This window comes from Xanthomonas sp. BRIP62411 (assembly GCF_003993525.1).
Taxonomy (GTDB): Bacteria; Pseudomonadota; Gammaproteobacteria; order Xanthomonadales; family Xanthomonadaceae; genus Xanthomonas; species Xanthomonas euroxanthea.
This window is the reverse complement of record NZ_QEZI01000013.1, coordinates 57,672-115,342: the sequence shown is the minus strand read 5'-3', so window position 1 is coordinate 115,342 and position 57,671 is coordinate 57,672. Positions and strand designations below refer to the sequence as shown.

Below are 57,671 nucleotides of genomic sequence, written 5' to 3'. Positions count from 1 at the left end.
GCACCACCTGCGGCTGCCCCGGCGCGGTAGCGGCCAGCGGCGGAGCGCCCTCGGCCTTGACCGGCACCAGGCCGGCACCGGTAAGGATCAGCGCCAGCTGCTGCACATCCTGCTGGCTGTAGCCGCCATGCACGCCCAGCGTGTGCAGCTCCATCAGTTCGCGTGCGTAATTTTCGTTGACCTTGCCCTTGGCGTTCTTGGCGTTGTCCAGATACTCCAGCATCGCCGGGCTTTCCAGCGTGGCCATCACCAGGTCGGCGAACTTGCCGGTGGCGTGTGGGCGGATCGCGTTTTCCATGTAATCGGCCGCCATCCATTTCACGCGCCCCTTGTCGGCGTACACGCTGAAATGATTGAGCCAGAACCACACCAGCTGCTCATGCACCTGTTCCGGCGCATACACCGCACGCAGCAGCTGCGCCTGACGCGCCTGGGTCAGCATCTGCCCGCCACGCGCCTGCCACGCCTTGCGCAATGCCGTCTTTTCGTCGCCATCGGGCATGCCTTGCAGGCGGATCTTGTCGGCCTCGTACTGCGTCAGCAAGGCCAGCAAGGGCGTGTGCAATGCATCGAATTGCTGCAGTTGGGCACGGATCGGCGCTGGCAGTGCCGCATCGTCGCCGGCCTGCAATAGCAGCTTGCCGTAGCGTTTGGGCCCGAGCCGCTGCAGTTGCGCTGCGCTACCGGCATCCACACCGTAGGTGGCACGCTGCAGCCAGCGTGTCTGGGTCGGCGTCAGTGCTGGATTGGCAGCACTGCCCGACATGGCGAAGGCACAACCCGCGAGAAGCCACGTCAGCTGCCATCGATGACGGCGGCGCGTGCCCACCGGATGTGCGCTCAGCCAGTGCATCTGTGCATTGCGCTCGAACATGCAGCTCTCCATCGCAGCGGCCTGCAATCGGCCCAGTATGGTCACGCCAACGCGCGGGGCGTTAAACGGTTGTCGGAGCGCGCTGCGACGTTGACCACCGGTTCATTCCGCCACCCATGCCGGTCACAGTCCCGGCGGCAGGGTCACGTCGAAGCGGGCACCGCCCAGTTCCTGCGAGCGCACCACCTGCAGTTCGCCGCGGTAGGCCTTGATCAGGTCCTGCACGATCGACATGCCGATGCCGTGGCCTTGCACGCGCTCGTCGCCGCGCACGCCACGCTGCAGGATCTTGGCCACGTCTTCCGGCGCGATGCCGGGGCCATCGTCTTCCACCGACAGGATCAAACCGGCGCGACGGCTGCCGGTGGTGGGACCGGGCTGGGCGGTCAGCAGCACGCGACTGCGCGCCCACTTGAAGCCGTTTTCCAGCAGGTTGCCCAGCAATTCCTGCAGGTCGCCCGGCTCCCCATGAAAGCGCGCGTCGGGCGAAATATCGAACTCGCACAACACGCCCTTGACCGAATAGACCTTCTCCAGTCCGCGCACGATTTCTTCGGCGGTCGACTCGATCGGCAGCGGTGCGGCAAACAGCTTGTGGCCGCTAGAGGCCGCGCGTGCGAGCTGGTAGGACACCAGGTCGTTCATGCGGCGCAGCTGTACGTCCATTTCCTCGTGCAGATCGCGCTCGGACTGCCCGCTATCGAGCTGGGTGCGCAACACCGCGATCGGCGTCTTGAGGCTGTGTGCCAGATCGGCCAGCGTATTGCGCTGGCGGTCCAGATTGTCGCGCTCACTCTCGATGAAGGCGTTGATGCTTTCGGTCAGCGGCTCCAGCTCGCGCGGATGCTGCTCGCTCATGCGCTGGATCTCGCCGCGCTGCACCTTGGTCAACTCGTTGATGACCCGCCGCAGCGGACGCAGGCTCCATTGCAGGATGAAGGCCTGCAGCACCAGCAGCACCACGCCGGCACTGCCGAGATAGAACCACACCGCGCCACGGAACACGCGCAGCTGCGCACCCATCGAGCGCGCATCTTCCATCACGTAGATGGTGTACGGAATCTCCCCGCCGTGTTCGCGCTCGACGTAGCTCACACCCAGGCCGTAGCGGTACAACTGGCCCACGCTGCCGTCGATCTGGGTCATCTCCAGCGGGCCGATGAATTCTTCCTGGCGCGGCTCGAGCATGCGCCCGTGCGGAATATTCGGGCCCTCGGCCGACATCGAGGTCCAGCTTTCATCCGGGCGCACGACTTCCACGTACAGCCCGCCACCGGGCACATCGAAACGCGGGTCTGGCGGCTGCCCGCCGATATACAGCGAGCCGTCGCGGACGAAATCGATATTGGCCGCGTACGCAGAGGCGTAGTTCTTCAGCCGCTCGCGCAGGTTTTTCTCGGCGGTATCGGCAAACGCCACGTCCAGCGCATACCCCGCCAGGGCCAGGAAGGCCACCAGACTGAGGCTGGCAGCCAGCAGCTGGCGGGCCTGCAGGGAGCGCGGCCGCCAGCGTCTATACCATTTGGAGCGGCCCGGCACCTGATCTTCCTGCTTGCCGATGCGCGGACTCAGCCTTCGGTACGCGGAATGGCGAAACGGTAGCCGCGACCGCGTACGGTCTCGATCGGCTTGAGCTCACCATCGGGATCGAGCTTCTTGCGCAGGCGGCCGATGAACACTTCCAGCACGTTCGAATCGCGATCGAAATCCTGCTGGTAGATGTGCTCGGTCAGATCGGCCTTGGAGACCAGTTCGCCGGCATGCATCATCAAGTACTCCAGCACCTTGTACTCGTAACTGGTCAGGTCCACGTTGGCGCCATTGACGCTGACCGTCTGCGCGGCCAGATCCAGGGCGACCGGGCCGCATTCCAGCGTCGGCTTGCTCCAGCCCGCCGCGCGCCGCAGCAGCGCATTGACGCGCGCCAGCAGCTCTTCGACATGAAACGGCTTGACCAGGTAATCGTCGGCACCCTGCTTGAGGCCTTCGACCTTGTCCTGCCAGCTCGAACGCGCGGTCAGGATCAGCACCGGGAATTTCTTGCCCTCGTCGCGCAGCGCCTTGATCAGCTCCATCCCGGACATCTTGGGCAGGCCAAGGTCGATGATGCCGACATCGAACGGGACTTCGCGGCCCATGTACAGGCCTTCTTCGCCGTCTTGTGCAGCGTCGACAGCAAAGCCTTCACGCTTCAGGCGCGCGGCAAGGGTCTCGCGCAGCGGAGCTTCGTCTTCGACCAAAAGGATACGCATGCACTCTCCCTAGTTACGTTGTCGGCCAATGGCCGGGGAATTTATAAGACTGAACGCAGAACTATCTACGTTTAGTGGTTATCGTCGCGTGGTGGCGCATCCGGCTGAGCCTGGCTGCGCGGCGGCGTGGCCTGCATCTGCTCCGACTCGTACACGGTATGCACGCGGCCATCCTTCATGTACTTGATCCGGTTGAGATTGCCCCCGTCGAACGGCACGCGCTCGGCACTGAGGATCTGTCCACCGGTGGACCGCTGCACCTGCCGGATGGTGTCCGAGAGCGTGCGCCCATTGCCGCGCGCAGACGGCGGCAACGCCTCGCGCCCCGCATGCGACATCGGATACGCCTGTCCCCATGCCAACGGCGCTGCCATGGCAACCCCAAGGGCAACCAGGACGACATAGCGGGCGCGGCAGGACGGCTGGGTCACAATGAATCCTAGCGGGTTGTTCAGGAACATTCAAAATTCGTGAAGACGGCCACCGGGCACCGCATGGTCGAACCCGAGAATAGACCCAAATTCTTGATTTTTCGGGGTGAATCCCATCTGAACTTTTTAGCTTTGTGTTAACGCGGTTCAGCGAAATGAATCCATCCGGCCGCCATAGAGCGGTTCAGCGCCGGGTTTCGCAGTCGCGCCTGACCGGCGGCATCCCGCTACATGCCAGACATCCGTATGCCGGTCAGCTAATGCAAGCTGCAAGCCAGTTCAGGCCACCACGCGCCAGCCCTGGGTGTCGGTGCGCTGCAAGGCCTGCTCGACCAGATCCCAACCGGCACCCGGCCGGTGTGCGCCCTCGCTCAGGACCTGCCGGAACGCGCGTCCGCCCGGCTGGCCATGGAACAGCCCCAGCACGTGCCGGGTCATATGCTTCAGCGCCAGGCCGCGTTCCAGCTGCGACTCGACGTAGGGCCGCAAGGCGCGCAGCAACGCATCGCGCGGCTGCTCCGCACGCTGGTTCAAGGCCGCATCCAGGCGATGCAGCACGTAGGGGTCGTGGTAGGCGGCGCGACCGAGCATGACGCCGTCGGCCTGGTGTAGATGCTCCATGGCGGACTCCACCGTCGCAATGCCGCCATTGAGGACCACCGGCAACGCGGGGCGCTCTTGCCTGAGGCGATAGGCCCAGTCGTAACGCAACGGCGGCACCTCGCGGTTTTCCTTGGGCGACAGGCCCTTGAGCCACGCGTTGCGGGCATGCACCACCACCATGGCCGCGCCGGCTGCGACCACCTGGTCGACAAAGCTGGCAAACACGGCGTAGTCGTCGTCATCGTCCACGCCGAGGCGGCATTTGACCGTGACCGGCAACGTGGTCGCCGCACACATGGCGGCGACACAGTCGGCAACCAGCGCCGGCTCGCGCATCAGGCAGGCACCGAAGCGCCCGGCCTGCACCCGGTCGGACGGGCAGCCGCAATTGAGGTTGATCTCGTCGTAGCCCCACGCCTGCGCGATCGCGGCGGCCTGCGCAAGCAGCGCCGGCTCGCTGCCGCCCAATTGCAGCGCCAGCGGGTGTTCGACTGGATCGAAGCCGATCAGCCGCGCGCGATCGCCATGGATCACTGCATTGGCGTGCACCATCTCGGTATACAGCCGCGCCGAGGGTGCCAGCAGGCGATGGAAGACCCGGCAATGGCGGTCGGTCCAGTCCATCATCGGAGCGACGGACAGGCGCAGGGAGGCGGCGTAGCGATCGGCGGAAGCGGTCATCGACATGTGGCCGCAGCAGGCGGCCATCGGAATGCGAAGCAGGATCAACAGCTTACACGGGCGTGGATGAATCTGCCGCAGCGCGGCATGGCGTCCTGCACGGCTTACTGCCGGAGTCCCCTGCAGGATCATCCGCTCACTGGACTCTGTGATTGCCCCATCTGGGCTGGCCGAGACCACGCAGGACGCACGTTTTATGACGTGCTGGCAGCGCGCTTCGGTGGACGACATCGGGCGGCTTTGTGCCATCGGGAGGAGCGAACAACATCGCGCCGGCGCTGTTCTCGTTCCCGTCGCTTGCCCGGTGCAAGCGTCATCAGGCGGCTCAGGCGGCATCGCTGCCGGATGCGCGGTGTCTGGCGGCGTTCGCCTGGACAGGGCGAACGCAGTGCATCATCGGTGACGCGCGAAGCTCATTGGTCCGGTGCAGCGTAGTTTCCTGCGCCTGGACCGCATCTGTAGTTACGGGTTGCGGAAGCCCACACGCTCTTCGGCACTCAGCGGCTTGCCGAGGGCATGGTACGAAGCGACCAGGGTGATCAGGGCAGTGCCCAGCACGGTGTAGAAGCTCCACGACGTGGCCAGCACGTGTACCTGACCGAACACCAGGGCGACCACGGCAGTGGCGGTGCACAGCACCATGGCCAGCAGGGACATCAGGAAAGGGATGGAGGGATCGAGCTTCATGGTCCGGGGGGTTCCAGTGTGCGATAGCGGAAGCATCGGCGTTCGCAGCGCTTTCTTGAACTGTTTTTTGCGGTTTTCCCGAACAAATTTTAGGCAAGTCAGCGCGCACTCAGACTTCTGTCAAACCCTTGGCGCACAAGCATTTCCACGTCAGGAGACTCCTGACGCAGTGGCGTAAAAATCACCACATGCGCCAGAGATCCAACGCGCCTGCGGCAGAAAACCGGCGGAGGCGGTGGCTGCACTTTTTGGCGGGTCGTGGAGGCAAATTGAGCAGGTCGGCGAGCCACTAGCCGCTCCGGGAGCGACGATTCGCTGCGCTCGGTGCACGATGGCTGACCTCCGAACCTGGCGGGGGCGATGGTTGCCCATCTCGGCAGGTGATGAAGGCAGATTGAGTAAGTCGAGGCGCGGCCAGCCGATCTCAGAGCGAGGATGCGGTGCGCTCGGTGCGCAACGGCTGCCCCCCGAACCACGTCGGTGGTCATAGCCGAGCGGGCGTCGCTGGTACGCACCGGTAGATGGAGTGCTGCAGCGACGCCGCCGAGGCTCCGTGTATCGAGGTGCAGGACTCAGGCGATGCCGATCAGCGGCTCATCCGACGGCCACCGGGACGGAGCTGCCGTCGCAACCACCGACAGCGCTTCGAAGACGGCCGAGCGCTAGGCGTGCAATCCGCTCGGCTGCGGCCTGCAGGCGACTGGCCTGTGCACCAGGTGCATTGCGGTACGGCACGCTGCAGCAAGCATCGCCGTTGGCTCATGCCGGCATCGGCCGCATGGCGCCTGTGCAAGCTTGCTGACGCCTGGCACCACGCACGCTTGGCATCACGCACGCCTGCCCGGCCACGCATGACAGGCGCGCTCAGCGCGCCGGGGACGTCGCGAACTCGCCGCGTTGCAGCCTGGTCACATCGTTGCCCTGCCCATCCTTGAGGCTGAGGTCCGCGCCCTTGGCGGCCAGGTCCTTGAGCACGTCGGTCCGCTGGAACAGCGCTGCGTACATCGCCGCGGTCTGCCCGGCATTGTTGCGCTGGTCGGGAGCACAGTCGGCCTGCATCAGGCGCTTGGCGATGCCCAGCTCGCCCTTGAAGATCGCGCCCATCAGCGCAGTGTTGCCGCGCTTGTCCTGCGCGCAGGGGTCGGCGCCGGCGCTGAGCAGTTGCTCCACTGCCGGGCGCTGGCCGTGATAGGCGGCCAGGATCAGGGCGGTGTAGCCCTTCTCGTCGCGGGTGTTGAGGTCGTAGTGCGAGCGGATGAACTCGGCAAGCATGTCCTGCCGCCCTTCGCGTGCGGCGTCGAAGAAGTACTCGCGCAGCTGCAGCTTGATCTGCGCCGGGTCGGCGGCGGCAGTCGTGGCGCTGGTGGAGGCAGCTGTGGGCGAGGCAGCGTTGGCAGCCGCAGACAGGGTGCCGAGCATCAGAAACAGCAGGGTGCGCATATGGCTCTCCCGATAGCGAAACGGCACCGCGGCACAGGCCGCGATGCCGTGGGTGGATCAGTCCTGCAGGCTGGAGGCCAGCTGCTTGACCCGGGCCAGGTCGCCCTTGGCGACACGGGTCACGCCGGTGCCGTACTCGGGGTCGGCCTTGTACAGGAACGACAGCAGGATGTGCTTGCTCTCGGTATCGGTGTTGGCCAGCGACTCGCCGAAACTCTGCACTAGATCGGCGCGATCCTTCTTGCTGTAGGACCGATACAACTCGCCGGCCTGCTTGAAGTTCTGCTCGCGGGTGATCTTGGCCTGCTGGGTGGTACCCGACAGCGGCAGTTCGCTATAGCGCGCAGCAGTGTCCTGCGGACGCGGTTCCAGGCGGCTCGGCTCGTAGTTCACGCCACTGGTGGTGTGGCCGTGATTGGCCTCGCCATCCTGGTTGCCGTTGTTGACCGCCACACGCGGACGATTCACCGGCAGGCTCAAACCATTGGTGCCGACGCGATACAGCTGGGTATCGGCGTAGGAGAAGATACGGCCCTGCAGCAAACGATCTTCGGACGGCTCGATGCCCGGCACCAGGTTGGCCGGCGCCATCGCGACCTGCTCGGTTTCCTGGAAGAAGTTGTCGACGTTCTTGTTCAACACCATCTGGCCGACCTTCTGCTCCGGCACGTCCGGCCAGATCTTGGTGGCATCCAGCGGATCGAAATCGAACTTGGCCAGGTCTTCCGGCTTGAGCACCTGCACGTACAGGTCCCACTTCGGGTAGTCGCCCTTCTTGATCGCACCGACCAGGTCGTTGGTCAGGTGGCTGTAGTCCTTGGCCTGGACGGCGGCAACCTGCTTGGGATCGAGGTTCTTGATGCCCTGCAGCGTCTTCCAGTGGAACTTGACGTAGTGCACTTCACCCTGGGCATTGACCAGCTTGTAGGCATGCACACCGTTGCCATCCATGAAGCGATAGCCGGCCGGGGTGCCTTCGTTGGAATACAGCAGCGTCAGCGTGCGGGTGCTTTCGGGCACGTGCGAGAAGAAATCGAAACGGCGTGAGTCGTCGTCCAGGTTGGTGCGCGGGTCCGGCTTGAAGGCATGGACCATGTCGGGGAACTTGATCGCATCGCGGATGAAGAAGGTGGGGAAGTTGTTGCCGACCAGATCCCAGTTGCCTTCGCTGGTGTAGAACTTGGTGGCAAAGCCGTGCGGGTCGCGCAAGGTCTCCGGCGAGTGATTGCCGTGCACCACCGAGGAGAAGCGCACGAACACCGGGGTCTTTTCGCCGGCACTGAATACCTTGGCCTTGGTCAGGCTGGACAGATCGGCAGTAGCGGTGAACTCGCCTTTGACGCCGGTGCCGCGTGCATGCACCACGCGCTCGGGGATGCGCTCGCGATCGAAGCGCTGCAGCTTCTGGATCAGCTGCACATCCTGCAGCAGGGTCGGGCCATTGGCGCCGGCGGTCTGCGAGTTCTGGTTGTCACCGACCTTGGCGCCGTTGTCGCGGGTCAGGACGGATTGGGCGAAGACCGGCGGGGCGATCAGCGTGGGGGCTAGCAGGGCTAGCACCATGAGGGATCCAGGGCGCATGGCGTCAGCTCGTTTGAGGGAGCTGAATCATGGCCAGCGGGCCGAAGCGTGAGAAGTCGTTAGTTATGATCGCTGCGATAGGCGAACATGATGATGACTACAGAGCGTGATATGCATCGCGTAACAAAGCGGCGGTACGTTGAAGATCATGCCGCTTATGCCGCGGATGCGGTGACCAGACCTGATTCACAGCGGCGCACGCAGTGCGTTGGTGGCTGTAAGAATACTGCAGTGCAGAAGATCGGCAGGCTCACGAACCAGCAACAGCATGCGGTGAAAATACGCACAGGGCCGGGTGTCATCGCTAGCGAAAACCAAGGCACCCGTACATCGCGACGTCTTTTTGACCCAGGCATGCACGCGCCCCATGCGTTGACAAGCAGCGCAGCCATCGCATCGCACTTGGCGATCTCCGCAAGGTTCAAAGACCGCCAGAACCGCCCTGTTCGTCAGGCAAACCGACCTCTGCCCGTCTGCGTGCCAGCTGCGCCGGATCCTCCAGCTCGAACAGGCTGCCGTCCGCCTTGCGCTGGGTACCGTAGCGCTGCGGCTTGCCCGACATGATCAGATTACGATCCACGAACAATGCCATGTCCGCGGTGCTGTAAGACCCGCGCGCCACTGCAACCTCGATGCTCTTCAGGAAGCCATCGCGAAACGTGCGGTCAGTGGAGTGCTGCGCGACCAGGAAACCAGCATGCGCCCCGTCTTCGCCAACCGACGCGACATCGGGGAAGCCGAATTTCTCGATCAATGCAGACAGCGCAGCCTGGTTTTCCCGTTGCGACGCAACCAGACGCATTGCCATGTCTTTCGCTGCGCCTTGGTTGGCCTGTAGCTGTTGCGCCGTGAAAGCACCACGAATCTGCTCGCGGATCTTCTGATCTGCATCGGCCAGTGCCAGCAGCTGTTCGCGGTAGGTAGCATTCATTGAGTGGTGGTCCGGCTGCAGATTCTGCCCTGTTTCAGCAACAGCATGCCCTATCGTCGCCAGCTGCCACAGCAGCACTCCTAGCATCACCACTTTCATGAGCACGCAACTCCCGATTCTGGAAAACTCTTGACCCCCGTCCCACTCTGGACAGCTACGGGCTTTTCTTCCAAGCGTGGAAATTCCTGATACCTACTGGTTTTCCCGTAAACCAGGAACGAACAAAACTTGCCCGCGATGTCCATCCCAGGCGACTTGTCATCCAGATAGAGGAATTGTCCACCTGGGTTGAGCTCCAGGAATACCGGCTCACCCCCAGCGATGGGGACGACAAAATCTGCACAGAAGAAGTCGATCCCCAGTGCTGATCGAAGCACATCCAGCTTTGCCTGCAAGCCGGGATACAAAGATATCCACTCGTAGTGCATGGTCGTCTTATGCCTGACAGCACGATAGTCGATCTCGCCCAACAAGGAATGACGCATCTGCATGCAGAAGTACTCCCCCCCCATGCAGACCACCCGTAGGTCCGCTTGATGACTAATAACCTGCTGATAGGTCGTCGGACACGCGCGCAGATCCCCATCCGCCAGCTGTTCTTTCGGAGCAATGCGTGTCGCATAGGAGACGCTGTAGTTTTCACCATCCGCCCATGCCCCGACATTGAACGGCTTGACGACAACACCATCGGCATGTCTCTGACGAAATGCATGAACATCGTCGGGACGATGGCTGATCAAGGTCTCCGGCACTAACAGACCACTGGCAACTGCAGCGGCGAGCTGCAGCGGCTTCTGATCAGCGGCGAGTGCAGCTAGCGGCGCATTGACCCAACGCTTTACGCCGTGCCCAGCTGCGAGCAGGGCCACTGCCCCCAGATCGAACAGCAGCCCTTCGGTCCTGATGAATTTTATGTCCTGATCGTGGACATGCGTAGGCACCGACTTATTGAACAACAAACGGCGGCTCCAAGCCGCATCGTAGACAATCGGAACGCCATCTCGAACAACACTCACGCCTTGCGACCCATACAGCAAAGACCCGTCGAGGCCACACGGCCACTGCCCGGTGTCCAACAGGCTCACGGCGTGTCCCGACGCGGCGATCATCGCAGCAATCGCGGGCGCATGCGTATCGCTGCGCGGGGCGACGATCAACACATTCCTGATATTTTTGTCCATAGACACAACACATTCCAAGGCGCGACAGGAGCATGGCGACATCTGCATGTCGCCATGCCGGGGGACGCTTAGCTGACGATAATGATCGTTTCGGTGTCGATGGCCTCGACAATGATGATGACTAACGTATCGCCAGCACCACCGCAGGACACAGCACTGACTTCTTCCTGAGTCATCTCACGTGCGAAGCGCTGAGCGACGGGACGCGAGTTTTCCATGAGTTCAAAGTTTTCCATTACTTACTCCTTGGCTGTTTCAGGGTAGTTCGCCGGCGAAATTACCGACGTGCTTCTCGACACCATCACTGGCATCAAGTTTCTCGGCGCCATGACTGGCAGCCTGCTTATCTCGCGAATCGGCCACAAGCGATATCCTGCGGTCGGCAGAGGCAATCGTTTCCTGCCGGTGCGCGATGATGATCCTGGTCATTTTCATCGCCTTGATATGCGCGTTGACCACTTGATCTCTGGTGGAATCCAGATGACTGGTCGCCTCGTCCAGTACGAGGATCTTCGGCTGCCGGTACAAAGCGCGCGCGAGGATGACGCGCTGACGTTGACCGCCGGACAGGATCGAACCCATATCGCCGACAAGGGATTCGTATCCCATCGGCATCCTGGCAATATCGTCATGGATCGCAGCCAGCTGTGCGGCACTGGCGATCCGCTCGATACTCGAATCCGGATCGAAGAATGCGATATTGTCGGCCAACGATCCGGCAAATAGCTGATCATCCTGCATGACTGCCGACACCATCGCCCTGTAGTTTTCCAGCCCGAATTTGCGGATATCGACACCGCCGACCTCGATGGTGCCCTCAGTCGGCTCGATCAGACCCAGCAGCAACTTGGCGAATGTGGACTTGCCACAGCCGCTAGGGCCCACAATGGCAACCGACTCACCCGCTTCGATGCGCAGATTGAGATTGCGTATGATCCATGGATCGTCGTCCGAATAACGGAAACTCAGCCCCTTGACGAGAATTTCAGGAACGGGCTCCGGGCCGCTATAACTGGAAATTTCATCTAGCTCCGGGGCAGTCGTGGCGATATCCGCGATCCGCTCCGCATGCAGACGCAGCATCTTGAGTTCGATGAACTTATCGACCAAGCCCGCAGCCCTGCTGGTGAAAAGATCCGCGTACGCTAGGAAGGCAACAAGCATGCCTGCCGACAAGGTTCCATTCAATGCCAAGTAACCGCCGATGGCGATGAGAAACACTCTCTGCGTCCCGAACAGTCCCTGATTGAGCGCATTGAATGCAAGGCCAAAACGTTGCGTCTGCATTTCCAGACGCACACTCTGAGCTGTGGCACTGAACAATCTGCCCTGGCGAAGCCCCTGCTTGTTGGCAAGCTTGATCGCCTGTATGCCCCGCACCGACTCCATCAACTCGCTTTGCTGACGTGCCGCATATGCCAACTGATCACGACTGGTCACGAATTGCAGTCGATAGAACGCCAGACGCAAGCCGAGATACAGGGTGAAAGCTGCCAGGACCAGGCTTGTAAGTGGGAGGCTGTAGGCCATCAGAATCACCACGGCCAAGCATCCTGTAAGCCCGTTGAGCATCGCCTCCACAAAGCTTCCAGTCAATGTCGTCTGAATGGACTTCAAAGAAGAAAAGCGCGACAACACATCGCCCATATGCCGCTTCTCGAAGTACTCAAGTGGAAGCCGCATTAGATGGCCAAACAGGTTGGTGATCCATTGGGTATTCAATGATGCGCCGAGCCAACTGACGATCCAGCTCCGCGCGACTGTCAGCATGGTCTGGAAAACGACGGTAAGCAAGAAAGCAATGGTCAGGATCTTAAGCAGCTGCATATCGGCTGAAACCAGCACGTGGTCGATAACCCACTGCATCTGGAAAGGCAGAAGTAGCGCAAGCACCTCGATCGCCAACGCCAAGCCGAATATCTGCAGCAATCCGCGCCTCAGGCCAAAAATTCGCCCTGTCAGGGATCGCAAGGACACCTTTGGCGCCTCGACGGAAGGCCGAAAGTCTGTGCCAGGCTGCAGTTCCAGCAAGACGCCCGTGAAATGTTTTCCGACCTCGGACATCGGTAGCCGCAACGTCCCCCGTGCAGGGTCGTGTAGCAGCGCAACGCCTCGCACTATGCCTTCAAGAACAACGAAGTGCGACATGTCCCAATGCAGGATGCATGGTTGTTCCAGGTCCTGCAGATAGTCAGGCTCGGCTCGCATTGCCCGAACATCCAGACCCATGGCACGACCAATCTGCACCAGCCGCTCAAGGCGAACGCCTCTCTGCGAGATATTGAATCGCCGCCTGACCTGAGCGAGATCGATTCTGTCACCGTGATATCCAGCGACCATGACCAGACAGGCAAGACCACATTCGGCCGCTTCCGTCTGCATCACCGGGACGATCTGCGCACGGTTCGACAATAGCTGGTGGACCGATGTGGTGTCGATCATGCCTGTTTCCCGGCCGGATTATCCAACAAACGCCCCGTCATTTCGTAAACGGGTTCAAACATCCATTCGATCAGCTTGCGCTTCTCCAGAAGTATGTCGGCATCCAAAACCATGCCCGGACGCAGCAGTTCGTTTCTTCCGTTGGCGACAATATGCTGTGTTTCCAGTTCGACGATGACACGATAGCGGGCCTCCTCAATCTGCTGGCCCAGCAGCGACGACAACTCTTTCGAAGTGACCGCGCTACGCGAGACCTCAACCACACGCCCTGCGTGGCGACCGAACTTCTGATACGGAAACGCCTGGTAGCGAAGAAGGACGCGATCGCCACGCGTCACGAATCCAACGGCCTTGGAAGGCACCCAAAGTTCAGCGCGCAAGGTAATATTTTTGGGTAATAAGGTGACCAGCGGCTGTTGCGCGCTAACAGGCTGCCCGGCGTGGACAAACATGTTTCCAATGATTCCGTCGGCGGGAGCGCGCAAGACGATGGAACGGCGCGCCTCGCTCTCCGAAAGGGATTGAGCGACGTCGGCGATCTGCCTGGCAATTTCGTTGCGCTTTGCCTCCAAGGTCGCAGGATTTTGTTCCAGCTGAGATTGCAGTTGAGAATGCTCCACGCGCAGGTCTAGCGCATGCTTTTGCAACTCCTTGAGTTGACTTTGGTTCTGGATTGCAATGTCTTGCTGCTGCAGTAATTGAACCTTGGTCAATATCCCCTTTTCTGCGGCGCTCACCCATTGCTCGTAGAGTCGAAGCGCACTGTCTGCGCGCTGGCGCTGCAACCGGATTTGTTCGGCGGTGTTGTCCACCTGCGCCTGCAGCAAGGCGATCCTTCGGCGCAGATCGCGCTGCTGGGCGGCGTACAGCTGATCCTGCGCCTGCATATCTGCGTTCAGACGACTGCGCTTTATCTCAAGCTGCGAGATGACCGATGCCTGCGTGTCTCCGAGCGAAGTGCTGTCCTGCTCTCCCGAAATTTCCAGCACAGGGTCACCAGCCCGTACCGTGGCTCCCTCGACCACGAACGCCTTGGACACCATGCCCGCGCTGAGCGGCGTCAATGTCAACAGGCCACCGTCTGGTACCAATGCGCCATTGACGGCTTCGTGCCTGGTGAAACTTCCAAAGCACAGCAACGCGAACACCGTGACCACGAGAAACACCGCGGTGGCAAAGCACGGCCAACCGAACCTTGGCGCCTCAAGGCGCACCGGCGCGAGCCAGGCTTCTCGGCGTGCGCGCAACACTTCTTCCCTGAAGAAACTGCCCGGCATATGCACTCCCTGCTTCGCTAAGAGACGCGCCTACTTCCTTCAGTTCCAGTTAATCCAGAGAATTGAGTCCTGTCAAGCGCCTTGCATCGCATAACCATATGCCGCGCCCAGGAATCTCTCTAGAGCAAAAAGAAATGGCTGCCCTGGACTAGCCGATCACCCGCTTGAACGGCGGCAGCGCGTCGATGATGCGTTTGCCATAGCGACGTGTCAGCAGGCGCGAGTCGAGGATGATCACGCGGCCGTGGTCGCTGGAGCTGCGGATCAAGCGGCCCGCGAACTGCGTGAGCGTGCGCAGCGCGTGCGGGATGGCGATCAGGTTGAAGGCATTGTGGCCGCGGCTTTCCAGCCATTCGCTCAAGGTCGAGGTCTGCGGGTCGGTCGGCACTGCGAACGGTACCTGGGTGATGACCACGGTGGTGCAGGCATCGCCGGGCAGGTCCAGGCCTTCGCCGAAGGAGTTCAGGCCAAACAGCACCGAGCCCTCGCCGGCGGCGATGCGGCGCAGGTGTTCGGTGATCAGTTGCGACTTGTTGCCCTCGCCCTGTACCAGTACGCGGTTGCGCTGCGCCAGCGGCATCAGGTCGGCGACCTTTTCCATCTTCCAGCGCGAGGTGAACAGCACGATGCTGCCCTTGGACGTCCAGTCGAGTTCGCGCACCAGGTAACGTGCGACTTCCTTCGGGTGGCCTTCGCGGTCGTCGGGGGTGACCGGGAAATTGGGCACGATCAACTCGGCCTGGTTGGGCAGGTCGAACGGTGAGGCCAACGAGGCCATCTCGGCGTGATCGGGCAGGCCGTTGTCGATGGCAAACGATTGGAAATCGCCGCCACCGGTCAAGGTGGCCGAGGTCATCACCACCGAATCCACTTCGTTCCAGATCATCGTGCGCAGCACCTGCGCGGCCGACACCGGCGAGCAATGGCAGATCAGATCGCCGTCGCGCGACAGGGTGATCCAGCGCGCCATCGGCGGCTGGCCTTCCTTGTCCTCGCGCCGCCAGCCGCTCCACAGATTGTGTTGCTGCTCGGCCATCTCCAGGGCCAGGCCGAGGCTGCGCTGCAGGCGTTCGCGCGCCGCATCGTCCTGCTTGCCCTTGGCGATCGCACTGTGTGCGGCATGCACCCAGTTGAACAGCGCGCGGGTTTCTTCGCCAAGTTCTTCGATGGCCGGGCCCCACTGCGGCGGCAGCTTGCCATTGGCCGCACGCCACAGGGGATCGCGCTCGCCGGGCTCGGGCTTCCACACGCGTTCGACCTCGGCATGGAAGGCCTTGAGCAGCTTGGACACGCGCGCGGCCACCTCGATGGCCTCGTTGGGCAGCAGGTTGCCGAGCTTGTCCTTGTCCACGGCGCGGTAGGCGGCGGCGATGAGGATCTGCAACCGGCCGGTGCGCTTGGCCATCTCGTCCAATGGCAGGTTGGCCGCGCCCTGGTCGATCGCCACGCCGGCGATGTGGTGGCCTTCGTCGAGCACCAGCAGCATGTCGGCGGGCGGGGCGATCAAGGGCTGGCCATTCTCGGCATCGCCCAGCGACAGCGACGACAGCAGCAGTGCATGGTTGGTGACCACGATCTGCGCTTCGCGCACGTCGGTGCGCGCCTTCAGCACTGGGCATTGCGCGGCGTAGCTGCAGCGGCGGCCGGCACAGCCGGAGGCCGGCGTGGTGATGCGCAGCCGCAGCGGTACCGAGACCTGTTCGGGCGCATCGTCCAGATCGCCGTTCCAGCTGCGCTCGGCGTAGGCCTTGGCCAGGCGCTTGGCCAGATCGGCGTCGGCCGGGCTGAGCGGGCGGTCGTAGAGTACCTGCTCGTCGTCGAACATGCCTTCCTGGCTGGTTTCGCCCTGCAGCTCGGCGGCGTTGCGCGTGCACAGGTAGCGGGTGCGGCCCTTGGCCAGCGCAACCGTGGCTTCCAGGCCGGTGGCCTTGAGGAAGGCCGGGATGTCGCGCTCCACCAGCTGCGATTGCAGCGCCACGGTGCCGGTGCTGATGACCAGCTTTTTCTTGGTGGCCAGCGCGATCGGCACGCCGGCGGTGAGATAGCCCAGGCTCTTGCCGACGCCGGTAGGCGCCTCGGCAATGCCGATGCCACCGGAGGTGGCCAGCGCGCGCGAGACCAGGCCGATCATCTGGCTCTGCGCCCGCCGCGTGGCAAAGCCGGGCGTGTTGGCCTGCAGCTTGGCGTAAGCCTCGCGGATGCCGGCCTTGATCGGGTCGGTCAGAACACGCTGGGTGGGAACGGGCGCCGACGGCGCGGCCGGTGGGGCAACTTCATTCATCCGGCTATTTTCGCACGGACCGGCGCAGCGCCTGCGACCGGCACGGCGCTCGGCTGAACGTGTTTGCTGGCGCAGGGCGCCGCCGCCGCCCTGTTCCCGGGTGCGCACGCTGCACGGCCACCGCATGCCTCGGATCCGATCAGCGCCGGCAGGCACTGGCCGCAAGTCCTGACCCGAAGGGTCGCGCAATGGATGCCGACCGAACCACCCTGCGCCACCTGCAACGAGCAGGCAGCGTCGCTTCACATTGTCAGCGGCCTTGCGGCCGCCGCGGCCATGCATGGCGCGCCCAGACCAGTCCGATGACCACCATTGCGATGCCCATCAGCAACATGCCGGCGCCCACGCCAGTGGGCCCGAAGCGTTCGTACAGCAGGCCGCCGCGATTGACCGCGGCCAACGCCTGCGGATGCAGCAGCGTCCACCCGCCCTGCCCGGCGCTGACCAGCCCGACCACCACCAGCGCGATGGCTTTGAGCGGAATCATGGGCGCGGGCCGGTGGCGGGCGGCATCCGTTGCAGGCTGCCTGCCAGCGTCCACACCAGCACGCCGATGCCCACGCCTTGCACCGCCATCAGCACGAAGTGGGCGATGCTGACCACCGTGCTGATCTGACGCACATTGCCTTGCTGCAGCAGCAGCATCGGAATCGCCTGGAAGGCAACCTCGGCAAACAGGCAGCCCAACAGCAGCCAGAGCGCGCCCAGCCCGGCACGCCGCAACGGGCTTTGCGAGGCACGCCACAGCAGAACCAGCCCGAGCAGCAGCGCGATCAGCATCGGCACGCGCGACAGCAGGCTGGTGACCAGGGTCAGCAGGATATCGGTGGCGGTGACGCTGCCCACCTCAGTCGGCACTGACCAGGAGGGCCTCGCGCGCGCGCAGCGCGGCGTACACCGGGTCGGTGTCCGGGCGCACGCCATGCCACAGCGCGAAACTCTCGGCGGCCTGCTCCACCAGCATGCCCAGGCCATCGACGGCGTAGCGGCATTGCGCCGCACGTGCCCAGGCCAGGAAGGCGATAGCGGTGGCGCCGTAGTTGAGATCGACCGCTGCGGTGAGGCTGTTAACCAGACCCAGCGGCATGGCGAACGCACCGGCGTCGCGATCACGCCCGGCTGCGGTGGCATTGACGATCAGTTCGAAGTCGCCCAGGTCGCGCAGGTCTTCGATGTAGCGCGAGACCACCCGCCCCGGTTCGCCAAGCGCATCGCACAAGGCATCGGCGCGCTCGGGCGAGCGGTTCACCACCACCATTTCGGTGATGCCCGCTTCCAGCAGCGCCGGCGCCACGCCGCGCGCGGCACCGCCGGCGCCCAGCAGCAGCACACGGCGACCGCGCAGATCCAGCCCGTGGCGGTCGGTGAGATCGCGCACCAGGCCGGCGCCATCGGTGTTGTCGCCCTCCCAGCGGCCGTCGTTGCGCACCAGCGTATTGACCGCACCGGCCAGACGCGCACGCTCGCTCAGGCTGGCCGACAACGCACAGGCAGCCTCCTTCAGCGGCAGGGTCACGTTTGCACCCTTGCCGCCTTCGTCGGCGAAGCGCTCCAGCGCGGCAGCGAATGCTTCCGGCGCTGCGTCGATGGCGGTGTAGTCCAGCGCGATGCCGGTCTGCTTCCCGAAGTCGGCGTGGATGGCCGGCGACAGCGAATGGGCGACGGGGTGACCGAACACGGCATAACGGGATACGGGCATGAAACGCTCTCTGGTTGACTAGACTGTGCGCGACTTGAGACAGGAACACCGCATGCAACTTCGATGGACGCTGCTCGCGCTGGCGGCAAGTTTACTCTGCGTCCCGGCCGCTTCGGGGCTTGCCGAATTCGGCATCGAAGGCATGGGTGTGGTCTCCACGCCGGCCAACGAGGCGCGCGCCTCGCTGAGTCCGGACGGGCAACGCATCGTCTGGGCCAGCGACCGCGCTGGCGGTACCGGCGGCTGGGATCTGTGGCAGGCCCGGTTGAGCGGCGGGCGTTGGCAGAACGCCGAAGTGCTGCCGATCAACACCGCGCAGGACGAGACCTCCCCGCTGTTCAGTGCCGATGGCCGCTGGCTGCTATTTGCCTCCAGCCGGCCCGGCGGTACCGGCGGCGCGGACCTGTATCGCGCGCCGGTGGATGCGCAGGGCCGGGTCGGCGCGGTGCAATCGCTGGGCGCGCCGATCAACAGCCGCGGCAACGAGCGTTCCCCGACGCTGTCGCTGGACGGCACGCGTCTGTTGTTCGCCAGCGACGGCCACGGCGGCGCCGGCGGCATGGACCTGTTCGTGGCGCGCTGGGACGGGCAGGCCTTTGCGGCGCCGGTGCCGTTGAGCGACATCAACAGCGCTGCCGACGAGCTGGATGCGGCCTGGCTCGGCGATGGACGGGGGCTGGTATGGGCACGCGGTCAACGGGACGGCCCCAGCCAGTTGGTGCTGGCGACCTGCAACAACGGCCATTACACCGTGGGCCATGCGCTGCCGCTGTCGTTCAACGGGCCGCAGGAACGCACCTTCGGTGCGGTGGTGGACACGGCCAAGCCGGGCGAGTTGCTGGTGACCGGCAGCGCGCGCGCACCGCGTGCGGGGCAGCTGGACATCTACCGGATGAAGGCACCGGCGGCGGAGGGAGATACGAGCTGCCGTTGAGGTGGCTGGATGTGCAGATTCAGGCAAGGAGCGGCCAGCCAGACTATGTCGCGTCGGTCTATGGCGAGGTGCTGATCCGGGCCCTTGGTGCAGGGCGGCTGATCAGCGATAGAACGTCTCGCCCGGTGCGTTTTCACTGCCCGGCTGTTGATCTGAGACCTGGCTGCAGGGCAGCTGAGCTGCTCGGCTGCTGAGCTGCGGCTTTGCCGAGGGGCCCTTGCCCGCCCACCATCGCGGGACACGCCGTGAATCCATCCATGGAGACTCTTACGCGGCATCCATGCCGCGTAAGGTCCCGCGACGGCGGGCGGGCAAGGACCAGTCGAGATGGCCGGTGTGCATGGTAAGAGCGGTGCTGAATGCGCCTTGTTCGATCATCGAAGCATCGGCTCCATGTCTGATGCACGCCGCACGACAGACAACCTTTGAGATGAGCGCCGACCAACTCGCTGGTGCGGTGTCCTCGCCGGTTCCGGACCGTGTGGCGGCGTGGATGCCGCCACCGAGCCCCCAGGGACGGGTTTACGGCGTGTCCCGCAAGGGGTGAGGGCACCACGCACTCGATTAGCCAGGCTTTTGACTGCATCCGACAGAAGCGGCCGATTAACTCTCCGGCTGCACTGCGATTCCTCCACGCCGTTCGCACCTGATTGACGCGCGCTCGCTATGGTTTGTCGGCACTCCAACGCCGCAATGCAGCGGTCATGACCTCGCTCAATAGACATCGCGCCGGTAACGCCCCGCCGCGGTCAGCGACTCCAGCCGCGTCTCGCCCAGCAGTTCGCGCAGCGCGGCATCGACCTCACGCGCCATGCTGTCCAGGCTGCCGCAGACATGGATCACGGCACCGCGGTCGATCCAGTGGCGCAAGGTGTCGCCGGCTTCGCGCAAGTGATGCTGCACGTAGCGCTTGTGCGCCTGGTCGCGCGAGAACACCTGATCGAGCTGCTGCAGGTGACCACGCGCCTGCCAGGCCTGCAGTTCGTCGGCGAACAGAGCATCGTGCGCGGCCTGCCGTTCGCCGAACAGCAGCCAGTGCCCGTGCACGCCGGCCAGCTCGGCCTCGCGCAGCAGGGCGCGCAAGCCGGCGATACCGGTGCCGTTGCCGATCAACACCATCGGCGCCTGTTCGACGCGATGGAAACCGGGATTGGTGCGCAGCCGCGCGCGTATCTGCATCCCGATTGGTGCGTGGCAGATCAGCCAGCCCGAGCCCAGGCCGGGGCTGCCGTCGGCGGCTGTGGTCAGGCGCACCACCGCACTCGCCACGCCGTCGGCCGGCACGCTGGCCAGCGAGTAGTCGCGGGTCGGCAGCCAGGCGCAGGCATCCAGCCAGGTCTGTGGATCCGGATGCGGCGTTGGCGGGCGCGTGGGCGGCTCCGGCAGCACGCGCTCGGCGACGGCCTGCTGCAGCGGCAGCAGCTGCGCATCGACATGCACCAGCGCGTCGGGCGGCAGCCCCCAGGCGGCCAGGCACGCGCGGACGTGGGTGTAGGCATGCGCCGGCTGCACTTCGAGAATGTCGCCGGCCTGCCACTGCGTGCCGGATGGTGGCAGCAGATCGATCTGCCAGATCGGGGCGCCCTCGCTGCCCGGGTTCAGATGCGTGCGCGTCGCCAACGTCCACTGCAGCAGGGTCGGGCGCGCCAGCGGCACGGCCGCCACCGGCGCGCCGGCAATCTGCGCCAATTGCGCATGCCATTGCGCCAGGGCCTGCGGATCGGTGTTGTCCATCTCCACCGCCGGAAACAGCGGCTGCGCGCCCTGCGCCTGCAGCCACTGCTCGATGCGCCGCGAAAACCCGCAGAACTGCGCGTACTGGCGGTCGCCCAGGGCCAGCACGGCATAGGTCAGCTGCGACAGCGTCATGCGCTGGCGCAACAGCTCGCGCTCGAAGCTGCGCGCGGTATCGGGCGGCTCGCCATCGCCAAAGGTGCTGACCACGAACAAGGCATGCCGGGTGCCCTGCAGATGCTGCGCGCCGAGCTGTGCCAGCGAGCGCACCTGCACCGGCAGACCGGCGGCCTGCAGATGCCCGGCCGCCTGCCAGGCCAGCCGTTCGGCAAACCCGCTCTGGCTGGCGAACCCGATCAACCAGGGCTCGGCTTGCGAGGCCGCCGGCGCACCGTGCAGGACCTCGCGCGCGGCACGCAGCGCGCGCTTCTTGCGGCGGCGATCCAGATACAGCATCCAGCCGGTCACGAAGAACACCGACATGCCGACACTGGCCAGCATCACCACGATGCGGCCCGGCAGCCCGAAGAAACTGCCCGAATGCAGCGGGAACATGCTGACCAGCAACTGCTGGCCACGCGGCAGCAGCGCATAGTCCTGGCGACGCAGCAACGCACCGCTGCCCGGCTCGATTTCCAGATTGTCGTAGGCGCGGTCGTGGTCGGGATGGTCGGGCAGGAAGCGCACGCTCAGCGGTTGACCCGCACGCGGCGGGATGCGCAGGTCCAATGCCGTGCTGTGCGTGGCCGGGATGGCATCCAGGGTGCGCTGCACGGCCGCGAAATTCACCGTGGCCGGGCGATGATCGCGCCCGTCGCCGCGCATCGCCGGCTCGGTGCCGAGTAGGGCCACCATGCCGTCGCGGTACCAGGGGTAGGACCAGGTCAGCCCGGTCAGCGCCACCAGCAGATACACCAGCAGGCACCAGGTGCCGAACACCGCGTGCAGGCTCCACAGAAAACTGCGCCCCTGCCGTCGCCATTCCACCGCCCACCAGGTACGCAGGCTCCACCAGCGTCGCGGCCAACGCAGATACAGGCCGGAAGCGCAGAAGAACAACAGGATCAGGGTACTTGCACCGGTCACTGCCTGGCCGCGCTTGCCGGCGGCCAGGTGGCGATGCAGATCCTCGATGAAGGCAAACGCGCCGCTCAACCGCGGAGCGGCGACCTTGTCGCCGGTATACGGGTCGAAATACACCCGGCCGCCCCCCTTGCCGGCCAGGCGTGCGGTGGACGGACGCTTGCCGGTCGGATCGATCAGCATGCGCGTGACTGCCTGCCGTTGATCCAGGTCGAGCCGACGCAGCAGCGCATCCACCGGCAATGGCCGCTCGCCTGCCGCATGCCGCTGCGCCAGCTGTGCGATCGCCGGGTTGGCTAACCGCACGATCTCGTTCTCGAAGGACATCAACGCGCCGGTCAGCCCCATTACCGACAGCACCAGCCCGGCCGTGATGCCGAGCAGCCAGTGCAGTTGGAACAGGACGGTCTTGAGCACGCGCGAACAGCCTGAAACAGTGGGGCCCGCTATTGTAGATGAGAATCGTTATCGCAGTTTGGCTGCGGATTTTCGGGATTCACGCCACTGACGCAACGCGATGCGGCGATGGGGATCACCCGATCATTGCCGCATTGCCGGTATCTGCCGGTCCTCTGCAATCACCGTGGTCAAGGCTGGCTGCACAGCACGACCCTCACTCATCCAGGCGCCTGCTGCGCTCTGCACGAAGCCCAGGCCGCGGAAGACCGCGGCCTGCGGAGTCAGTGCGTCTTCATCGCATCAAGCCAGACCTGCAAGCAGCGATTCCTTGCCTGCACGCCACCGCATCACCGCACTCAGCCTTCCCGCAACCAACGTGCCACCTGGGGGGCAAAATAGGTCAGCACGCCATCGGCACCGGCGCGCTTGAACGCCATCAGCGCTTCCAGCACGCAACGACGTTCGTCCAGCCAGCCATTGGCGGCCGCCGCCTTGAGCATCGCGTACTCGCCGCTGACCTGATAGGCGAAGGTGGGCACGCGGAATTCCTGCTTCACCCGCCGCACCACATCCAGATACGGCATGCCCGGCTTGACCATCACCATGTCGGCGCCCTCTTCCAGGTCCAGCGCGATCTCGCGCATCGCCTCGTCGCTGTTGGCCGGATCCATCTGATAGGTGGTCTTGTCGGCCTTGCCGAGATTGCCGGCGCTACCGACCGCATCGCGGAACGGACCGTAGAACGCCGAGGCGTACTTGGCCGAGTAGGCCATGATGCGCACGTTGAGATGGTCCTGCGCATCCAGCGCACGACGGATCGCACCGATGCGGCCATCCATCATGTCCGAGGGCGAGATGATGTCCACACCGGCTTCGGCGTGCGACAGCGATTGTCTGACCAGCGCCTCGACGGTGATCTCGTTGAGCACATAGCCCTTGGCGTCGATGAGGCCGTCCTGGCCGTGCGTGGTGTACGGGTCCAGCGCCACGTCGGTCATGATGCCGAGTTCGGGAAAGCGCGCTTTCAGCGCGCGTACCGCACGCTGTGCAAGGCCGTCCGGATTCCAGGCTTCGGCCGCGTCCAGGCTCTTGCCGGCCGGGTCGATCACCGGGAACAGGTCGATCACCGGAATGCCCAGTTCCAGGGCCGCTTCGGCTTCGCGCAGCAAGTCGTCCAGCGACAGACGCTCCACGCCCGGCATCGAGGCGATCGGCGCACGGCCGGACAATTCATGCACGAACACCGGCCAGATCAGGTCGTCGGTGGTCAGCGTGTTTTCGCGCATCAGGCGCCGCGAAAACGCATCGTGGCGCATGCGGCGGGGACGGTAATGGGGATGGGCCATCGTGGGCTCCTGTCGGCAGCCGGCAAGTTTACGCCCGCCATCCGCTGTCGGCCGCGCTGCGACGCAGTGTCGCAGCGCTGCAACGGACAGGAGCGCGCCGCGATTCATGCCAGCGTGATTCGCCGGGGCACACGGTCGGCTCGCCCCTTAGGGACCGCGTCCGGATGGCGGCGGTGTCACGCGGCGACCTTCTTCATCGCCAGCCGGTGCAAGGCGCTTCCGGCTCGCGCGACCTGCTTGGACGCCACCGCGCGCTAGATCACGCCGCCGCCCAGGCTCAGGCGGATCACCCCGACCACGATCACCAGGCCGTTGAGCAGCAGACCGGTCTTGGCACGCCCGCGATTGCCGGCCGAGGTGAACAGCAGCGCGATCGCCGCAATCAGCGCGCCCACCGCCGCAAACGGGATCAGGAACCAGTTGCCCCAGCCCAGCAACGGGATGAAGGCCAGCACCATCCACAGCAGCGCCACGATGCCCCACAGCAGGCTGATCAATCCCACGTATCACCTCGACATCTTGAAGAATGGCCTCAGCTTAGCCCCGCGGCCGCCAAGACGCCGTGGGCAGATGGTCACCCTGACCAATGGCGACTTGGCGGTAGCCTCACGTGGGCACGGCTAGGGTGCGGCGAAGTCCGGCGCGATTCAGTCCGGGCGCCGGATCATCGTCATCACTGTCGTCAACAGGGGCCGCATCATGAACAAGCATGTCGTCATTGCCGCTGCGCTCGCCATGCTCCTGGCCGGTTGCGCCAGCAGTTCCAGGGTGATGCTGGGCCAGGCGCGCGCACCGATCGACCCGGCGCAGGTGCAGGTGTACTCCAATGCACCGGTCGGCTCGGTGGAGATCGCCCAGCTCGAATCCACCAGCGCCGCCGGCTTCGGCACCCAGGGCCAGACCGATGCGGCCGTGCAGCGCCTTAAGCGCGAAGCCGCCAAGCTCGGCGCCAATGGCGTGGTCATCGTCGGCGTGGGTTCGGAACGCTCCGGCGGCGGCCTGTCGGTGGGCGGCGGCAGCTACGGCGGCCGCGTCGGCGGCGGCCTGGGCATCGGCATCCCGACCACCCAGAAGCGCGCGGCCGGCATGGCGATCTGGGTGCCGGCCGGGGCGCAGCAGCGCGCGGCGCCAGAGGTGTCGCCTCCAATGCGCTGAGGCGAGCCTCAACGATTCGAAAGCATTTGCGAAGGCAGTGCTGCAACAGGGCGCGATAGTTGGCCGATTCAAGCTCCATCGTGCCCTGCTGCGTTACGCCGTCTGAATTGCTTAGCGCTTGCCCTGCTGCGCAGGGATGAACTGCGTCTCCACCGCCTTGGCCAACTGGTCCGGCGGCAGCAGGCCCTGGTCGAGCAGGAAGTTGTTGAAGGCCAGGCGGTCGAACTTCTTGCCCAGGACCAGTTCGGTGCGCATGCGCAGTTCCAGGATGCGGGTGTAGCCGTAGAAGTAGCTGCCGGCCTGGCCGGGGGCGCGGACGGTGTAGCGGTCCAGTTCCTGGCGGGTCATGGCCGGCGAGAGGCCGACATCGTCCTCGAGCACCTGGCGTGCGCGTTCGCGGTCGATCAGGCCGAGGTTGAGCATCGGGTCGAGCATGGCGCGGGCGGCGCGCAGCAGGCGAAACTGCAGGGCGATCAGCTGGCCGTCGAGCGGTTCGTACGGGACCATTTCGGCTTCGGCATACAGCGCCCAGCCTTCGACGTTGACCGAGTTGAACGCGAACAGGCTGCGCGCCAGCGACACGCCGCGTTCGACCATGGCGGTGAACTGCAGCTCATGGCCGGGGCGGCCTTCGTGTGCGCTGAGCGTCCAGGCGGCCGAGCCGAAGTTGAAGTCGTCGTACTGCTCCTTCTTGGCGCCATCGGCGGTCGGGTTGCCCAGCGGCAGCACGAACTGGCCCTGCTGGCCGGTATTGCCGATCAGCGGGGCCGGCAGGAAGTGCGGTGCCGGTTGCGCGGCGCTTTCGGCCGCGCTGCCCAGGCGCATCTGCATCGGGCGGTTGGGCACATCGACGATGCGCTGCTGGCGGATGATCGGGTCGATCTGGTCGATCACGCCGCGATAGTGGGTTTCCAGCTGGTCGTCGGCGATCTTGTTGCCCTTGAGCGCACGGATCACCTGCACGTAATCGCTGCCCTGCACGCCCTTGGCCTTGGCCACCAGCGGCGCCAGCTGACGCATCGCCGAGCGGGTTTCCATGAATTCCAGCTGCGCGCGCTGGATCAGCTGCTGCGGGGCGATGTCGATGCCGACCTGCTTGAGCTGGAAGGCATACAGCGGCTCGGGCAGGCGGGTGTCCTTGCGCGCTTTCGGCAGCACCGTGGTGCGGGTCCAGGTGGCGTACTCCTTCAACTGGGTGGACATCGCCTTGAGCGCTTCGTCGGCGCCGGCGATCTTGTACTTGGCGAACAACTCGCCGATGCCGGCGACGTAGGTGTCCACGTTGGCCAACGCCTGCTCCACTTCGCGCTCGGTCGGCTGCAGCAGGGCCTTGTTGCCAAGCTGTTCCTCGTAGCGCTGGCGGGCCAGCGTGGTGGTCGGCGTCGTGCCCGGCACCAGGCCCACGTAACGCTTGAGGCGATCCAGCGCCTTGGCGCGGCGCTCGGGCACGGTCTGGTCGGACAGCAATCCATTGAGGCCGCTGAAGACCAGCTGCGGCGCGTCGCTCCACGGCAGCAGGTAGCGCTCGTTGAGCTGGCTGCCTTCGATGTTCTGTTCGGCCGCCGCGATCATGATCTGCAGGTCCTGGCGCACGTTGACGTCGCGCTCGGTCGCCAGCTTGGCCTGCAACGCGGTGCGCGCCTTGCTCATCGCATCGCGGTAGCGCGCGGCGTTGTTCGGCCCCAGGTCGATGACCTGGTCGTCGTAGCCGGGCACGCCGAAGAAGCTGGCGTATTCGGGCTGGAACGGCGCCTGCGCGTTCAGCAGGATCTGCGCGTGGCCGTTGCTGGTCTGCACCCAGGCCGGCGTGGCAGGCTGGGCCTGCCCGGGCTGACCGGTCTGTGCCTGCAATGGCAGCGAAGCACCGAGCGCCAGCGCAACGGCGAGAACAAGTGGTTTCATGGGGTGGATCCGCAAGTTGAGTAGCGCGACCCTACCCATCCGCAGCGGCTGCGGCAATGCGCCTTAGGTCATGGTCGCAGGAGTGCGGCGGCGCTTGCGGACCCGTTACCAGGCTGCAGACGTTGGCGATTGCGGCTTGCCAGGCGCTGCAGCCGGAACCGGCGGCAGCGATGACATGACAACGTCCTTGCAGACCAGGTCTTGGCACACGACTGCAGATGACCTCGGCGGTGAGCAACACCACGGCGCGGCCAACATCGCCGCGGGGCCGCGGCGGCGGCCGCTGTACCACTGCAGTGGCCGCGTCCCCTGCAGCCGGCCGCCGGCCGCTCAGGGCATCAGGCAGCGCTGGATGAAGGCCTCCGCGGTCTTGTAGCGATGCAAGGCGGTGCTGCCGGACAACCCATGCTTGGCACCGGGATAGGTCATCAATTCGAAGGCGGTGCCGCGCGCCTGCAACGCGCTCATCAGCGCGGTGGAGTTGGTGAACAGCACGTTGTCGTCGGCCATGCCGTGGATCAGCAGCAGCCTGGCGCGCAGGCCACCCAGATGGGTGGCGATGCGCGCGCCGCGGTAACCGTCGGCGTTGCTGGCCGGCAGGTCCATGTAACGCTCGGTGTAGTGGGTGTCGTACAGCCCCCAATCGGTGACCGGTGCGCCGGCCACGCCACAGGCATAGGCCTCGCTGTGCCTGGCCAGCAGCATCAGCGACATGTAGCCGCCGTTGGACCAGCCCTGCACGCCGATGCGGGCCGGATCGACCCAGCGCTGCGCCTTGAGCCAGGCCACACCCTGCAGCTGATCGTCCACTTCGACTGTGCCCTGCCTGCCGTACAGCGCACCACCGAAGGCGCGGCCACGCCGCGGCGTGCCGCGGTTGTCCAGCGAGAACACCACATAGCCGCGCTGGGCGAGGTACTGGTCGAACAGCGCATCGCCACGGCTCGGCCAGGCATCGAGCACGGTCTGCGCGGCAGGGCCGCCATACACGTACACCATCACCGGATAGCGCCTGGCCGGGTCGAAGTTGTCCGGCTTGATCAGGCGATACTGCAGCGGCGTGGTGCCGTCGGCAGCGGTGAGCGTGCCGAATTCCACCGGGCGCTGCGCGTCGCGGTATCTGGCGTAAGGGTGCTGCGGATCGGCCAGGTCGTTCTTCAGCAGCGTGGCGATTTTTTCGCCATTGGCGCGGAACAGCTCGATCTGCGGCGGCGTGGTGGTGTTGGACCAGCTATCGACATACACGCTGGCATTGCCGGCGAAACTGGCCGCGTGCGTGCCGCGGGGCATCGAACGTTTTTCGATCGTACCGCCGGCCAGCGGCACCGCATAGATGTGGGTCTGGGTCGGCGATTCCTTGCTGGCGGAGAAATACACCGTGCCGGCGTGCTCGTCGACGGCGAGCAACGCATCGACCACCCAGTCGCCGGAGGTCAGCGGGGTGAGCGTGCGCCCGTCTTCCGATGCCACATACAGATGCGCGTAGCCGCTGCGCTCGGAGTTCCAGACAAAGCGGCCGTCCTTGAGAAAGCGCAGATCGTTGTGGAGCGGCACCCAGGTCGGCGAGGTCTCGGTGACCAGCACGCGCTGCTTGCCGCTGGCCAGCGTGGTTTCGATCAACGCAAGGGTTTTCTGGTCGCGCGACTGGCGCTGGAAGGTCAGCCGCTGCGCATCGCGCCAGTCCACCCGCGCCAGGTAGATGTCCGGGTTCTTGCCCAGGTCGATCCACTGTGGCTTGGCTGCAGCACGCGGGGCGATCACGCCGAGCTGCACGGCCACATTGGGCTGGCCTGCCTGCGGATAGCGCTGGTCGATCACCTCGGTGTGGTCGGCGTAGACCTCCGGGCGCTTCTGGATCGGCACAGCCGATTCGTCGATGCGCGCGAAGGCAATCGCCGAATCGTCCGGCGCCCACCAGTAGCCGGTGTGGCGATCCATTTCCTCGTCGGCGACGAACTCGGCCACGCCATTGCCGATGGTCTCGCTGCCGTCGCGGGTCAGTTGCAGCTGTTTGCCGCTGGCCAGGTCGATCACCCACAGGTTGCGCGCGCGCACGAAACTGACGAAGCCGCCCTTGGGCGAGAGCTTGGCATCGGTGGCGAAGCCTTCGCCGTGGGTGAGCTGGCGCACTGCGGCGCTGCCGGTCTTGCGCAGGTCGTACAGATACAGCTCGCCGCCGAGCGGAAACAGCAACGCGTGCGCGTCCGGCGCCCATTGGTAATCGACGATGCCGGCGAAGGCAGCGATGCGTTGGCGCTCACGGCGGGCCTTTTCCACATCGCTGAGCGTCTCGGTGCCAGGCAACACGAGCTTGGAGTCAACCAGCAGGCGGGTCTGGCCGCTGGCGATGTCGTACTCCCACAGATCCAGTTGATTGCGGTCGCTGTCCTTGCCGCGCAGGAAGCTCACGCGCGAGCCGTCGGGGGCGACCTTGGGTTTCATCAGCGTCGGGCCGGACAACGGCAACGGGCCGGTGATGGCATCGAGGGTGATTTTTTCGGCGTGGGCGGTGGGGAGCGTGCTGAGCATGAGGGCAAGGGCGGCGAACAGGGCGCGCATCGAAGATCCTGTCTTGAGATAGCACACAGGATGCGGGCGCGTAAGGTGTTTGAGAAGCGCGGCGATGGCGCGTGTGTGCGATGACGGGCTGTGCCTGGTTGCGCGCATGTGCGGCAGCGTGGTTCTGGAGTCGTCCTCGCCCTGCCTTGCGCGGCACAGGTGCGATGGCCCGATGGTCGCAGGTGGCGCGCTGCGCAGGTTCCGGGGGGCGGTGGGTCTGGCTCCACTTGCGTACCCTCACCCCCAACCCCTCTCCCGGGGGGGAGAGGGGCTCAAGGCACCGGGTGTGTCGCACGCAGTTGATGCACGCGCATGCCGCTGCTAACTCCTGATGCTGCTTGCCGTTGCTGCCTGCTGTTATTGCTGCGCAATTGCACCAGTCGCCGCTATCGCCGCATGGGCTGTTACGCAGCCGCGCCCGCCGCTTTGCTTCAGCGCTTGCCGAACAGGTGCTTGCGTTCTTCCTCGCCCAGTGGCTTGCCGGCGTTGGGGTTGACCTGTTCTTTGAGCGCATAGGCGCGCTGGGTGGCCGGACGCGCGGAGATGGCGTCGTGCCAGCGCTTGAGATGCGGGAAGTCGGCGTAATCGGGGCGGATGTCGGCGTAGACCTCGATCCACGGATAGCTGGCCATGTCGGCGATGCCGTACTCGGGGCCGGCCAGGAACGCGGAGGCGGCCAGGCGCTTGTCGAGCACGCCATGCAGGCGACGTACTTCGGTGTTGTAGCGCTCGATCGCGTAGGGAATCTTTTCCGGCGCATAGACGTTGAAATGGCCCATCTGGCCGCTCATCGGCCCCAGCCCGCCCATCTGCCAGAACAACCATTCCAGCGCGGCGATGCGGCCACGCGCATCGCGCGGCAGGAAGCGGCTGGTCTTCTCGGCCAGGTACAGCAGGATGGCGCCGGATTCGAACACGCTCTGTGCGGGACCGCCGTCGGCCGGTGCGTGGTCGACGATCGCCGGCATCTTGTTGTTGGGCGAAATCTGCAGGAAGGCCGGCTCGAACTGCTCGCCCTTGCCGATGTTGACCGGCTTGAGCGTGTAGTCCAGCCCGGCTTCTTCCAGGAACAAGGTGACCTTGTGGCCGTTGGGGGTGGGCCAGTAGTACAGGTCGATCATCGTGCGCTCCAGTTCGGCAGGGGGTGGCACGCAGCCGCGCGCCTCGACAACCGATGGTACGACCAAGCCCGCGACCTGCGCGTGCGCTCGCCGTGGTGCTGACTGGAACGATGTGTGACGCGATTGCTCGCGGCCGATGCTGCAGTGCAAGTTGACTTGGTTAAGGCTGCGCTCACAAATGCACGACTGTTTCATCGACCTTCGCCTGTCCCGCCTGGGGCCGGCTTATCTTCACTTGGGGAAGAATCATTGTGAGAGAGCCACGCACCCTGCCGCGCACGCGGCGTCTGACGTCTGCCCTGCTGTTTGCCTTGTCGACGCCGCTGGCCGCGCAGACCGCACCGCCGCCGCAGTCCGCGTCCACCGTTCCGGGCGCAAGCCAGGCCGATCCGGCCACGCTCGATGCGGTGCAGGTCACCGGTATCCGCGGCAGCCTCACCTCGTCGATGAACGTCAAGCGCGATGCGCAGGGCATCGTCGACGGCATCGTGGCCGAGGACATCGGCAAGTTCCCCGATACCAATCTGGCCGAATCGCTGCAACGCATCAGCGGCGTGTCGATCGACCGCTCGCTGGGCGAAGGCTCGCGCGTCACCGTGCGCGGCGTCGGCCCGGACTTCAACCTGGTGCTGCTGAACGGCCGGCAGATGCCGGGCGCCAGCATCGAGGAGTCCAACGCCTCCAACTCGCGTGCGTTCGACTTCGCCAACCTGGCGTCGGAGTCGATCTCCGGTATCGAGGTGTTCAAGACCAGCCGCGCCAGCACGCCCACCGGCGGCATCGGTGCGACCATCAACATCAAGACCAGCCGGCCGCTGGACAACCCGGGCCTGCATGCCAACGTCGGCCTCAAGGGCGTGCACGACAGCTCCAACGAGAACCTGCCCGGACGCCTGCAGGGCGATTCGCTGACCCCGGAAATCTCCGGCATCTTCAGCAATACCTCGGCCGATGGACGCTTCGGCGTGTCGCTGAGCGGCAGCTATCAGGAGCGCGACTTCGGCTATAGCCAGGTCGGCGTGCCCAACGGCTGGCGTTCGTTCCGCGGCGATGCCACCGCCTACGGCACCATCCCGCAGCCGGGCGCGCCCGGCTCGGAGAACATCGTCAACCGCCCCGGCCCCAACGATATCTATTCGGTGCCGCAGAACCTCAACTACCGCGTGGTCGGCGTGGAGCGCCAGCGCACCAACGGCCAGCTGGTACTGCAGTACAAGCCGCTGGACAACATCACCACCACGCTGGATTACACCTATTCGGAAAACAAGATCCAGCAGCAGCGCAACGAGATGTCGGTGTGGTTCAACTACGGGCCGTCGGCCAGCGCCTGGACCAACGGCCCGGTGGCAGGACCGGTGAGCTACTCGGAAATCGTCAATCCGGCCACCAGCGATCTGGCCACCGCCGGCTCCAATGCGGCCACGCGCAACCAGAACAAGTCGCTGGGCTTCAACGTGGATTGGGCGGTCAATGATCAGTTCAAGCTCAACTTCGACATCCACCGCTCCACCGCCGAAGCCGGTGCGGACAGCCCGTTCGGTTCCAGCAATTCGCTGGGCGTGTCCGGCTTTTACCGCGGCACCTCGGTGGTGGATTTCAGCAAGGATTTCCCGGTGTTGCAGCAGCAGTTGGGCTTCGGCCTGACCGGGCTGGATCCGTCGCGCACGCTGGTCACCGGCTCGGCGTTCCGCAACAGCTACATGAAGTCGGAGATCGACCAGGCGCAGGTCAACGGCGACTTCACCTTCGAAAACTATTCGCAGTTGAAGTTCGGCATCGGCAGCACCGAGGTCAAGAACCGCTCGGCATTTTCCAACGTGCAGCGCGACACCTGGGGCGGTGCCGGCACCGCGGCCGATTATCCGGACGATCTGTGGATTCCAAGCTCGTTCGCGCAGTATTTCGATGCGATCGATGGCAGCGGCAACCCGGCGCAGTTCGATCAACTGTTCCTGTTCGACTTCGAACGCGCCCGCCAGGCCGCCGCGCAGGTGGCCGGCGACGACGCGCTGTACCGCACCTCGCCGGTGTTCACCACCGACCGCCGCGTGACCGAAAAATCCAAGAATGCCTATTTGCAGTGGAACAACAGCTGGGACGATCTGCGCGTGCCGATCAGCCTGGCCGCCGGTGTGCGTTACGAAGAAACCAAGGTGGACGCACAGGCGCTGGTGCCGGTGGCGGTGGGCATCGACTGGGTCGCCAACAACGAGTTGCCGATCCGCCTGGCCGACTCGGCATTCGCCAGCGGCAGCGGCAAGTACGAGTACTGGCTGCCCAGCCTGGACCTGAGCTTCAAGCTCACCGAGGATCTGGTGCTGCGCGGCAGCTACGGCGAAACCATCGGCCGGCCCGGCTGGGGCGATATCCAGGGCGGGCAGACGCTCAACCAGATCGCGCGCCTGGAAGGCGGCACCGGCCAGGAAGGCAATCCCGGCCTCAAGCCGCTGCTCTCGCACAACATCGACCTGTCGCTGGAGTGGTACTACAGCGATGCCAGCTACGCCTCGGTGGGCTTCTTCCGCAAGAACATCGACAACTACATCGGCGTGACCACGCGCAACGATGCCTCGCTGGGCCTGAACACGCCGGTGGGCGGTGCGTACTGGAACGAAGCGCTGGGCAACGGCTGCGCCTCGGCGGACCTGACCTGCATCCGCAACTACATCTTCCGCAACCGCGGCGGTGCGCCGGGTGTGGTGCGCGGGACGGACGATTCCAATGGCAATGCCACCGGTGTGATCAGCGGGCAGCCGGGCGACCCGGTGGCCAACTTCGCCATCACTGCGCCGGCCAACCAGCGCTCGGCCTCGCTGGACGGCTGGGAATTCAACCTGCAGCACATGTTCGGCGACAGCGGCTTTGGCGTGTCGGCCAACTACACCATGGTCGACTCCGGCCTGACCTACGACAACTACGTGATCGGCGAGCAGTTCGCGCTGGAAGGGCTGAGCGATTCGGCCAACGTGGTCGGCTTCTACGATCGGGACAAGTGGCAGGTGCGTGCGGCCTACAACTGGCGCGACGAGTTCCTGGCCGCACGCTTCGACGGCAGCGGCCAGCCCAACCCGGTCTACACCGAAGCCTATGGCCAGCTGGATCTGAGCATCGGCTACCAGTGGACCGAGAACCTGTCGCTGAGCCTGGAGGCGATCAACCTCACCGACGAGGTGCAGCGCCAGCACGGCCGTCACCCGAACCAGATCATCTACGCCACCCAGACCGGCCCGCGCTACATGCTGGGCGTGCGCTACAAGTTCTGGTGATCTGAGTGAGGTACCGAGCGTCCCGGCAGCGCGCCTGCCGGGACACCCGCACCGCCTTTCCGCGCGCTGGCCGCAGTTGCTGCATCCGGCACTTGCCACGCGGAGGGGAACTGTCCAAGCATGGGCCACGCGCCCCGCGTGATCTGCCTGCCCCCCATGACCAATGCCGTGTTGTTGAACAACCTCGATCACCGCGATCTGCGCGTGATCACCGCGCACGGCGCCGCCTTCGGCGATGACGTGATGTCGGCTGCGACCTTTCCGCAGGAATTCCGCCAACTCCAGGCGCAATACCCGATCGTGTTCCATCGCAGCGGCGAGCGCAGTTTTCAGCCGCTGGCGTTGCTGGGCCTGCGCCTGGGCGAGAACCTGTTCCTGGACGGTACGCGCTGGGATGCGCCGTACGTGCCGCTGGCGATCCAGCGGCAACCGTTTCTGATCGGCGAGCAGGCGGACGGACCGATGGTGCACGTGGACCTGGACAGCCCGCGCATCAGCCGCAGCGAAGGCGAGGTGCTGTTTCGCGAACATGGCGGTACCACCGAATTTCTCGACCACATCAGCCAGGTATTGCGCACCTTGCACGATGGCCTGACCGCGAGCGAGGCGTTCGTCGCACGCTTGCTGGGCTACGACCTGCTCGAACCGTTCGTGTTCGAGGCCACGCTGGAGAACGGCCTGGAATGCCGTCTGACCGGGCTCTACGCCGTGCACGAAGAACGCCTGCGCGCGCTCGACGATGCCGCACTGCTCGATCTGCACCGGCATGGCGATCTGGAACCGCTGTACATGGCGGTGGCCTCGATCGCGCAGTTCCGCCACCTGCTCGACCGCCTGCAGCGCCGCCATGCTGGCTGAGCCGCGCGCCATCGAAGAGCGACACGGGCTGGACCCGCAGCAGCTGGATCCGGCCATGCTGCGCTCCACCACGCCGCTGGTCTTGCGCGGGCTGGTGCGCGACTGGCCGCTGGCGCAGGCCGGCGCGAGCTCTGCGCAGGTGGCGGCCGCCTACCTGCGCGGTTTCGATCGCGGCGAGGCGGTGGTGGCGCAGGTCGGCCCGCCGGAGATCGATGGGCGCTTCTTCTACAACGCGGACATGAGTGGCTTCAATTTCCGCCCCGAACGGGTGCCATTGAACGTGGTGCTGGAGACCTTGCTGCGCGATCTGCACAACCCACAGCCACCGGCGATCTATGTCGGCTCCACCACGCTGGACACCTACCTGCCCGGCCTGCGCGCGCACAACCCGATCGCCCTGCCGCAGGCGCAGCCGCTGGCCAGCATCTGGATCGGCAACCGCACCCGCATCGCCGCCCACCAGGACCTGCCCGACAACCTGGCCTGCGTGGTCGCCGGGCGGCGCCGCTTTACCCTGTTTCCGCCGCAGCAACTGGCCAACCTGTATATCGGCCCGCTCGATCTCACCCCGGCCGGGCAGCCGGTCAGCCTGGTCGATATCGCCGCGCCGGACCTGCAGCGCTTTCCACGCTATGCGCAGGCGCTGGAACACGCGCTGGTGGCCGAGCTGGAACCGGGCGATGCACTGTTCATTCCCAGCATGTGGTGGCATCACGTCCAGGCGCTGACGCCGTTCAACGTGCTGGTGAATTTCTGGTGGCGGCAGAGCCCGGCCTACATGGATTCGCCGATGAACGCGCTGATGCTGGCGCTGCTCACCATGCGCGACCTGCCAGCGGAGCAACGCGCCATCTGGCAGGACGTGTTCGACCATTACGTGTTCGATGCCGACGCGGACACCGCCGCACACGTGCCGGAGTCTGCGCGCGGCGTGCTGGCGCCGATGGACGAGGCCCGTGCCCGCAGCCTGCGCGCGCGCTTGCTGCAACGCCTGAATCGCTGAGGATCTGATGCCATGACCGACACCACGCCTGCAGATCCACAACAGCGCCCGGTGCGCCGCGTCGTCATCGCCGGTGGCGGCACCGCCGGCTGGATGGCCGCCGCCGCGTTATCCAAGGTGCTGGGCCGGCACCTGCAGATCGTGCTGGTGGAATCGGACGAGATCGGCACGGTGGGCGTGGGCGAAGCCACCATCCCCAGCCTGGTCACCTTCCACCGCCTGCTGGAGATCGACGAGGCCGCGTTCATGGCCGCCACCCAGGCCACCATCAAGCTCGGCATCGGCTTCGAGCACTGGCGCGATGTCGACCGGCACTACATCCATTCCTTCGGCCATACCGGCACCGATCACTGGAGTGCCGGCTTCCAGCATTTCTGGTTGAAGGGCCGGCAGCGTGGCGTGGCGCGCGACTTCGGCGACTACTGCCTGGAACTGCGCGCCGCGCAGGAAGGCCGCTTTGCGCATCTGCCCAACGGCGGCATGAATTACGCCTATCACCTGGATGCCGGACTCTATGCGCGTTTCCTGCGCCGCTTCAGCGAAGGCTTCGGCGTGCAGCGCATCGAAGGCCGCATCGGCAGCGTGGAGACCGATGCGCACAGCGGCTATCTCACCGCGCTGACGCTGGACAACGGCATGCGGGTGGAAGGCGATCTGTTCCTGGATTGCACCGGCTTTGCCGGCCTGCTGATCGGCAAGACGCTGGGCGTGGGCACCGACGACTGGTCGCAGTGGCTGTTCGCCGACAGCGCGCTGGCGGTGCAGACCGAATCGGTCGGCGCGCCGGTGCCCTACACCCGCTCGCGTGCCGATCAGGCGGGCTGGATGTGGCGCATTCCGCTGCAGCACCGGGTCGGCAACGGCATCGTGTATTCCAGCCGCTACATGGACCAGGACAGCGCCGCGCAGGTGCTGCAGCACAATCTCAGCGGCCGCGCACTGAGCCAGCCGCGGGCACTGCGCTTCACGCCCAATCAGCGGCATCGGGTCTGGGAAAAGAACTGCGTGGCGCTGGGGCTGGCCAGCGGCTTTCTGGAGCCGCTGGAATCGACCAATATCCATCTGATCCAGCGCGGCATCATCCGGTTGATGCAGACCTTTCCGCAGGTCATCAACGATGTCGACATCGCCGAATACAACCGCCAGGCCGCCGCCGAAATCACCCATATCCGCGATTTCGTGATCCTGCATTACCACGCCACCGACCGCCGCGACACGCCGTTCTGGCGCGATTGCGCGGCGATGGACATCCCCGACACGCTGCGTCATCGGGTGGAGTTGTTCCGCCAGAGCGGGCGGGTGTTCCACCAGGCCAACGAGCTGTTTGCGGAAAATTCCTGGGTGCAGGTGATGCTGGGCCAGGGCATCACGCCGAAGCAGCATCACCCGGTGGCCGACCTGATGGGCGATGCCGAGCTTCGTCATTTCCTGGAAACCATCCGCACACGGGTCGATGCCGCATTGGCGCGGCTGCCTGCGCATGCGGACTTCCTGCACCGCTACTGCCCTGCGCCGCCGCTGCCCGAGCCAGCCACGCGGCTGCCGGCCAACGCCGCACTGGCCACCGGAGCGCGATGAATTTCGCGCCCGGCAGGCGCCCCCCCTTGGCTTAGACCGCCCCAGCAATGCTAGATTGCCGCTTTGCCGTCCATTGCGGGAACAATGGCCGGCCTCGCCGCAGCATCTTTTGCAATCGGGGTAAGGGGGACGCATGTTGGATCTGACACAGGGCCGTATGGCACGCCGGATCGTGCCGGTCATTTTGTTGGTTGGCCTGGCCGCCTGCTCCAAGCAGGACGACAAGGCCGCCACCACCGCGCCTGCCACCGGCGCCACGCCTGCGGCACCGGCCACCGCGCCGACGCCGGCCACGGCGGTGTCGCCGCAAGTGCAATCGATGGCTGCCGACCAGTTGCGCGCATCGGCCACCAAGGCCTTGCAGGACAACCGCATGTACGCCCCGGCCGGCGACAATGCGGTGGAGTACTACCTGGCCTTGCGTGAGAAGCAGCCGCAGGACGCCACCGTCAACAGCGCGCTGACCGACCTGCTGCCGTACACGCTGATCGCCGCCGAACAGGGCATCAGCCGCGAAGAATTCCCCGAAGCACAGCGCCTGATCGCGTTGATCGAAAAGGTCGACCCCAAGGCACCGGCACTGCCGCGCCTGAAAAGTGGCCTGGAAACCGGCATGAAGACCGCCGCCAGCCGCTCCGAGCAGGATGCCGAGCAGGCCAAGAAGCTGGTCGAGGACAAGGCCAAGCAGGCCGCCGAGCAGAAGCGTCTGGCCGAACAGCAAACCCGCGAGGCGGCCGCTGCGCAGCAGATCGCCGCGCAACAGGAAACCGCCCGCCAGCAGACCGCCGAGGCCGAACGCCAGGCCGCCGCACGCCGTCAGGCCGAGACCCCGGCGCCGGTGCCGGCCGCCCCGCGCCCGGCACCGGCGGCCACCGCAGCTGCACCGGCCGCGCAATCGCTGCGCCCGATCAGCACCCCGGCACCGCGTTACCCACCCGAAGCGCTGCGCGCCGGCACCTCCGGCGAAGTGCTGGTGGAACTCACCGTCGGCACCGACGGCTCGATCACCGCCTCGCGCGTGCTGCGCGCCACCCCACCGCGCGTGTTCGACCGCGAAGCGCTCAATGCGGTCAAGCGCTGGCGTTTCGAACCGGTGGCCGCACCGGTGACCACGCGGCGCACGCTGTCGTTCAACCCGGGGGGTTGAGTGGGGCGTTGGGCGATCAGGTAGTTCTGCATGCGGCTGAGTGAGTGAGTCCGTTGATTGCCTGGTCGTTGATTCCTTGATTGCTTGGTCGTTGATTGGTTGATTGGTTGATTGGTTGATTGGTTGATTGGTTGATTGGTTGATTGATTGATTGATTGTTGGCTCATGGCTCATGGCTCATGGCTCATGGCTGCCGATGATCGATGCACTGCACTCCCGGCAAATGTCAGGCGCCAAACAGAAAGCCCGCAGCGATGCGGGCTTTTTGTTTCCTGGTGCTACGTACCCTCATCCGCCCTTCGGGCACCTTCTCCCGAGGGGAGAAGGAACTGCTAGCTGCTAGCCCGTTGCCTCTCGCCCCTCGGGAGAGGGGTTGGGGTGCGGGTACGGCGACAGAGTCGACGTCACGCACTGCGCAGACAACAACACCGTTCAATCAATCAACGTCAACATCGACATGCGTCACTGCGCATTCGTACCGGCAATTTGCACCGTCCTCCGGCGCTGTGCGACACCGTCTCCCGGCAGGAGAAGGAGCATCAGCCGGAAATCGCCAGCCGTTCCTGGTGATAGCGCCTTACCGCCGCGTACCACAGCAGCGCGGCCAGGCCAAAGCCCGCCAGCAGGTACACCGCCCAGGTCTGGGCGTCGATCTGCTCGTGGCGGATCACCTTGAGCAGCATCTGGTTCTGCGCCAGGAACGGCACCGCGAAATGCCACAACTGCGTCTTCAACGGATACGCCATCAGCGCATAGCCCGGCAGCATCGGCAGCAGCAACAGCCAGGTCATATGCGCCTGCGCTTCCTTCATGCTCTTGGCGGCGGCGGCCAGATAGGTCAGCAGCGAGGTGCCGATAAACAGCATCGGCACCAGGATGAACAGCATCTGCAGCATCGGCACGATGCCGACATTGAGCTGGCGGCCCAGGTTCGACGTGGACAGCTGGGCGCTGACCTTGAAGGCCAGCAAGGTCAGCAGCAACGACAGCATGCCGATCACGCAGGCGGCGGCGATCTTGCCGCTGACGATCGCGCTGCGCGGCGCCGGCGTGGCCAAGAGGGGTTCCAGCGACTGGCGTTCGCGCTCGCCGGCGGTGGCATCCAGGATCAGCGAGGCGCCGCCCAGGAACGAGGTGATCACCAGCAGCACCGGCAGCAGCATCGCCATCATCTGCCCGCGTTTGGCTTCGGCGGTGGCCAGATCCTGCGCGGCGATTTCCAGCGGCCTGCCCACCTGCGCATCGATGCCGCGCGCCAGCAGGCGCAGTGCACCGACCTGCTGGCTATAGCTGCCGAGCGCGGCCTGCAGGCGCAGGCTCGGCACGTCGGCCTCGCGCCGCGTGCTGTCCTTGATGACCTCCACCAGGGCCGGGCGCCCGGCGCGCCAGTCGTCGGCGTAGCTGGCGCTGATGCGCAGTGCCACATCCACATCCTGGTTGCGGATTGCGGCGGTCAGATCGGCCGGCGCATCGACCGCGTTGAGCCCCTGCGCGGCCAGAAAGCGCACCAGATTGGGCGCGTTCTCGCGGCCGAGCATGGGTATCTCCAACGGCTTGTCGATCTGGGTACGCACACGGCTTTCGCTCAGTGCGCCCATGCCCAGGATCAGGATCGGATACAGCAATGGCGACAGCAGCAAGGCCAGTGCCAGCGTGCGGCGATCGCGGCCGATGTCGCGCAGTTCCTTGCGCAGCACCGTCCACAGCGTGGACAACAACGATGTGGTGCTCATGCGTGCAGCCCCTCGTCCGAGCCGATCGCCTTGACGAAGGCGTCTTCCAGATTGTCTTCCCCGGTGGCGGCGCGCAGTTCGTCGGCGCTGCCGCAGGCCACCACCGTGCCCTTGGCAACGATGACGATGCGGTCGCACAGCGCCGCCACCTCCTGCATGATGTGGCTGGAAAAGATCACGCAGCGGCCCTCGGCCCGCAGTTGCTGCAGAAAGCCGCGCATCGCGCGCGTGGTCATCACATCCAGCCCGTTGGTGGGCTCGTCGAGGATGACGTTGCGCGGGTCGTGCACCAGCGCGCGTGCAATCGCGGTCTTGGTGCGCTGGCCCTGGCTGAAACCTTCGGTCTGGCGATCGAGAATGTCGTCCATGTCCAGCGCCGCCGACAGCAGGCGCGTGCGCTCGGCGATGCGCGTACGCGACATCCCGTGCAGCTCACCGAAGTAGGCGATGTTCTCGCGCGCGGTCAGCCGCTTGTAGACGCCGCGCGCATCCGGCAACACGCCCAGCGCGCGGCGCACGGTCACCGGGTCGCGGGTGGCATCCACGCCATCGACGGTGACGCTGCCCTGGTCGGGCGACATCAGCGTGTAGAGCATGCGCAAGGTGGTGGTCTTGCCGGCACCGTTGGGGCCGAGCAGGCCGGTGATCTGGCCATCGGCGGCGCTGAAACTGACCCCATCGACCGCCTTCACCGGCCCGGTCTTGGTCTTGAACGCTTTGTGCAGGTTGTCGACGACGATCATGCGTGCACCTCCGTGGCGTGGTCGGTACGGCTCATGGTTCCCATCCGTTGAACGAGGTAAACGCGGGCACGTTGTTGAGGCTGGCCACGCACTGCGCATCCAGTGCCTTGGCATTGGCGGTCTGCAGGAACTGACCCAGCACCTTGGGCATGCAGCCGAGGCGAAAGACGCCATGGCCCTGCCCCGGCGCCACCAGGTGGCGGCCATTGGGCAGGCCCTGCAGTACACGTTCGGCATAGCGCGGCGGCGTCACCGGATCCAGCTCGCCCGACAGCAACAACACCGGCAGGTTGGACTTGAACGGCGCGGCATCGGCAGCCGGGGCCGGCTTGGTCGGCCAGGCCGTGCAGGGCGCGAAGAACATCTGCGCCACGTCCGCCCCCAGCAAGGTCCCGTCCTTGGCGGCTGGCGGGGTATAGCGTCCGGCGTCCTCGCTGCACAGCACCGACCACTGCATCGGGCGATTCATCTGGTCGGACATGTCCGATGCGCTCATCTGCGCCAAGGCCATCAACGAGGCGTAACGGCCCGCCGCCGCCTCGTCCAGCACCAGCGGCAGCAACGAGGCGGTTTCCGGCGCATACGAAAACCCGAATGCCAGGCCGACCACGGTATCGGCCGTAACCTGCTCGTGGTGCAGTTCACCGGTGCGCGGATCGCGGTAATCCACTGCAACCGGCGCCTGCCGCAGGCGCTCCACCACCTGCCGCAGCTGCGTGCGCGTGTCCACCGGAAAGCGCTTGGCGCAGGCGGGTTCCTTGCGACATTGGCTGGCCTGCAACGCGATCGCATCTTCGAACGTCCGCGCAAATTCGCCGCCGATCACCAGATCGTTTGGCGCCACGCCATCGATCACCAGGGTGCGTGTGTGTTGCGGATAGCGCGCCGCATAGTGCTGTGCCACTCGGGTACCGTAGGAGCCGCCGATCAGATTGAGCGTTTGCACGCCGAGTGCCGCGCGCACCGCCTCCAGATCGCCAACGGCCTCGCTGGTGGTGAAATAGCGCGGATCGGCGTCATTGCGCAGCCCCTGTGCACACTGGCGCGCGTAATCGGTCAGTTGCTCGGCGGTGGCGGCGCTGCTGTTTTCCAGCATGAGCGGCTTGCCGGCGGCATCGCGGCACTCCAGCGGATGCGAGCCGCCGGTCCCGCGCTGGTCGACCAGGAAGATGTCGCGCTGCTTGCGGACTTCATGCAGACCCATGTCCACGATCGCGGCGACCTGCGTGGCCGATTGCCCCGGCCCACCGGCGATGAAGAACACCGGGTCCGGCGTGCTACCCGCACCGGCATCGCTTTCCAGCCAGGCGATCTTCAAGTCGATGCTGCGCCCCGTCGGCGCGGCCGGGTTTTCCGGCACCCGCAGGCTGGCGCACTGCGCTTCGATATTGCCGGCCGCGCTGCCGGAACTCAACGTGCACGGTGCAAAGTGCAATGCGCCGTAGCGATTGCCGGCGGCGGTGCCGGTCTGCGCCGTTGCAGCACGCGGCCGTACGCTGCCGGGCGCGGCCAGGCCAGCCTTGGTCGCGCCAGCTGCATTTTCAGCCGGCTGGTCCGCCCGCTGACATCCGCTCGCCAGCAGCGCGAGCAGCAGCGCTGCCACCAGTGTGGGTTGCTTGACCATGTTCACCATCTCTCCTGATATCCCTGTCCCCTGACACCGCAGCCGGTCGGGTGTGACCGGCGCGACTACTGCCCGTCTTCGTAAAGAAAGACGTGCTCGATCGATTCCCCGAACAAGCGCGCGATGCGAAACGCCAATGGCAGGCTGGGATCGTACTTGCCGGTCTCCAGTGCATTGATGGTCTGCCGCGACACACCCAACCGCTCGCCCAGCTCGCCTTGCGACCAGCCACTGGCCTCGCGCAGTTCGCGCACGCGACTATTCATTGAAACCGTCGTGCGTTGATGCTTTTGGTGACGCCGTAGATGGCGCACAACATCGGAAACACCCACAACATCGCCACCGTCGCGGGAATGTCGATCAGCTTGGCGGCCTGCAGAAAGCCGCCGGTCATGTACGCGCTGCTGAGCAGGCCGGCGGCAATGGCGATGGACTCCAGCTCGATGCGTCGCTGCATCTCATCCGAGTCGCGCACGTAGCGCGCCACCGCGCGGATCACCAGGGCGACCAGCACCGCCGGCAACAAGGCGATCAGCACGCGCGCCCAGCCCGGATCCACGCGGGCAAGCACATGGTTCCAGAACAGCATCACCACCACATACATCCCCATCGGCACGCCGAACTCGCGGTGATAGCGTCGCGCCAGGACCGGCCGCGTGCTGTCGCGCAGGCTGCCACGCGACAGCCAGAGCAGCAGCGACAGCAACAGGCACGACACGCCCCCGCCCACGCACAGCCCGGCAAGGTAGGCGCTCAGCGGCAGCAGCCGCCAATGCCCGAGCACCCCCACGGCAAGCAGGCCCGCACCCAGGCAGAGCGCCATCAGCGCGTTGCGATTGCAGCCGCTCATGCGCCGTGCCGCGCAGGTGTCGATGCAGGCAGTGGCAGGCCAGCGCTGCGGATTCCGACTCCGCCGCGCAGCAAGGGCTGCGCCGACCATGCCGGTCTGCATTGCAGTTGCCGATGACGCATTCCCTTCGCCTGTCAAGTCAACTTGACAGGCAAGATGCGCCTGCCGTGGCCAGCTGTCAAGCACCCTTTACATGGTCGATCGTGTGCGCCTTTCCCACGCTGCGGCGCGACGATCGCAAGAAGCAGACGCAAGCAGCTGCGGCGTGCAGCGCGGGACCCGAGCTGGGTTACGCTCCCCCGATCGAACCTCGGCGGGAGCGCCAATGCGTCTGAAGATCTTGTTGGCAATTGCACTGGGCGGCTGCATGGCGGCCTCTGCCATGGCGCAGGCGCCAGCGCCGCGTACGATCCAGGTGGATCTGGGCAGCGCCGGCGGGCCGGTCGACCGGTTCTACGATCTGTCGATCGGCTCGGACTTTCCCGGCACCTTGATCCGCAGCGACAGCCAGGCGCAGCTGGTGCCAGCGGTGCAAGAGCTGGGGTTTCGCTACATCCGCTTCCACGACGTGTTCCATGACGTGCTCGGCACCGTCAAGGAGGTGGACGGCAAACTGGTGTACGACTGGACCAAGCTGGACCAGCTCTACGACGCGCTGCTGGCCAAGCGCATCCGCCCGTTCGTCGAGTTGGGCTTTACGCCCGGCGCGATGAAGACCTCCGAGCAGACGCTGTTCTACTGGAAGGGCAACACCTCGCATCCGGACCCGGCCAAGTGGACCCAGCTGATCGATGCATACGTGCGCCACATCCGGGCGCGCTATGGCGCCGAGGAAGTACGCCAGTGGTACTTCGAAGTGTGGAACGAGCCCAACCTCAAGGATTTCTGGGAAAACGCCGACCAGCAGGCCTACTTCGAGCTTTATGCGAACACCGCACGCACGATCAAGGCAATCGATCCGCAACTGCGCGTCGGCGGCCCCTCCACCGCCGGTGCGGACTGGGTGCCGGAACTGCTGGCCTATGTTGCCAAGAACAAACTGCCGATCGACTTCGTCACCACGCATACCTATGGCGTGGACGGCGGCTTTCTCGATGAAGACGGCAAGCAGGACGTCAAGCTGTCGGCATCGCCGGACGCCATCGTCGGCGATGTGCGCCGGGTGCGCGCGCAGATCCAGGCTTCGCCATTTCCGGATCTGCCGCTGTATTTCACCGAGTGGAGCAGCAGCTACACGCCGCGCGATTTCGTCCACGACAGCTACATCAGCGCGCCCTATATCCTGACCAAGCTCAAGCAGGTGCAAGGCCTGGTGCAGGGCATGAGCTACTGGACCTACACCGATCTGTTCGAAGAACCCGGCCCGCCGCCCACGCCCTTCCACGGCGGCTTCGGGTTGATGAATCGCGAGGGCATCCGCAAGCCGGCCTGGTTCGCCTACAAGTACCTGCACGCGCTCAAGGGCCGTGACATTCCGCTGGGCGATGCGCATGCGTTTGCGGCGGTGGATGGCCAGCGCATCGCGGCAGTGGCCTGGGATTGGCAGCAGCCGGTGCAGGCGGTGAGCAATACCCCGTTCTATACCAAGCAAGTGCCCAGCACCGACAGCGCAGCGCTGGTGTTCCGGCTGGCGCAGGTGCCAGCCGGCAACTACCGGCTGCAGGTGCGCAAGACCGGCTACCGGCGCAACGACCCGCTGTCGCTGTACATCGACATGGGCATGCCCAAGGACCTGGCACCGCGGCAGCTGGCGCAGCTGCAGCAGGCCACGCGCGATACGCCCGAACAGGACCGCCGCGTACGTGTCGGTGCCGACGGCGTGGTGGAGATCCGCGTGCCGATGCGCAGCAACGACGTGGTGCTGATGACCTTGGAGCCTTCAGCGCGCTGAGTGCACGGCAAGCCCTTGCCCCGTGCACGCGGGCGAGGGCGGACGGCGCGCAGGAACCGCAGTGCGCGCATGGCACGTGCCGGGTCCTGGCGCCGGCCGCATCCGCCTGGCGGCGAACGCGGTGCTTCCGATGGCCGCGCTTACTTCAGATATGTCCTGAGAATGGCGGCGATGTCGTCGACCGCTAGCTCGCGCTCGCTCAGCGCGTCGGGCGCGGCGACGTGATGCTTCAAGTGCTCGCTGAGCAACTCCACCATCAAGCCCTGCGCAGCGCCACGAAACGCCGCCACCTGCGTCAATAACGCCGTGCAGTCCACGTCCTGCGCCAGGGCCTTCTCCAGCCCCTCCACTTGTCCACGGATCCTGCGCACGCGGGCGAGCAGCTTGGATTTGTCCTGATTCAGATGCGCCATTGCCATATACCCCCTGGGGGTATCTGAGATACCATAGGGGGGTATCGTAGCCAGGGCCCCTCCCGATGTCGATCATGCATGCCGCGCCGCACTGCGCGAAGTCGCACACCTTCGCCAGCGCCAACCCGCTGGCCGAGCGCAGCACCCGCAAGGCGGTCATCCTGACCGTGGTGATGATGGTGGCGGAGATCGTCGGCGGCTGGACGCTCAACTCCATGGCCCTGCTCGCCGATGGCTGGCATATGAGCTCGCACGCGCTGGCGCTGGGCCTGGCGCTGTTCGCCTACCGCTTCGCGCGGCGCAATGCAGGCGACCTGCGCTTCAGCTTCGGCACCTGGAAGGTCGAAGTGCTCGGCGGCTACACCAGCGCGATCCTGCTGTTCGGCGTGGCCGGCCTGATGGCGTTCCAGTCGGTGGAACGGCTGTTTTCGCCCAGGCCCATCCAGTACCAGGAAGCCACCGTCATCGCCGTCATCGGCCTGCTGGTCAACCTGATCTGCGCCTGGTGGTTGCGCGACTCGCATGGCCATGCGCATGGCCACCACCACGGGCACGACCACGCGCATGACGGTCATGGTCATGGTCATCACCACGATGGGCATGCCGATCTCAATCTGCGCGCCGCGTATCTGCACGTGGTGGCCGATGCCGCGACCTCGGTCCTGGCCATCGTCGCGCTGCTCGCCGGCATGTACTGGGGCGTGAGGTGGCTGGATCCGATCATGGGCATCGTCGGCGCGGTGCTGGTCACCGTGTGGGCATGGGGCCTGCTGCGCAGTACCGGCCGGGTGCTGCTGGATGCGGAGATGGATGCGCCGGTGGTGGCAGAAGTGAAGCAGGTCATCGCCGGGCTGCCGCATGCCATCGCCATCGGCGACCTGCATGTCTGGCGTGTGGGCAGCGATCGTTATGCCTGCGTGGTCAGCCTGGTCACTGCGGCCGACATCGATGCGGACCTGGTGCGCGCCGCCTTGCAGATCCACGAAGAACTGGTGCACATCACCGTCGAGTTGCGTCGCCCGCGGGCGGCGCTGGCGGCGGCCTAGCGGCCCGGCAGCGCCAGCTGTGGGCGGGCCTTGCCATCGCCGGGGGCAACCAGGCCGGCGCCGGCCTCGCGCGGAAAGCCTCAGGTCTTTGCCGGTGCCGGGCTGACGTATTTCTCGCGGCGGATCTGCGCGTTCGGCAGGCCGGCTGCCTTCAGGGCGTCGATGCAGCTGTCCACCATGTCCGGGTTGCCGCACAGGTAGGCGATATCGCCCTGCGCATCGGGCGCGCATTCGGCCAGCTGCTGCTGCACGTACCCGTGCCGCACATCGGCATGCGGCTGTTCCGGCAGCTCGCGCGAAAAACACGGCATATAGCGGAACTGCGGGTGCGCATCGGCAAACGCGCGGAAGTCGTCGCCGTACAGCAGCTCGGCCGGCGTACGCGCGCCCTGCAGCAGCAGCACCTGCACGCCGCGGGTGGCGATCGCCTCGGCCAGCAGCGGCAGCATCGAGCGGTACGGGGTGACGCCGGTGCCGGTGGCGATCAGCACATAGCGCCGGTTGTGGTCGCCCGGCGGCAGGCAGAAACGTCCATAGGGACCGCTGGCTTGCAACTGGTCGCCGATCTGCAGGCCTTCGAACAGCGCGGTGGCCGAGCCGCCGGGCACGAAGCTCACCGCGATATCCACCGCCTCGCCCGGTCCGAACGCATGGTCGTGGATGGTCGCCAGCGAATAGCTGCGCTTGGTCGGCGTGCCGTCGGCGGCAGTGAAATGGATCTGGATGAACTGCCCGGGCTGGAAATCCAGCGGCTGCCCGTCGTCACGCAGGAACTGGCAGTGGGCCACGGTGGGCGCGATCATGCGCCGGTCGACAAGCTTGAGGGGGAATTGAACGGGCACGAACGTATTTAGGACAGTCTGTGATCGGGGCTTGCCCCCGCGGGCTTCTATAATAACGGCCTGTAACTCGCTGCGCCGTCACGCTGACGCGAAGGAACATCTTGAATTCCCCATCTCCGACCACCGCACCCGCGCTGCGTGTGTGCGATCTGCGCAAGACCTACGACAACGGCACCCAGGCGCTCAAGGGCGTGTCGCTGGACGTGGCGCCAGGCGACTTCTTCGCCCTGCTCGGCCCCAACGGCGCCGGCAAATCCACCCTGATCGGCATCATCAGCTCGCTGGTGAACCTGTCCGCCGGCCAGGTGGAAGTGTTCGGCACCGACCTGGTCGGCCAGCGCAGCGATGCGATGCGCCTGATCGGCCTGGTCCCGCAGGAGGTCAACTTCAACCTGTTCGAAAAGCCCTTCGACATCCTGGTCAACTACGCCGGTTTCTACGGCATGCCGCGCGAGCAGGCTGCCGCGCTGGCCGAAGCGGAGCTGCGCCGCTCGCACCTGTGGGAAAAGGCCCAGGTGATGAGCCGCACGCTGTCCGGCGGCATGAAGCGCCGGCTGATGATCGCCCGCGCCATGATGACCCAGCCGCGCCTGCTGATCCTGGACGAGCCCACCGCCGGCGTGGACATCGAGATCCGCCGCGACATGTGGCGCGTGCTCAAGGAGATCAACGCCGCCGGCACCACCATCATCCTGACCACGCACTACCTGGAAGAAGCCGAGCACCTGTGCCGCAACCTGGCCATCATCAACCACGGCCAGATCGTCACCCAGGGCCCGATGCGCGAGCTGCTGGCCAAGCTCGACGTGGAGGGCTTCCTGTTCGATATCGACGGCGACCTGCCGGCCGAACTGCCGGTGATCGAAGGCACCACGCTCACTGCCATCGACGGCCACACGCTGGACCTGGACATGCCGCGCGCGATGGATCTCAACCGCGTGTTCGCCACGCTCGGCAGCGCCGGCATCCGGGTGCGTTCGATGCGCACCAAGAGCAATCGGCTGGAAGAGCTGTTCGTGCGCCTGACCGGCGACGCCCCTGCACCGGCCGATGCCGCCGCCACCGCATCCACGCCTGTCGTGCCCCACGGCACGCCGCCAGCGCAGCCGCGCAGCGGAGGCCAGCCATGAACGAGATCCACACCGTGACCGAACCCACCAACGCGCGCCGCAACTGGATTGCGCTGGGCACCATCGTGCGCCGCGAAGTGCAGCGCATCCTGCGCATCTGGGGCCAGACCCTGGTGCCGCCGGCCATCACCATGACGCTGTACTTCTTGATCTTCGGCGGGCTGATCGGCTCGCGCGTGGGCGACATGGGCGGCTACACGTACATGCAGTTCATCGTGCCGGGCCTGGTGATGATGAGCGTGATCCAGAACAGCTACGGCAACATCTCCTCCAGCTTCTTCGGCGCCAAGTTCGGCCGGCATGTGGAAGAGCTGCTGGTCAGCCCGATGCCCAACTGGGTGATCCTGTGGGGTTATGTCTCCGGCGCGGTGCTGCGCGGGGTGATGGTCGGCGCGCTGGTGCTGATCATCGCGATGTTCTTCACCCCGGTGCGCATTCCGCATCCGCTGGTCACCCTGACCACCGTGCTGCTGGGCGCGACCATCTTTTCGCTGGCCGGCTTCGTCAATGCGGTGTACGCCAAGAAGTTCGACGACGTGGCGATCGTGCCGACTTTCATCCTGACCCCGCTGACCTATCTGGGCGGCGTGTTCTATTCGGTGAAGCTGCTGCCGCCCTGGGCCGAAGCGGCCACCCACGCCAACCCGATCTTCTACATGGTCAACGCGTTCCGCTATGGCCTGCTCGGCAGCTCGGACGTGCCGATCTGGGTCGCCTACGCGCTGATGCTGGGCTTTGTCGCGGTGCTCAGCGCGCTGGCGCTGTGGCTGCTGCGCCGTGGCGTGGGTTTGCGGAGCTGATGACGATGGCGATGCGTATCTTGATCCTCGGCGCCGGCGGTACCGGTGGCTATTTCGGCGGGCGTCTGGCGCAGGCCGGGGTCGATGTCACCTTCCTGGTGCGCGATGCGCGCGCGGCGCAGCTGCAGGCCGATGGCCTGCGCATCCGCAGCCCGTTGGGCGATGCGGAGCTGCCCGTGGCGCATGTCACCGCGCAGGATCTGCCGGCGCTGGTGGCGCAGCGGCCGTTCGACCTGGTGATCCTCAGCTGCAAGGCCTACGACCTGGACAGCGCGATCGAGGCGATTGCGCCGGCGGTGGGCGAGCACACCACGGTGCTGCCGATCCTCAACGGCCTGCGCCATTACGCGGTGCTGGACGAGCGTTTCGGTGCGGCACGCGTGCTGGACGGGTTGTGCTTCATCAGCGCCACCAAGGGCGCGCAGGGCGAGATCCTGCACCTGGGCAAGCCGGCGGCGATGACCTTCGGCGAGCGCGATGGCAGTGCGGAGTCGACGCGCGTGCAGGCATTTGCGGCAGCCTGCACGCAGGCCGGCATCGATCATGTGGCCAGCGCGCAGATCGCGCAGGAGCAGTGGATCAAGTACAGCTTCCTCACCGCGCTGGCGGCGGCCACCTGCCTGATGCGTGCACCGGTCGGGGCGATCGTCGCCACCGACGACGGCCGCGCCTTGATCAACGGCGTGTACAACGAATGCCTGTGGGCTGCCGATGCGGCCGGCCAGCCGATTCCGGAAAGCGCGCGCGCCAAGGCGCTGCAGACCTTGTTGCAGGTGGATTCGCCATTGAAGGCCTCGATGTTGCGCGACCTGGAAGCCGGCCAGGAAGTCGAAGCGGCGCAGATCGTCGGCGACATGCTCAGGCGCGTGCGCGAAACCGGACGCAACGCACCACTGCTGATGGCCGCCAACGTGCATCTGCAGGCGTATCAGGTGTTGCGGCATAGCTGATGGGCATGGTGGGCGGGCGTGCGCGTCGCCCCCCATCCGCCCTTCGGGCACCTTCCCCCGCAAGCGGGAGAAGGCAGTGGCAGCCCCGCTGCATGACTGGACGAGCGGCCTGCGTCCCTACACCGCGGCAAATCCTTCTCCCGCTTGCGGGAGAAGATTGCGCGAAGCGCCGGATGAGGGCGCAGGGTCGGGGCAGCCCTCGCACCACCACAGCGACCTCCTCGCCCCCACCGCTTACTCCCGCAGATCCCTTCCCTTCTCCCGCCTGCGGGAGAAGGTGGCGCGAAGCGCCGGATGAGGGCGTGCAGGGTCGGCGCAGCTTCACACCGCCACAGCGACCTCCTCGCCACCCCGCCGTTTGCTCCCCGCAAATCCTTCTCCCGCCTGCGGGAGAAGGTGGCGCAAAGCGCCGGATGAGGGCGCAGGGTCGGGGCAGCCCTCGCACCACCACAGCGACCTCCTCGCCCCCACCGCTTACTCCCGCAGATCCCTTCCCTTCTCCCGCCTGCGGGAGAAGGTGGCGCAAAGCGCCGGATGAGGGCGCGCCGGGGGTCGGCGCAGCCTTCGCACCACCACCACGCCGCGCACACGATGCTCTGCAGCCCTCCCTCGCCGTCGTCATCATGAAGCTGCTCAGCCATCTGTTCCGTGCCGGTCACTTCGTGATCCTGGCGTTCTTCGTGCTGTGCGCGGCGGGCCTGGTGACGATGGCCGGGCTGGAGTTGTGGCATGGCTTCACTCCCGGCGGCGACATGGTGGTGCGCGACCGCTTCAACGTGGTGCTGGAAGCCGTCGGTCTGCTCACGGTGGCATTGGTGACGCTGGAGCTGGGCCAGACGATCTTCGAGGAAGAGATCCTGCGCGACGTCAAGGTCAGCGGGCCGACACGCGTGCGCCGCTATCTGTCGCGCTTCTTCGTGGTGATCGTGATCGCACTGGCGATCGAAACCCTGGTGTCGATCTTCGAGCTGATGCACGCCGATCCGGCCAAGCTGCCATATGCCGCGGCGGTTGGCTCGTGTGCGGCATTGCTGCTGATTGCCTGGGGCGTGTTCGTCAAGCTCAATCGCAGCGCCGAAGAGCTGGAACCCGAGGCGATGGCAGAAACCAAGCGCGAAGACCGCGAGGTCGAGGAATAGGCAAGCGCAGGCGGCTGCCGGTTACGCAGGCGCATCTTGCGGGGTGCGCATGTGCACCCGGTGCGCCCTGCCATGCGCGCAGGACAGGTGCCTGGCCGGCTGCATCGGCGGCAAGAACAGCGCTGGTTGCAGCCTCAGCCCTTGTCCGTCATCGGGAGTGCCGGCACCGAGGTCGGCTTGCCGTCATCGCCGAGCGCGATCATCACGAAGTGGCCGCGGGTGCACAGCTCGCGCACGCCGCTGAGCAGGTCCTCGGCGATCAGTTCCACTTCCACCTTGATCGAACTGCGCCCCACCGACACCACCCGCGCGATGGTTTCCACCATCTGGCCCTGGCGGATCGGCAGCTTGAAATCCACCTGGTCCGAGCGCGCGGTCACCACCGCACGCCGCGCATAGCGCGATGCCGCCAGGAATGCGGCCTTGTCCATCCACGCCAGCGCCTGCCCGCCGAACAGCGTGCCCATATGGTTGGTGTGGTTGGGGAACACGATCTCGGCCATGCGGGCTTCGATCGGTGGCTGGGTCTGCAAGCTGTCTGACATGAGGGGTTCCAGTGGAGAGGCGCTGCGTGCCAAGGCGATTGCAGCAGCCTGACACAGACAGGATAGGCGGTCAGCCGCAGCGGCGTACGCCGGAACGTAGCGCAGTGGTGATTGGCGGCCATCTTGCCGACGCAGGCGCTACGTTTGCGCTTGCGCGCGGCTGCCGTTGGCGTGTTGGCCGGTGGCCGGCATTCGGCGTGGCTGTCGTGTACCGCCGCGCGCATGATGGGGTTTGTCGGGACGGCGGTCGCGGCCGGGGCCGCTCCTACGTGAGCATCAGATTGCGTCGCGCTCGCTCGCTTAGGCGGCGGCATGCAGCCACCTTTCCGATGCAATGGCGTGCAACCGCGAGCGCGCAGGCGGCTGCGCGCCACGGTGGCTCAGAGGCTGGTCTTGACCGCGGTTTCCACCTGCGCGGGCGACTGGAAGCCGGGCAGGCGCGCCACCTCGCTGCCGTCCTTGAACAACGCTAAGGTCGGCGTCTGCCGCAGGCCCAGGCTGCGAAAGAAATCCTCGCCAACCACTTCCAGCTTCACCTTGAGCAGTGCGACGCCCGCAGCGTCCTCGCTCGCGGCGAACTTGGTCAGCGACATGTCGAGCATCTTGCAGCCCGGGCAATTGTCCTTGTAGTAGTCGACCAGCAAGCGCGGATGCGCAGCCAGGGCGGCGACGTAGTCGTCAGGCGTGGAGGCGTGGAGAGTTTGCATGGGGGGATGTCTCTGTACAGGCAAGAATGTGGTCGGTCCAGCGTTGGATCTTGGTGGCGTCGCGTTCTCCGTGGGGCATCTGTTCGATCTCCAGCCGCGGGTAGCGCGTGCCGAAGAACGCGGCGATGCGCCTGGCCGCACCGCAGTAGTTCTCCTCGCCCCACTGCGTCTCGCCGGTGCCGAACACCGCCAGGCGTTCCGGCTTGCCCACCGCGTTGACAAGCTGCTCGATGAAGCGCTTCATCTCCGGCGGCGTACGACCGGCATTGATGCTCCAGCTGCCGAGGATGTACAGGTCATGCGCGACGCCGTCCGGGCAGGCCTGGGCAAGCGTCTGGATGTCGGCATCGATCCAGGTTACCGCATGGCCCAGCTCTTCACAGCGCGCGTGGATCGCACGCGCGACATCGCGGGTGTTGCCGCTGAGCGATGTGTGGGCGAGGAGGATGCGCAAGTAGAACGTTCCGGGCTAATCCTAATAAAGAGTGTTACTGGTCATTCTTTCCCACAATTCGTCTCGGTCAAGCTCTTGGGTTCCTAGAAAAACTCTTCCGAAGGTTTCATCAACAATGCGACGTCCATTCTGGATGACATGCACATGGATACCCTTCTCCTGCGGTCGATTGGCTGTCCAAAGAACCGCAGGGGTTGATGGCCACAATTCGAAATCGAAGCCAGCGTAATCGTCAAGATTCAATTCACGATCTGGATGCACATAGGTGTCGCTGTTGTTGAATTGGTCATGCAGTGGCTTCAAAGGGGTAGACACAATTTTCCCTTCGCTCCAGACACTGTCGTTGCCACAGTTTCCGCAAAAATGTTTCGCGTGCGCGGTGTGGGCAAACGAACCGAGATCAAGATGAGGGTAGCCGCACTTTTTGCACGTCACACAGCTCATCTCTCGCTCTTGCTCTAAGGACTTGACGAACTCAAATGCGGCAGGAGGAGTAATCTGAATTTGTGTGATTTCATTACTCGCAAAAAGTCCCAGGCTTTGATTGTACGAACAGACGATCGCATCAAAGTCGCGGTCTAATACCTTCATTGCGTTGCCAGCCAGCCGTTTGTGCACGTGGATCTTAGGGGCGCGGGGTTCAATAGTTTTGCTAGATAGTGCTGGAGGGAGGGAGCACCAAACGCCAATCTCTTCAAACTCGTTAAAATCAATAACAAGAGGGTCTACGACGTAACTCATCTCCACAAGATGATTGCTGCAAGTTACCTCTCCGGAAGCTGGCACCGCAGCCAGGTCTGCTTTTGTTCCCCAGTGCATCTGGTGCGTCTTGCAGTACCATCGTTCTGCACCGTTCCTGAATTTTCCACATGGAACGATGTGGCAGGGAAGAATGGCATTATCTCCAGCCCTGCTGGAGAAGCTACCAAAAACGCCCTCCGAATTTACGGCAATATTTCCGATAGTTCTCCCCGGCGCCCAGCATATAGCCGAGGCTGCGGAATGCTTTTCTGCAAAGCTTTCTTTTTGGCCTTCATCGCAATACTTGCGGATGAACTCCTTCTTTGCCATTCCTGTACCAGGATCTGACCACTCACACTCCCAAACCTCCACTTTCCCGGTGTCTGGGTTCAGTCGTCTTGAATAAAACATCCGATGTTCTTCGCTGGTGTAAGGTGGGAAGTGGTCGCGCCACTAAGAAAATCGAATGGGGGAACAGTGATCTCTGAATGGGCTCACAGATCGTCGAAGCCGTTATCCGAGTTGGTCTTCTTGTACGAGGCGTTGCGCATCTCGAAGAAGTCGGTCTTGGTTTCGGTGAAGTTGTCGGCGTAGGCCTTGATCCACGGCATCACGTTGTCGTTGGCGCCTTCGTACAGCTTCTCGATGCCGAGCATGCCGGCCATCTTGTTGGCGCGGTACTTCACGTAGCGGATCATCTCGTCCACGTCGATGCCGTCGATGCCGTCCAGCACTTCGGCGGTCCACTGGGTTTCCAGGTCGATCGCGTGCTCGAAGGCCTTGTGCACGTAATCGGTGAGCTGGTCGCCCTGCAGCGCCTGGTTCTCGCCGATGATGGCGCGAATCAGCTCGCTGATGAACTTGGAATGGGCCAGCTCATCGCGGTTGATGAAGCTGATGATCTTGCCGGTACCGGTCATGCGGTTCTGGCGGACCAGATTGTAGAAATACGCAAAGCCGGAATAGAAGTTGATGCCTTCCAGGATCGAGGACTGGATCAGCGCGCGGATCAGCGTTTCGGCCGTCTTGTCGCGCATGAAGTCTTCGTAGGCGCCCATGATCGGCGCATTGCGCTTGATGATGGTCGGATGCGTGCGCGCGATCTCGAACACGCGGTTCTGGTCGGCCAGGCCGGTGATCGAGGCCAGCACGTAGCTATAGCTCTCGTTATGGATCACTTCCTGCTGGCCGATGATCGCGGCATTGGCATGCGCGGCCGGGTCGGTGATGTATTCGGCGACGTTGTAGATGAAGCGCGTCTGCGGCGAATCCAGCGTGGCCAGCAGGCCGATGATCGAGTCGTAGGCATTCTTCTCGCGCGCCGACAGCTCGTTGTACTGGCGCGCGTCGCCCTTCATGTCCACCTCGTCGGGGATCCAGAAGTTGGTCGACAGCTCCTTGTAGGCCCGATAGAAGGACGGGTACGGGATGTCGTTCCAGTTGAGGATGCCGGAGGTTTCGCCATTGATGATGGCGGTGGAGCGGTTGGGGTGACGCGGCTCCAGGATCTTGATGCGCTCAAGCGGTGTTGCGGACATGGGTCTCTACTCGTGTTTCAGGCGTCGCGCGCGTGTGCAGCGGGGACGACGGCAGCAATCATTCTGGAAGAAAGCCCCCTGCGTGAGGGGGCGCGCCGAAGGCGCGGGGTGTGGGAGCTGGTGAAGCAGGGTCCACGGTTCGCAACGCGAACCGTGGAAGCGAAGCGCGAATGCGCTTCGCTACTGCATGCGCTTTAGCTCGAACACCATTCGCACTCGCTGATGTCGATGTCGTTGGAACGCACGTAGTACGTGGTCTTCAGGCCTTCGCGCCAGGCGGTCATGTGCAGGTCCAGCAAGGTGCTGGCACGGATGGTGCTTGGCACGTAGAAGTTGAAGCTGATCGACTGGTCGACGTGGCGCTGGCGACGCGCGTTCTGGCGCACGCTGGCGAACTGGTCGACCTTGTAGGCGCCCTTTTCGTAGTACGGCCAGGTTTCCAGCGACAGGCCCGGAGCGGCGACCGGACGGCGGAAGTCCTTCTTTTCTTCGTAGTAGAACGCGCTGTAGATCGGGTCGATCGAGGCGGTGGAACCGGCGATCTGCGCGGTGCTCATGTTCGGCGCAACCGCCAGCATCCAGGCATTGCGCACGCCATTGACGGCCACCTGCGCGGCCAGCTCCAGCCACTGCGGGCTGTTGTAGTCGCGCGCACGGAAGTACTCGCCGGTGTGCCAGTCGCTGCCGCGGAACACGCTGTAGGTGCCCTTTTCCTTGGCCAGCTCCATGCTCGCCTGGACGGTCAGGTAGTTGATGCGCTCGTACAGCTCGTCGCTGTAGTCCTCGGCTTCCTTGGCATTCCAGTGGATGGACTTCTGCGCCAGCAGATGGTGCCAGCCGAAGGTGCCCAGGCCGATGGCGCGGTACTTCTGGTTGGTGATGGTGGCCTGCGGCACGGGCAGCTGATTCAGGTCGATCACGTTGTCGAGCATGCGCACCTGGATCGGGATCAACCGCTCCAGCACGTCGGCGCCCAGCAGGTCGGCCTGGTCTGCCTGCACGGTGATCGCGCGGCCCAGGTTGATCGAGGACAGGTTGCACACGACGAAGTCGCCGGCCTTCTTGGTGGTGACGATCTGATTGCCGCTGATGATCTCCTGCATCATCCGCGTCGGGCTCATGTTCTGCAGGATCTCGGTGCACAGGTTGGACGAATAGACCATGCCCTCGTGCTTGTTCGGGTTCTTGCGATTGACTTCGTCGCGATAGAACATGAACGGGTTGCCGGTTTCCAGCTGGCTGACCATGATCCGCTTGAAGATCTCGATCGCCTTGACCGTCTTGCGGGTGATGCGCTCGTCGGCAACCACTTCCTCGTACTTGCGACGGAAGCTGCTGTTGGCGTCGCCCTTCTTCTCGTCGTAGAAGTCCTGCAGGTACCAGCCCTTGATCCGCTTCACTTCGTGCGGATCGAACAGATACCAGTCGCCGCGGCGCTCGACCGCTTCCATGAACAGGTCGGGGATGCATACCGAGGTGAACACGTCATGCGCGCGCAGGCGCTGGTCGCCGTTGTTCAGGCGCAGATCCAGGAACGCCTCGATGTCGCGGTGGAAGATGTCCAGATAGACCGCGATGGCGCCCTTGCGCTGGCCCAGCTGATCCACCGACACGGCGGTGTTGTTGAGCTGCTTGATCCACGGCACCACGCCGCCGGAGGAATTGGACACGCCGCGGATCGCCGAACCGGACGAACGCACATAGCCCAGGTACGCGCCCACGCCGCCGCCGTGCTTGGACACGCGCGCCACGTCGGTGTTGGAGTCGTAGATGCCCTGCAGGCTGTCGTCGACGGTGTCGATGAAGCAGCTCGACAGCTGGCCGCCGACCTTGCCGGCATTGGCCAGGGTCGGGGTGGCCACGGTCATGTACAGGTTGGACAGCGCCCAGTAGGCCTCGCCGACCAGCTGCATGCGGCGCTCGCGGCTGCCCTTGCCGTTGCCGATCTCGTCCTGCATCAGGTACAGCGCGATGGTCAGCCAACGCTCCTGCGGCAGCTCGAACACGCCGCGCGAGTTGTCGGTGGCCAGGTAGCGCGTGGCCAGCAGGTACAGGCCGTTGTAGGCGAACAGCTTGTCGC

At 65.1% G+C, this 57,671-nt stretch carries 49 protein-coding genes (2 of these 49 cut by a window edge); 13 read left to right on the top strand and 36 right to left on the bottom strand.

Features of this window, described 5'->3' with window-relative positions:
- The 17 genes from EO139_RS11760 to aroE form a co-directional block, all read right to left on the bottom strand.
- On the bottom strand, window positions 1–853 hold the 5' portion of the coding sequence (locus EO139_RS11760) for a DUF1800 domain-containing protein (protein WP_241235954.1). Its footprint begins 716 nt before the window's first position; only the first 853 of its 1,569 coding nucleotides appear in the window; it begins with the start codon at window positions 851–853; its stop codon lies beyond the left edge, outside the window.
- A gap of 144 nt (window positions 854–997) precedes the next feature.
- Window positions 998–2,368 carry an ATP-binding protein gene (locus EO139_RS11755; RefSeq protein ID WP_024939071.1) on the bottom strand — a complete coding sequence of 457 codons (1,371 nt, stop codon included), beginning with the start codon at window positions 2,366–2,368 and terminating at the stop codon, window positions 998–1,000.
- 74 nt (window positions 2,369–2,442) lie between these two features.
- Window positions 2,443–3,126 carry a response regulator transcription factor gene (locus EO139_RS11750; RefSeq protein ID WP_002808458.1) on the bottom strand — a complete coding sequence of 228 codons (684 nt, stop codon included), beginning with the start codon at window positions 3,124–3,126 and terminating at the stop codon, window positions 2,443–2,445.
- Between the two features lie 71 nt (window positions 3,127–3,197).
- Window positions 3,198–3,587, bottom strand: a complete 390-nt coding sequence (locus tag EO139_RS11745; protein WP_180707944.1) for a hypothetical protein — start codon at window positions 3,585–3,587, stop codon at window positions 3,198–3,200.
- A 249-nt stretch (window positions 3,588–3,836) separates the two neighbouring features.
- Window positions 3,837–4,841 carry a tRNA dihydrouridine(20/20a) synthase DusA gene (dusA, locus tag EO139_RS11740; protein WP_119131847.1) on the bottom strand — a complete coding sequence of 335 codons (1,005 nt, stop codon included), beginning with the start codon at window positions 4,839–4,841 and terminating at the stop codon, window positions 3,837–3,839.
- A gap of 462 nt (window positions 4,842–5,303) precedes the next feature.
- The gene (locus EO139_RS11735) at window positions 5,304–5,528 is read right to left on the bottom strand and encodes a hypothetical protein (RefSeq protein ID WP_016902784.1); all 225 of its coding nucleotides are present in this window, start codon (window positions 5,526–5,528) and stop codon (window positions 5,304–5,306) included.
- 864 nt (window positions 5,529–6,392) lie between these two features.
- Window positions 6,393–6,968, bottom strand: coding sequence for an ankyrin repeat domain-containing protein (locus EO139_RS11730; RefSeq protein ID WP_126943062.1), 576 nt, complete (start codon window positions 6,966–6,968; stop codon window positions 6,393–6,395).
- Window positions 6,969–7,025: 57 nt separating this feature from the next.
- On the bottom strand, window positions 7,026–8,531 hold the full coding sequence (gene katB, locus EO139_RS11725; RefSeq protein WP_181142067.1) for a catalase KatB: 1,506 nt from the start codon (window positions 8,529–8,531) through the stop codon (window positions 7,026–7,028).
- Window positions 8,532–8,970: 439 nt separating this feature from the next.
- Window positions 8,971–9,579 (bottom strand): DUF6624 domain-containing protein, encoded by a 609-nt coding sequence (locus tag EO139_RS11720; RefSeq protein WP_126970740.1) that lies wholly within the window; start codon window positions 9,577–9,579, stop codon window positions 8,971–8,973.
- Window positions 9,576–10,709, bottom strand: coding sequence for a hypothetical protein (locus EO139_RS11715; RefSeq protein WP_241235953.1), 1,134 nt, complete (start codon window positions 10,707–10,709; stop codon window positions 9,576–9,578). The genes EO139_RS11720 and EO139_RS11715 overlap by 4 nt, the downstream gene beginning before the upstream one ends.
- 20 nt (window positions 10,710–10,729) lie before the next feature.
- Entirely contained in the window at window positions 10,730–10,897 is a 168-nt protein-coding gene (locus tag EO139_RS21435) for a hypothetical protein (RefSeq protein WP_023905561.1), read from the bottom strand.
- A 19-nt stretch (window positions 10,898–10,916) separates the two neighbouring features.
- Window positions 10,917–13,103 (bottom strand): peptidase domain-containing ABC transporter, encoded by a 2,187-nt coding sequence (locus tag EO139_RS11710; protein ID WP_126970738.1) that lies wholly within the window; start codon window positions 13,101–13,103, stop codon window positions 10,917–10,919.
- The gene (locus EO139_RS11705) at window positions 13,100–14,380 is read right to left on the bottom strand and encodes an HlyD family efflux transporter periplasmic adaptor subunit (protein ID WP_276568234.1); all 1,281 of its coding nucleotides are present in this window, start codon (window positions 14,378–14,380) and stop codon (window positions 13,100–13,102) included. The genes EO139_RS11710 and EO139_RS11705 overlap by 4 nt, the downstream gene beginning before the upstream one ends.
- Window positions 14,381–14,528: 148 nt before the next feature.
- Window positions 14,529–16,661, bottom strand: a complete 2,133-nt coding sequence (gene dinG, locus EO139_RS11700; protein WP_115678023.1) for an ATP-dependent DNA helicase DinG — start codon at window positions 16,659–16,661, stop codon at window positions 14,529–14,531.
- 250 nt (window positions 16,662–16,911) lie between these two features.
- On the bottom strand, window positions 16,912–17,148 hold the full coding sequence (locus EO139_RS11695) for a hypothetical protein (protein WP_126943053.1): 237 nt from the start codon (window positions 17,146–17,148) through the stop codon (window positions 16,912–16,914).
- Window positions 17,145–17,519: a hypothetical protein gene (locus EO139_RS11690; protein WP_181142066.1), complete on the bottom strand. Its 375-nt coding sequence runs from the start codon at window positions 17,517–17,519 to the stop codon at window positions 17,145–17,147. The genes EO139_RS11695 and EO139_RS11690 overlap by 4 nt, the downstream gene beginning before the upstream one ends.
- On the bottom strand, window positions 17,509–18,360 hold the full coding sequence (aroE, locus tag EO139_RS11685) for a shikimate dehydrogenase (RefSeq protein ID WP_104584212.1): 852 nt from the start codon (window positions 18,358–18,360) through the stop codon (window positions 17,509–17,511). The genes EO139_RS11690 and aroE overlap by 11 nt, the downstream gene beginning before the upstream one ends.
- Window positions 18,361–18,412: 52 nt before the next feature.
- On the opposite strand from aroE, the gene EO139_RS11680 reads away from it, so the two are divergent.
- Window positions 18,413–19,294 carry a PD40 domain-containing protein gene (locus EO139_RS11680; protein ID WP_126970736.1) on the top strand — a complete coding sequence of 294 codons (882 nt, stop codon included), beginning with the start codon at window positions 18,413–18,415 and terminating at the stop codon, window positions 19,292–19,294.
- Window positions 19,295–20,008: 714 nt separating this feature from the next.
- On the opposite strand, the gene EO139_RS11670 is transcribed toward EO139_RS11680, so the two are convergent.
- The 3 genes from EO139_RS11670 to EO139_RS11660 all read right to left on the bottom strand — a co-directional run bounded on the left by EO139_RS11670 (window position 20,009) and on the right by EO139_RS11660 (window position 24,353).
- Complete coding sequence (locus tag EO139_RS11670) at window positions 20,009–22,528, bottom strand: sulfite reductase flavoprotein subunit alpha (RefSeq protein ID WP_126970734.1); 2,520 nt, start codon at window positions 22,526–22,528, stop codon at window positions 20,009–20,011.
- A 338-nt stretch (window positions 22,529–22,866) separates the two neighbouring features.
- On the bottom strand, window positions 22,867–23,856 hold the full coding sequence (gene hemB / locus EO139_RS11665) for a porphobilinogen synthase (protein ID WP_104584204.1): 990 nt from the start codon (window positions 23,854–23,856) through the stop codon (window positions 22,867–22,869).
- 254 nt (window positions 23,857–24,110) lie between these two features.
- Window positions 24,111–24,353, bottom strand: a complete 243-nt coding sequence (locus tag EO139_RS11660) for a hypothetical protein (RefSeq protein WP_005989387.1) — start codon at window positions 24,351–24,353, stop codon at window positions 24,111–24,113.
- A 202-nt stretch (window positions 24,354–24,555) separates the two neighbouring features.
- On the opposite strand from EO139_RS11660, the gene EO139_RS11655 reads away from it, so the two are divergent.
- Window positions 24,556–25,011, top strand: a complete 456-nt coding sequence (locus EO139_RS11655; protein ID WP_115678026.1) for a hypothetical protein — start codon at window positions 24,556–24,558, stop codon at window positions 25,009–25,011.
- 111 nt (window positions 25,012–25,122) lie between these two features.
- Here the strand turns inward: EO139_RS11655 and EO139_RS11650 are convergent, their stop codons facing one another.
- From EO139_RS11650 to EO139_RS11640, 3 genes are all read right to left on the bottom strand, one after another.
- Window positions 25,123–26,913, bottom strand: a complete 1,791-nt coding sequence (locus EO139_RS11650; RefSeq protein WP_164739823.1) for a DUF885 domain-containing protein — start codon at window positions 26,911–26,913, stop codon at window positions 25,123–25,125.
- Window positions 26,914–27,243: 330 nt separating this feature from the next.
- A complete protein-coding gene (locus tag EO139_RS11645; RefSeq protein WP_164739822.1) occupies window positions 27,244–29,472 on the bottom strand; it encodes a S9 family peptidase in 2,229 nt (742 codons plus the stop codon).
- A gap of 431 nt (window positions 29,473–29,903) precedes the next feature.
- On the bottom strand, window positions 29,904–30,593 hold the full coding sequence (locus EO139_RS11640) for a glutathione binding-like protein (RefSeq protein WP_126970728.1): 690 nt from the start codon (window positions 30,591–30,593) through the stop codon (window positions 29,904–29,906).
- Between the two features lie 251 nt (window positions 30,594–30,844).
- Here EO139_RS11640 and EO139_RS11635 point away from each other — a divergent pair, with 251 nt between their 5' ends.
- The 5 genes from EO139_RS11635 (at window position 30,845) to EO139_RS11615 (ending at window position 38,445) form a co-directional block, all read left to right on the top strand.
- Window positions 30,845–33,859 (top strand): TonB-dependent receptor, encoded by a 3,015-nt coding sequence (locus EO139_RS11635; RefSeq protein ID WP_104584196.1) that lies wholly within the window; start codon window positions 30,845–30,847, stop codon window positions 33,857–33,859.
- 156 nt (window positions 33,860–34,015) lie between these two features.
- A complete protein-coding gene (locus EO139_RS11630) occupies window positions 34,016–34,717 on the top strand; it encodes a SapC family protein (protein ID WP_164739821.1) in 702 nt (233 codons plus the stop codon).
- On the top strand, window positions 34,707–35,720 hold the full coding sequence (locus EO139_RS11625; RefSeq protein ID WP_104649920.1) for a cupin-like domain-containing protein: 1,014 nt from the start codon (window positions 34,707–34,709) through the stop codon (window positions 35,718–35,720). Before EO139_RS11630 ends, EO139_RS11625 begins: the two co-directional genes overlap by 11 nt.
- Window positions 35,721–35,732: 12 nt before the next feature.
- A complete protein-coding gene (locus tag EO139_RS11620; protein WP_126970726.1) occupies window positions 35,733–37,298 on the top strand; it encodes a tryptophan halogenase family protein in 1,566 nt (521 codons plus the stop codon).
- A 133-nt stretch (window positions 37,299–37,431) separates the two neighbouring features.
- A complete protein-coding gene (locus EO139_RS11615) occupies window positions 37,432–38,445 on the top strand; it encodes an energy transducer TonB (RefSeq protein WP_126970724.1) in 1,014 nt (337 codons plus the stop codon).
- Between the two features lie 539 nt (window positions 38,446–38,984).
- On the opposite strand, the gene EO139_RS11605 is transcribed toward EO139_RS11615, so the two are convergent.
- Genes EO139_RS11605 through EO139_RS11585 form a run of 5 tightly spaced genes read right to left on the bottom strand, consistent with a single transcriptional unit; the run spans window position 38,985 to window position 43,395 of the window.
- Window positions 38,985–40,178, bottom strand: coding sequence for an ABC transporter permease (locus EO139_RS11605; protein ID WP_104584188.1), 1,194 nt, complete (start codon window positions 40,176–40,178; stop codon window positions 38,985–38,987).
- Window positions 40,175–40,921, bottom strand: coding sequence for an ATP-binding cassette domain-containing protein (locus tag EO139_RS11600; protein WP_104649917.1), 747 nt, complete (start codon window positions 40,919–40,921; stop codon window positions 40,175–40,177). The genes EO139_RS11605 and EO139_RS11600 overlap by 4 nt, the downstream gene beginning before the upstream one ends.
- 31 nt (window positions 40,922–40,952) lie before the next feature.
- The gene (locus tag EO139_RS11595) at window positions 40,953–42,551 is read right to left on the bottom strand and encodes an alpha/beta hydrolase (RefSeq protein ID WP_164739820.1); all 1,599 of its coding nucleotides are present in this window, start codon (window positions 42,549–42,551) and stop codon (window positions 40,953–40,955) included.
- A 59-nt stretch (window positions 42,552–42,610) separates the two neighbouring features.
- On the bottom strand, window positions 42,611–42,811 hold the full coding sequence (locus EO139_RS11590; RefSeq protein ID WP_016903655.1) for a helix-turn-helix transcriptional regulator: 201 nt from the start codon (window positions 42,809–42,811) through the stop codon (window positions 42,611–42,613).
- Window positions 42,808–43,395, bottom strand: a complete 588-nt coding sequence (locus EO139_RS11585) for a hypothetical protein (protein WP_126970720.1) — start codon at window positions 43,393–43,395, stop codon at window positions 42,808–42,810. The genes EO139_RS11590 and EO139_RS11585 overlap by 4 nt, the downstream gene beginning before the upstream one ends.
- A gap of 325 nt (window positions 43,396–43,720) precedes the next feature.
- Here EO139_RS11585 and EO139_RS11580 point away from each other — a divergent pair, with 325 nt between their 5' ends.
- Window positions 43,721–45,286: a beta-xylosidase gene (locus tag EO139_RS11580; protein ID WP_126970718.1), complete on the top strand. Its 1,566-nt coding sequence runs from the start codon at window positions 43,721–43,723 to the stop codon at window positions 45,284–45,286.
- A gap of 140 nt (window positions 45,287–45,426) precedes the next feature.
- Here EO139_RS11580 and EO139_RS11575 read toward each other — a convergent pair whose 3' ends face one another.
- Window positions 45,427–45,699 (bottom strand): metal/formaldehyde-sensitive transcriptional repressor, encoded by a 273-nt coding sequence (locus EO139_RS11575; RefSeq protein ID WP_104584178.1) that lies wholly within the window; start codon window positions 45,697–45,699, stop codon window positions 45,427–45,429.
- 65 nt (window positions 45,700–45,764) lie between these two features.
- Between EO139_RS11575 and dmeF the strand changes: the two genes are divergently transcribed.
- Entirely contained in the window at window positions 45,765–46,745 is a 981-nt protein-coding gene (gene dmeF, locus EO139_RS11570; protein ID WP_126970716.1) for a CDF family Co(II)/Ni(II) efflux transporter DmeF, read from the top strand.
- A gap of 80 nt (window positions 46,746–46,825) precedes the next feature.
- Here dmeF and EO139_RS11565 read toward each other — a convergent pair whose 3' ends face one another.
- Window positions 46,826–47,548, bottom strand: coding sequence for a ferredoxin--NADP reductase (locus tag EO139_RS11565; RefSeq protein WP_235858490.1), 723 nt, complete (start codon window positions 47,546–47,548; stop codon window positions 46,826–46,828).
- A gap of 140 nt (window positions 47,549–47,688) precedes the next feature.
- Here EO139_RS11565 and EO139_RS11560 point away from each other — a divergent pair, with 140 nt between their 5' ends.
- The 4 genes from EO139_RS11560 to EO139_RS11545 all read left to right on the top strand — a co-directional run bounded on the left by EO139_RS11560 (window position 47,689) and on the right by EO139_RS11545 (window position 51,606).
- Window positions 47,689–48,717, top strand: coding sequence for an ABC transporter ATP-binding protein (locus tag EO139_RS11560; RefSeq protein ID WP_241235952.1), 1,029 nt, complete (start codon window positions 47,689–47,691; stop codon window positions 48,715–48,717).
- Window positions 48,714–49,517 (top strand): ABC transporter permease, encoded by an 804-nt coding sequence (locus tag EO139_RS11555; protein WP_104584169.1) that lies wholly within the window; start codon window positions 48,714–48,716, stop codon window positions 49,515–49,517. The genes EO139_RS11560 and EO139_RS11555 overlap by 4 nt, the downstream gene beginning before the upstream one ends.
- Window positions 49,518–49,522: 5 nt before the next feature.
- On the top strand, window positions 49,523–50,467 hold the full coding sequence (gene panE, locus EO139_RS11550; protein WP_206515145.1) for a 2-dehydropantoate 2-reductase: 945 nt from the start codon (window positions 49,523–49,525) through the stop codon (window positions 50,465–50,467).
- Window positions 50,468–51,090: 623 nt separating this feature from the next.
- Window positions 51,091–51,606: a hypothetical protein gene (locus EO139_RS11545; protein WP_104584167.1), complete on the top strand. Its 516-nt coding sequence runs from the start codon at window positions 51,091–51,093 to the stop codon at window positions 51,604–51,606.
- 134 nt (window positions 51,607–51,740) lie between these two features.
- Here the strand turns inward: EO139_RS11545 and EO139_RS11540 are convergent, their stop codons facing one another.
- From EO139_RS11540 to EO139_RS11510, 6 genes are all read right to left on the bottom strand, one after another.
- Window positions 51,741–52,151, bottom strand: a complete 411-nt coding sequence (locus EO139_RS11540) for an acyl-CoA thioesterase (RefSeq protein WP_104584165.1) — start codon at window positions 52,149–52,151, stop codon at window positions 51,741–51,743.
- Between the two features lie 380 nt (window positions 52,152–52,531).
- Window positions 52,532–52,858: a thioredoxin family protein gene (locus EO139_RS11535; protein ID WP_126970714.1), complete on the bottom strand. Its 327-nt coding sequence runs from the start codon at window positions 52,856–52,858 to the stop codon at window positions 52,532–52,534.
- Window positions 52,830–53,312 (bottom strand): flavodoxin, encoded by a 483-nt coding sequence (locus EO139_RS11530; RefSeq protein ID WP_126970712.1) that lies wholly within the window; start codon window positions 53,310–53,312, stop codon window positions 52,830–52,832. The genes EO139_RS11535 and EO139_RS11530 overlap by 29 nt, the downstream gene beginning before the upstream one ends.
- Before the next feature lie 21 nt (window positions 53,313–53,333).
- Window positions 53,334–54,383, bottom strand: coding sequence for a hypothetical protein (locus tag EO139_RS11525; protein ID WP_206515144.1), 1,050 nt, complete (start codon window positions 54,381–54,383; stop codon window positions 53,334–53,336).
- 164 nt (window positions 54,384–54,547) lie between these two features.
- A complete protein-coding gene (locus tag EO139_RS11520) occupies window positions 54,548–55,591 on the bottom strand; it encodes a ribonucleotide-diphosphate reductase subunit beta (RefSeq protein WP_024940691.1) in 1,044 nt (347 codons plus the stop codon).
- Between the two features lie 194 nt (window positions 55,592–55,785).
- Window positions 55,786–57,671 carry the 3' portion of a ribonucleoside-diphosphate reductase subunit alpha gene (locus tag EO139_RS11510; RefSeq protein ID WP_119129836.1) on the bottom strand. It continues 613 nt past the right edge of the window, so 1,886 of the gene's 2,499 nt are visible here — the last part of the coding sequence; the start codon falls outside the window, past its right edge; it ends in the stop codon at window positions 55,786–55,788.

What these genes read in the sequence shown, in the direction of transcription:
- EO139_RS11750 (WP_002808458.1), bottom strand. Translation starts at nt 3,126, where the DNA reads ATGCGTATCCTTTTGGTCGAAGACGAAGCTCCGCTGCGCGAGACCCTT.
- EO139_RS11745 (WP_180707944.1), bottom strand. Translation starts at nt 3,587, where the DNA reads ATGTTCCTGAACAACCCGCTAGGATTCATTGTGACCCAGCCGTCCTGC.
- dusA (WP_119131847.1), bottom strand. Translation starts at nt 4,841, where the DNA reads ATGACCGCTTCCGCCGATCGCTACGCCGCCTCCCTGCGCCTGTCCGTC.
- EO139_RS11735 (WP_016902784.1), bottom strand. Translation starts at nt 5,528, where the DNA reads ATGAAGCTCGATCCCTCCATCCCTTTCCTGATGTCCCTGCTGGCCATG.
- EO139_RS11730 (WP_126943062.1), bottom strand. Translation starts at nt 6,968, where the DNA reads ATGCGCACCCTGCTGTTTCTGATGCTCGGCACCCTGTCTGCGGCTGCC.
- katB (WP_181142067.1), bottom strand. Translation starts at nt 8,531, where the DNA reads ATGGTGCTAGCCCTGCTAGCCCCCACGCTGATCGCCCCGCCGGTCTTC.
- EO139_RS11720 (WP_126970740.1), bottom strand. Translation starts at nt 9,579, where the DNA reads ATGAAAGTGGTGATGCTAGGAGTGCTGCTGTGGCAGCTGGCGACGATA.
- EO139_RS11715 (WP_241235953.1), bottom strand. Translation starts at nt 10,709, where the DNA reads ATGCAGATGTCGCCATGCTCCTGTCGCGCCTTGGAATGTGTTGTGTCT.
- EO139_RS21435 (WP_023905561.1), bottom strand. Translation starts at nt 10,897, where the DNA reads ATGGAAAACTTTGAACTCATGGAAAACTCGCGTCCCGTCGCTCAGCGC.
- EO139_RS11710 (WP_126970738.1), bottom strand. Translation starts at nt 13,103, where the DNA reads ATGATCGACACCACATCGGTCCACCAGCTATTGTCGAACCGTGCGCAG.
- EO139_RS11705 (WP_276568234.1), bottom strand. Translation starts at nt 14,380, where the DNA reads ATGCCGGGCAGTTTCTTCAGGGAAGAAGTGTTGCGCGCACGCCGAGAA.
- dinG (WP_115678023.1), bottom strand. Translation starts at nt 16,661, where the DNA reads ATGAATGAAGTTGCCCCACCGGCCGCGCCGTCGGCGCCCGTTCCCACC.
- EO139_RS11695 (WP_126943053.1), bottom strand. Translation starts at nt 17,148, where the DNA reads ATGATTCCGCTCAAAGCCATCGCGCTGGTGGTGGTCGGGCTGGTCAGC.
- aroE (WP_104584212.1), bottom strand. Translation starts at nt 18,360, where the DNA reads ATGCCCGTATCCCGTTATGCCGTGTTCGGTCACCCCGTCGCCCATTCG.
- EO139_RS11680 (WP_126970736.1), top strand. Translation starts at nt 18,413, where the DNA reads ATGCAACTTCGATGGACGCTGCTCGCGCTGGCGGCAAGTTTACTCTGC.
- hemB (WP_104584204.1), bottom strand. Translation starts at nt 23,856, where the DNA reads ATGGCCCATCCCCATTACCGTCCCCGCCGCATGCGCCACGATGCGTTT.
- EO139_RS11655 (WP_115678026.1), top strand. Translation starts at nt 24,556, where the DNA reads ATGAACAAGCATGTCGTCATTGCCGCTGCGCTCGCCATGCTCCTGGCC.
- EO139_RS11650 (WP_164739823.1), bottom strand. Translation starts at nt 26,913, where the DNA reads ATGAAACCACTTGTTCTCGCCGTTGCGCTGGCGCTCGGTGCTTCGCTG.
- EO139_RS11645 (WP_164739822.1), bottom strand. Translation starts at nt 29,472, where the DNA reads ATGCGCGCCCTGTTCGCCGCCCTTGCCCTCATGCTCAGCACGCTCCCC.
- EO139_RS11640 (WP_126970728.1), bottom strand. Translation starts at nt 30,593, where the DNA reads ATGATCGACCTGTACTACTGGCCCACCCCCAACGGCCACAAGGTCACC.
- EO139_RS11630 (WP_164739821.1), top strand. Translation starts at nt 34,016, where the DNA reads ATGACCAATGCCGTGTTGTTGAACAACCTCGATCACCGCGATCTGCGC.
- EO139_RS11625 (WP_104649920.1), top strand. Translation starts at nt 34,707, where the DNA reads ATGCTGGCTGAGCCGCGCGCCATCGAAGAGCGACACGGGCTGGACCCG.
- EO139_RS11620 (WP_126970726.1), top strand. Translation starts at nt 35,733, where the DNA reads ATGACCGACACCACGCCTGCAGATCCACAACAGCGCCCGGTGCGCCGC.
- EO139_RS11615 (WP_126970724.1), top strand. Translation starts at nt 37,432, where the DNA reads ATGTTGGATCTGACACAGGGCCGTATGGCACGCCGGATCGTGCCGGTC.
- EO139_RS11605 (WP_104584188.1), bottom strand. Translation starts at nt 40,178, where the DNA reads ATGAGCACCACATCGTTGTTGTCCACGCTGTGGACGGTGCTGCGCAAG.
- EO139_RS11600 (WP_104649917.1), bottom strand. Translation starts at nt 40,921, where the DNA reads ATGATCGTCGTCGACAACCTGCACAAAGCGTTCAAGACCAAGACCGGG.
- EO139_RS11590 (WP_016903655.1), bottom strand. Translation starts at nt 42,811, where the DNA reads ATGAATAGTCGCGTGCGCGAACTGCGCGAGGCCAGTGGCTGGTCGCAA.
- EO139_RS11585 (WP_126970720.1), bottom strand. Translation starts at nt 43,395, where the DNA reads ATGAGCGGCTGCAATCGCAACGCGCTGATGGCGCTCTGCCTGGGTGCG.
- EO139_RS11580 (WP_126970718.1), top strand. Translation starts at nt 43,721, where the DNA reads ATGCGTCTGAAGATCTTGTTGGCAATTGCACTGGGCGGCTGCATGGCG.
- EO139_RS11575 (WP_104584178.1), bottom strand. Translation starts at nt 45,699, where the DNA reads ATGGCGCATCTGAATCAGGACAAATCCAAGCTGCTCGCCCGCGTGCGC.
- dmeF (WP_126970716.1), top strand. Translation starts at nt 45,765, where the DNA reads ATGTCGATCATGCATGCCGCGCCGCACTGCGCGAAGTCGCACACCTTC.
- EO139_RS11565 (WP_235858490.1), bottom strand. Translation starts at nt 47,548, where the DNA reads ATGATCGCGCCCACCGTGGCCCACTGCCAGTTCCTGCGTGACGACGGG.
- EO139_RS11555 (WP_104584169.1), top strand. Translation starts at nt 48,714, where the DNA reads ATGAACGAGATCCACACCGTGACCGAACCCACCAACGCGCGCCGCAAC.
- panE (WP_206515145.1), top strand. Translation starts at nt 49,523, where the DNA reads ATGGCGATGCGTATCTTGATCCTCGGCGCCGGCGGTACCGGTGGCTAT.
- EO139_RS11545 (WP_104584167.1), top strand. Translation starts at nt 51,091, where the DNA reads ATGAAGCTGCTCAGCCATCTGTTCCGTGCCGGTCACTTCGTGATCCTG.
- EO139_RS11540 (WP_104584165.1), bottom strand. Translation starts at nt 52,151, where the DNA reads ATGTCAGACAGCTTGCAGACCCAGCCACCGATCGAAGCCCGCATGGCC.
- EO139_RS11535 (WP_126970714.1), bottom strand. Translation starts at nt 52,858, where the DNA reads ATGCAAACTCTCCACGCCTCCACGCCTGACGACTACGTCGCCGCCCTG.
- EO139_RS11525 (WP_206515144.1), bottom strand. Translation starts at nt 54,383, where the DNA reads ATGGCAAAGAAGGAGTTCATCCGCAAGTATTGCGATGAAGGCCAAAAA.
- EO139_RS11520 (WP_024940691.1), bottom strand. Translation starts at nt 55,591, where the DNA reads ATGTCCGCAACACCGCTTGAGCGCATCAAGATCCTGGAGCCGCGTCAC.